Below are 56,042 nucleotides of genomic sequence, written 5' to 3'. Positions count from 1 at the left end.
GGGGTTGTTGAATGCGACCACGCGGGCGCGGCTTCGCGGCATTCCGGATTTCAATCGCACAGGGGCCTGTTTCATTTCCCACCATGCAGCCGCGTTGGACGACCCGCCTGTGACGCGACTCAAACAGCGCGGCGTGGCGATCCTGTGCTGGACCGTCACCTCCGCCGACATGGAAACCGAGGCCCGCAAGGTCGCGGATAACATCACCTTTGAACGCTATGTTCCCGCTTGACCTGACGCCCCTCTGAGCCAGCTAATAGATGACCAGAGGAGCAACCGCGCGTGTCCGACGAAATAGAAATTTTCCTTAGCCCGTCAATCGATGACTTTGACGTTGCCGATTGGGATGCCTGTGCGCGCGCCCCCGAAGCAGGGCGTGCGCCCGACCCGTTCACCACACACCGGTTTCTCAAGGCCCTGGAGGACAGCGGATCGGTGGGCGGGCGTTCCGGATGGATGCCGCGCTACATCGGCGCACGTCAAAACGGCACCCTGATTGCCGTTGCACCCGGCTATCTCAAAAGCCACAGCCAAGGTGAGTACGTGTTCGATTTCGCATGGGCCGAGGCCTATGAAAACGCCGGCGGGCATTATTATCCGAAACTGCAAATCGCGGTGCCATTCACCCCTGTCACGGGGCGGCGCCTGATGGCGCGTGCCGGATTTGACGCGATCGGTCAGGCGGCCTTGATCGAGGGTGCGGTGTCGGTTGCCTCGCAAAATGGCCTGTCGTCGGTCCACATCACATTTTGCACCGACACAGAGACCGATACGGGGCAGCAGACGGGCCTGCTGTCGCGCATCGGGCAACAATTTCACTGGATCAACCGTGGCTACGCCTCTTTTGACGGGTTTCTGAACGACCTCTCATCGCGCAAGCGCAAGAACATCCGCAAGGAACGCGAGACCGCGCAGGGGTTTGGCGGCGAGATCGTCCGTCTGACGGGAGAGGCCATTCAGCCCGCGCATTGGGATGCGTTTTGGGACTTTTATCAGGACACCGGTGATAGAAAGTGGGGAACTCCTTACCTCACTCGTGCGTTCTTTGACCATGTCCATGACACAATGCGCGACGACATCCTTTTGGTTTTTGCCCTGCGTGACGGTATTCCCGTTGCGGGTGCGCTCAATTTCATCGGGCAAGAGACCCTCTTCGGGCGCTATTGGGGATGTACCGAACATCACCCCTGTCTGCACTTTGAACTGTGCTATTACCAAGCCATCGATTACGCGATTGAACACGGGCTGTCGCGGGTCGAGGCGGGCGCACAGGGCGAGCACAAACTGGCGCGCGGTTACATGCCGAGCCCCACGCATTCGCTGCACTGGATTGCCGACGCGGGGTTTCGCCGTGCCGTGGCGGAGTACCTCAATGCCGAACGCGCCGCCGTGGGCCATGAGGTCGATGTGTTGACCGCCTACGGACCGTTCAAGAAATCACAAAAAGAGGATGATCATGACTGATCCATTATCCGCCTCCGACGCGCAAACGCTCATAGCTCCGCTGCAAGAAACGGGTTGGGACTTTGCCCGCGACGGCCGCGCAATCACCAAGACGTTTGTCTTTGCCGGGTTCGTTTCCGCTTTTGACTGGATGACCCGTGTGGCACGGATCGCCGAGGACAAAAACCACCACCCCGAATGGACCAACGTTTACAAAACCGTCACCGTCACCCTGACAACGCATGATGCCAAGGGGCTGACACTGAAAGACATCACATTGGCACAAGAGATGGATAAGGCCGTACAAATATGATCGAACAACTTTTGAACTACGACATTTATAACGGCAACACCGTCGGGGATTACCTCTCGCTCGAGTATCTTGCGGGCATTGCCGGCTCGATCATCGGGGCGCTTTTCATCTTGATGGTCGGTATGTTCTTGTCGGGATGGGCGGGGCGCCGTATCCGCGGCATCAGCACGCGCCATGCCAGACTTGACGACACTTTGTTCAATTTTCTCGCCAATATCACGCGCTATGTGATCCTCGGCTTCACCGTTCTGATTGTGCTCAATACCTTTGGCATTCAAACCACGTCGATCGTCGCGGTGATCGGTGCGGCGGGTTTGGCGATTGGCCTTGCGTTACAAGGCACACTGTCGAACGTCGCGGCGGGCGTGATGATCATCCTGTTCCGCCCGTTCAAGAACGGCGATTTTGTCGAAGTGGCGGGCATGTCAGGCACGGTCAAGGATATTTCGCTCAATTTCACCGAGTTGGCAAATGTCTCGAACGTTCAGGTGATCGTGCCCAATTCACAGGTTTGGGGCAATATCATCACCAACTATTCGACCAACCAGACGCGCCGTGCGGAATGGGTTTTCGGGGTCAGCTATGGCGCCGATCTCAAGGCCGCCGAGGAGGCCATTCACGCAACAATCATGGCCGACCCACGATCCCTCACCGAACCGGCCCCGTTCGTGCAGGTTAACAACCTTGGGGATTTCTCGGTCGACTTCCTTGTCCGCGTCTGGGTGCCGTCTTCGGAATATTTCGCCTATCAGGCCGATATGAAACGCGCTGTCAAAGAGGCCTTGGATGCGGCGGGCGTGGATATTCCCTTCCCGACCCGAACCCTCCTCAACGCCGGATCATGAAAGCAAAACGCCCGCAAACCCTGCGGGCGTTCTGGTCTCGGGCTTAGGGGGTGTTAGATCTCGGCCAACAACGCCTCGCCACCGGAGATCGAGCATTCACCGGGGCTGTCCTCAATATGCAGCACCTTGACCACGCCGTCCTCGGCATAGAGCGCAAAGCGTTTGGAGCGGTTGATCAGACCCGCAGGCGGTGCGTTGAAATCAAGACCAATGGCCTTGATGAACGTGCCTTCCGCATCCCCGAGCATCGTGATGCCGACACCCGCAGCTTCGGTGTCTTTGGACCACGCGTCCAACACAAACGGATCATTGACGGAGATACAGATCACCTCGTCGACGCCCTTGCTGTCAAACTGGCCCTTGGTGCGCACAAAGCTTGGCACATGGGCGGTCGAACATACGCCGGTGTAGGCACCGGGCAGGCCGAACAACACGACCTTGCGGCCTTTGAATTTTGCGCCCAGATCTACAGATTCCGGACCGTCATCTCCCAGAATGAGAGCCGTGCCGCCAGGGAGGGTGTCACCCACAGAAATCGTCATTGAATACTTTCCTTCACGTTGTATTTCCTTACCCCGAAGATATAGGCTCTGCGGGCCGTGCGACCAGAGGGAAATACCATGAGCCATTTTATTGTCGTCGGGGCCGGTCAGGCCGGACAGTCCATCGTGACCAAACTTCGCGCCGAAGGATTCGAGGGGGAGATTACCCTGATTGGCGACGAGACCGCGCCCCCCTATCAACGCCCGCCCTTGTCGAAAGCCTATCTGCTCGGCGATATGGAATTGGAGCGTCTGTACCTGCGTCCGGCAAACTACTACGCCGATGAGGGCATCACACTCGTCACGGGGCGCACCGTGACCGCAATTGATCGCGCCGCCAAAACCATCACCGTGGGCGACGATGTCCTCGCCTATGACGTGCTTGCCCTCACAACAGGGTCGCGCCCGCACCGTTTGCCCACCGCCATCGGCGGCGATCTGGATGGCGTTTACACCATGCGCACACTGGCCGACGCCGACGCAATCGAGCCGGAGTTCAAACAGGGCGCATCGGTCCTGATCGTTGGTGGTGGATACATCGGATTGGAAGCCGCCGCTGTGGCCGCCAAAAAGGGGCTAAAGGTCACGCTCGTTGAAATGGCCGACCGCATTTTGCAACGTGTGGCCGCCACGGAGACTTCCGACTATTTTCGCACCTTGCACACCGCACACGGCGTTGATCTGCGTGAGGGTGTTGGCCTAAAGGCGCTCACCGGCGCGGGCCGCGTCACGGGCGCGACCCTCACCGATGGGACCACCCTGAATGTTGATTTTGTCATCGTCGGCGTGGGCATTGCCCCCGACACCCGCCTGGCCGAAGCTGCGGGGATCACCATAGAGAACGGGATCGCCACGGATGCCTGCGGGCGCACCTCCGATCCATCCATTTTCGCGGCGGGCGATTGTGCGTCCTTTCCCCATGCGGGCGTGCAAATGCGCCTCGAAAGCGTCGGCAACGCCATCGACCAAGGCGAGGTGGTGGCCCAGAACATGCTCGGCAAAGCTGTCAGCTACACGCCAAAGCCGTGGTTCTGGTCCGATCAATACGACGTCAAACTTCAGATCGCGGGGCTTTCAACCGGCCATGACCAGATCGTCGTGCGCGACACGGATGGGGCTCGGTCGCATTGGTATTACCGCGCCGGACATCTCATCGCCGTGGACGCCATGAACGACCCGCGCGGCTATATGGTGGCCAAGCGGTTGATCGAGGGCGGCAAAAACGCTGACCCTGCAAAGGTCGCCGATCCTGCGACCGATCTCAAAGCATTGATGCGGGCCTGATGCGTATTATTGCCGGACAGTTTCGCGGGCTTGCGCTTGCCGCCGTGGGCAAAGGCGACCCCGCCGCCCATTTGCGCCCCACAACCGACCGCGTGCGCGAAAGCCTGTTCAACGTGTTGATGGGCGGCAGCTATGGGGACCCGATCACCGGTATGCGGGTGTTGGACCTGTTCGCCGGCACCGGCGCGCTCGGATTGGAAGCCCTGTCGCGCGGCGCACAGGAGGTGATGTTTGTCGAAAACGGTCGCAAGGCCCAAAACCTCGTCAGCCAGAACATCAAACTGTGCAAAGCCGAGGCCGCAACAAAGATCATCCGCACCGATGCCACGCGCCTTCCCGCCAACCCCGCTGCGCCTTATGATTTGATCTTTCTTGATCCGCCCTACGCAAAATCCATGGGCGAAGCCGCAATCACAATCGCGTTGGATGGCGGATGGGTGGCCGATAACGCCCTGATCGTGTGGGAGGAAAGTGCGGGCATTGTGCCGCCTGCCACCTTGCGCGTGCTTGACCGTCGCCGCTACGGCGACACAACCATTTCATTTCTGGAGCCGCAATGACCCCACCCGAATTGGTGATTTTCGACTGTGACGGCGTTATCGTGGACAGCGAGCCACCCACGCTTGCCCTGATGCGCGATGACCTTGCCACGCACGGTCTGGACCTCACAATGGCCGATATCGAGCGCGACTATACGGGGCTTCTCATGGCCAATGTCGCGACCAAGGCGCGTGAAAACGGCGCCCGTTTGCCAAACAATTGGGTCGACCTGTTCTACGTCAAGATGTTCGACCGTCTGCGTGAGGGCGTCGCATTGATGGACGGCGTTACGGAGGTGTTCGATGCTCTGGACGCCGCCGGAATTGCTTACCGTGTGGCCTCCAACGGCCCCGATGCAAAGATGGAGATCACCCTCGGGGCGCATCCCGATCTTTATGCCCGCCTGAACGGTCGCATCCATTCGGCGCACACCCACGGCACCGCCAAACCCGATCCCGGCCTGTTGCTCATCGCGGCCCAGGCTGCGGCGGTGTCCCCCGAGAATTGCGTAATGATCGACGATAGCCCGTCCGGCTGTATCGCGGCGCGGCGTGCGGGGATCCGGTGTTTCGGGTTCGATCCATCGGGGGACGGCGCACGGCTTGTGGCCGAAGGCGCCGAACACCTCGCCTCTATGCGTGATCTTTGCGCGAAAATCGGGCTTTAGGCATTGCCATCGCGCAGCACATTGCCCGCAAGGTAGAGCGAGCCACAGATTAAAATACGGGCGTTCGGGTCGGCGGCCGCGATCTGTGCGACCGCCTCGGCCACGCCTGCGGCCTCATACGCCATCAGACCCACATCGCGGGCGTGTGTCGCCGTCACAGCGGCGGGCAGCGTGTTCGCCTCACCCGCAATCGTGACAGCATAAAGCGCCTCGGCGTGGGTCGCGAGGGGCCGCAAATAGCCCGCAATATCTTTGGTGTTGAGCATGCCACACACCATGTAGGTCGGGCGTTTCGGCAAGCCCTCCAACGCCACGGAAAGTGCGATCCCTGCGGCGGGGTTATGGCCACCATCAAGCCATAGCTCGGCCTTGGGCGCCACATCGGAGAGCGGCCCCCTGCGCAGCCGTTGCATCCGTGCGGGCCACTGCGCCGCCGTGACCGCCGCCTCATAGGCCACATCCCCCATCCCCAGGTGCCGCAGGGCTGCAAGTGCCGCGCCCGCGTTCTGGATCTGGTGCGTGCCGATCAGGTTGGGCAGGGGCAAATCGCGCAAGCCCTGTTCGTCCTGAAAGATTAACCGCCCGCGCTCTTCCCAGACATGCCACTGTTGACCATAGGCCAAGAGCGGAGCACCAAGGCGCATGGCGCGATCTTCTATGACCGCCATCGCCTCATCGGGCTGCGGGCCGACCACCACGGGGACACCGCGCTTGATGATGCCCGCTTTCTCGCCCGCAATGGCCGTGAGCGTGTCGCCCAGAAATTGGGTGTGATCGATGGAGATCGGCGTGATGATCGACAGCGCGGGACGTGCGACCACATTGGTCGCGTCAAGCCGCCCACCGAGCCCGACCTCAAGCAAGGTATAATCGGCGGGGGTGCGCGCAAAGGCCAAGAGCGCGGCCACGGTGGTGATCTCGAAATAGGTAATTGCGGCACGACCATTGGCACGTTCGCACTCTTCCAGAACCGCTTGCAAAGCCTCCTCGGAAATCAACTCGCCCGCCACACGGATGCGTTCGTGAAAGCGAGCCAGATGGGGCGAGGTATAGGCGTGAACCGATTGGCCCGCGGCCTCAAGGCCCGCGCGGATCATCGCCTGTGTCGACCCTTTTCCATTGGTCCCCGCGATATGGATCACGGGCGGCAGGGCGCGTTCGGGATGATCGAGTGCCGAGAGCAAGGCCCACACACGGTCCAACACGAGGTCGATCACCTTTGGATGGAGTGACATCAACCGTTCAAGGATGACGTCCGAGCGTGGTTTGCTCACTTTTTCGCCTCGACCTCGGGTTTGTCTGTGCCGGCGGCAGGCGCATCGGGAGCGGGCAAATCGGCCACCACAACGGGGGGCATATTTCCAAGCATCCGCAAAATCGCCACCAACTCGTCTTTGAGCTTCATACGGTGCGTCACGCGGTCGAGCATTCCGTGGTCAAGCAGGTATTCGGCGCGTTGGAAGCCTTCGGGCAGTTTTTCGCGGATGGTTTGTTCAATCACACGCGGGCCTGCAAAGCAGATCAGGGCATTGGGTTCGGCAATCTGCACGTCCCCCAACATCGCGTAGGACGCCGTAACGCCCCCCGTGGTCGGGTGGGTCAGAACGACGATATAGGGAAGGCCCGCCTCTTTGAGCATCTGCAACGCGACCGTGGTGCGGGGCATCTGCATCAGGGACAAAATCCCCTCCTGCATCCGTGCGCCACCCGCAGCCGAAAACATCACGAACGGACGGCCAAGTTCGATGGCGCGTTCCACACCGGCGATAAACGCGTTGCCGACATACATCGACATGGAGCCGCCGATGAAAGAGAAATCCTGAGCGGCGGCCACAACCGGTGTGCGCGACATCTCGCCCTCGACCACGAGCATCGCTTCTTTTTCGCCCGTCTTTTTCTGGGCGGCCTTCATGCGTTCAGGGTATTTTTTCTGATCGCGGAATTTCAGGGGATCCTCGATCGGGGCAGGCACAGCCACCTCGACGAAAACGCCACCATCGAACAACGCCCTAAAGCGGTCACGCGGCGTGATCATCATATGATGGTCGCAACTGGTGCAAACGTTGAGGTTATCCGCCAGTTCACGGTGGAACAGCATCGTGCCACATTCGGGGCACTTGGTCCAAAGATTGTCCGGCGTATCGCGTTTGGAGAAAAGCGAATCGATTTTGGGACGGACGTAGTTGGAAATCCAGTTCATGCCAGTGCCTTTGAGCAAAGTTTTTGTTGCTTCCCCAGATAAGACCTAAGGCAACGAATTGCAATCAACGCCTGATCGCCACCCGCGCGGCGAGCCACGTCACGGCCAGAAACGCGAATTCGTAAATCATAATCATCGGGTCGGAATAGAGGTCTTCGAGGTTGGCCGTACTGACCCACATTCCAAAGCCCGAGAACACATCCTTATGCGGTGCGAACATCATGGCGGCAAAGTTATTGACCAGATGGATTGCCACGGCCGGGCCGATTGTGCCGGACCGCATCGTCAGATCCCCTGCAACGACACCAAAACAGATGGCCCAGAGCACGGGGAAATACCCCGCCAACCCGTCGGCCACCGGGCTGACATGTCCAACCCCGAACAAGGCGGCCGACCCGACAACACCAAAGACATAGGATTTGGTTGCGCCTGTGATCTGCGTCTGGAAATAGCCGCGGAAAAACAGCTCCTCGGCGAGAACCTGAACCATCAGACCGATCACCGCAAAAGGCACCCAGAACAGCCATTGCGAAAATCCGTATTGCACCGAAACCTGCGCGGGATCACCACCCGACGGCAAGATCAGGAGCACGACCAATAGCCCCGAAAGCCATTTCAACGTTGCCCAGAAATCACGTCGCATCAGGGCGCTCGGCCCCGTGATGTCGCGCAGGCTGCGTGCCGTAAGGCGCTCGGCCGTGATCACAGTTGCCACGACCAAAATCGCAAATCCCGCCAACACCACGAACAAACCACCCGGCGTCACCCCCACGCGTGGCATCCCGGAGGCATCAACATTGATCGCATTGAGCGCCGGATCAGCCGCGCCAATCGTGAGGAAAAACAGCGGGGTCGCAAAGAGGCCCACGACCAGACCCACGGCCAAAATCACAAAGAGGCGCCAAAACTCCGGACGCTTTTGTGCCGAACGGACCATATCCATGTAAGCGTCACTTTTCACGTCTCTCTCCTGTTTACACGCGCCCGTTTACGCGCGGATCAGATCCCGCGCGGGCGTTGCACGGCGTTGTATCAATCCCGCCACCGGCATCAAAGGGGTTCTTCTTGCGCAAGGTTCCCGCCGTCTGTATCCCATGGGGCGCGCCATGCCATTGGTGGGACACGGTGTGCGCAACATAGAGGAGGAGTACAATGGTCTTGGTTTCGCGCATATGTTTGGCGCTGTGCCTTTTCGCACTGTGTGCGTGTCAAATCACCCTCCCCGATCTCTCCGCCACGTCCCGCAGCTCTCCGGTTTTGTTTTCCCAATCGGGCATTGTTCTACGCGCCCCCACGGGCTACTGCGCCGATACGAAATCCCTACGGGACACGCCGGAAACCGGCTTTGCCCTTATGGCGAACTGCAAGGCCCTCAAGGGACGTAGGCTATCGCCAAAAGACCCGATCCTCGCCGTTTTAACAGCATCGATCTCCGCCCCACTGTCACAAGACGCCGTGGTTGATCCGGCGGTCCTCAAGACCTTTTTTGCCACAGACACGGGGCGCGCCGCACTATCGCGGTCAGGGGCGGCAGGCGATGTCACAGTGTTGGAAACGTTCGCCAAGGGGGATGCCTATTACATCCACGCCCTTGACCGTTCTCCCAATCCGATCGGGGATCTGTCTCCCGAATACTGGCGCACCGTGACCTTGCTCAAGGGGCGGATCGTAACCCTGACGGTTACGCCATTTGCGGCCTACCCGCTCACCACCGCACAGATCAAACGCCAGATCACATATTTCACCGAGGACATGTCCGAAGCGAACCGTGACCCCGCAGAGGTTATTGTTTCCGAACAGGAAACGCGATAGCTAGAACCCTAACGTTTGTAGAATTGAAACCTTTTGGACCACTACTGTGCTGAAAGGTATCGCGAAAGGTGTTTCTGGTCTGATGCGTGGGCGATTTGCTAATCTCATAGAACGGCGGATGAACCGTATTACGCTCGGCCGCTGGACACGCCGCGCCAATGACGCACCCTCGCTTAGTCTCGGAAAACTGCGGGACCTGCGCCAACAGGCAAGAGATCTAAGCGCCAAACTCGACTCTTTCCTGTTTACCGCCGACGGGCGGTTGGCGTTACCCCTGATCGGGTCCAACGCCATGCAATTGCCGCTCTATACCGATTGGTCCTACCGGCCCGAAATTTGGCGCGGTCCCATTCAGCCACGCGGCGGGGCCTCCGTTCAGACCAAAACACCGATTGGCGACGAAGCAACAGTGTTCCACGACTGCCGCGTCTCGGAGCTGACCTACCGCCAGTTGCGCAACACATCAGAAGCCGACCTTGCGCCCTTTGGCCTTGGATTCGATGTCTTCCGGTTTGACGGGTCGTTTTTGTCGCTGTCGATCGACCTGCCCGATGATGTCTGTGACGGGCTTGGAAAGCGTCATATCATTCGTCTGGATTGCATCGTCGATGCCGAAAGCCCGATCGAAATCTTCGCGCGCCTGAACATCAAACACGGACCCAACAGCGATGAAATGGTGCGGGAACTGCCCCTGAGCAGCGAAGAGGTCTTTGTCGAATTCGACCTTGCCTATACCAACCTCGATGAAAAGCGCGTCGAGAAACTCTGGGTCGATCTGATTTTCGAAGGCCCGCAAATGAACCAGATCGTGCTGCGCGATGTGACCCTGTCACGTCGCCCCCGCGCACAGATGTGAGGACAGACCCGTGGCCGATATAAAACTCGTCAAAACCAGTCTCAAAGCAGGAATATGGGAGGGCGAAATTGTTCTTTCTGATGTCGAGGCCGATCTGCCTGACATTGTGGTGACGCACCGCGAACAGCCTGTCACGGGACACGTCGTGACCGAAGCCCCCGACCGCGCAGGCACCTATATTTTCCAATTCGCGATTCCAAGCGACCTGATTAACGACGGGGTAGAAACGTTTTTGTTCACCCTCGCGGAAACCGGAGAGCGGATCGGCTCATGTGCGATTATCGCAGGGGACGCCATAGAGGGAAACACCCGCGCAGAAATCGACCTGATGCGTGCCGAACTTGATATGCTCAAACGCGCATTTCGCCGCCACTGCATCGAAACGGGCGCCGTCTGATCCTCACGCCCGAACCAATCTGACGCCGCGTTCAACGTGACAGCCCCCCGCGCCCCGCGCAAAGTGACCGCGATAGGGAGGCCATCCACGTGACACATTCGACCACTTACCCACATCTTCTCGCCCCACTTGATCTCGGATTTACGAGCCTGCGCAATCGCACCCTGATGGGGTCGATGCACACAGGCCTCGAAGAGCGCAAGGATTGGGATGCGGTTGCCGCATTCTACAGCGCCCGCGCAAAAGGCGGGGTCGGCTTGATCGTCACCGGCGGCATGGCCCCCAACTCCGAAGGCGGCGTGTTTCCGGGTGCGGCGGGACTGTACACGGACGAGGACATCGCCAACCACCGCCGCGTAACGGACGCGGTCCACGCCGAGGGTGGCAAGATCGCGATGCAAATCCTCAACGCAGGTCGCTACGCCTATAGCCACGAATGCGTAGCACCCTCCGCAATCAAATCGCCTATTTCGCCCTTTGCGCCCAAGGCACTGGACGCCGCAGGGATCGAAAAACAAATTGCGGATTACGCCACAGCCGCCGCACGCGCCCAACAGGCGGGCTACGACGGCGTCGAAATCATGGGCAGCGAAGGGTACCTGATCAACCAGTTCCTCGTCACCCACACCAACCAACGCGACGACGCGTGGGGTGGCTCCTATGAGAACCGCATGCGCTTTGCCGTCGAAGTCGTCAAGCGCGCCCGCGCCGCCGTTGGTCCCGATTTCATCCTCATTTACCGCATCTCGATGATCGACCTGATCCCGAACGGGTCGACATGGGACGAGGTTGTGATGCTGGCCAAAGCGGTCGAGGCCGCAGGGGCGACAATCCTCAACACGGGCATCGGTTGGCACGAGGCCCGCGTGCCGACAATCGCCACCTCCGTGCCTCGCGCCGCCTTTGCGTCCGTGACCAAAGCGATGATGGGCGAGGTGTCGATCCCGATCGTCACCTCCAACCGTATCAACCATCCCGACGTCGCCGAAAGCGTGCTTGCCGAGGGCTGCGCCGATATGGTGTCAATGGCGCGTCCGTTCCTTGCCGATCCCGATTTCGTCAACAAAGCGGCGGCGGGCAAGGCCGATGAGATTGCCCCCTGCATCGCGTGTAACCAGGCCTGCCTTGACCATACGTTCTCGGGAAAACTGACCTCGTGCCTTGTAAACCCGCGTGCCTGCCATGAAACCAATCTCGATTACGCGCCCGTCACCTCTGCCAAATCTGTGGCCGTGGTCGGGGCGGGGCCGGCGGGCCTGATGACGGCAATCGTTGCCGCCGGGCGCGGCCATGACGTCACGCTGTTCGACCGCTCCGATCGTTTGGGCGGCCAACTCAACATGGCACGTCAGGTTCCGGGCAAGGAAGAATTCCACGGGCTTGTGGACTGGTTTACATCTGCTGTCGCACATGCGGGCATCACCGTGCGCCTCGGGGTCGAGGTCATCACCGAGACCCTCGACGGGTTCGACGAGATCGTGATTGCCACAGGCGTTGTGCCGCGTGACCCACAGATCGCGGGACAGGACGCGCATGGCAATACCGTCTCCTACATCGATGTTCTGCGCGACAAGGTGGACGTCGGCAAACGTGTCGCCGTGATCGGCGCGGGCGGCATCGGGTTTGACGTGGCCGAATTCCTGACCACGGGCGACAGCCCCACGCTCGACATTGCCGAGTGGAAACAGGAATGGGGCATCACCGATCCCCAAACCGACCGTGGCGGCCTGTCCCCTGACGGCCCGAACCCCGACGCACCGACGCGCGAGGTGACGCTGTTGCAACGCAAAGCCGAGAAACCGGGCAAGCGATTGGGCAAGACCACGGGCTGGATCCACCGCGCGACGCTTCAGATGAAAGGCGTACGGATGCTTGGCGGTGCGACCTATGAGGAAATCACCGCAGAGGGCATCGTGATTACCAAAAATGGCGAACGCGAATTGATCGAGGCCGACACCATTGTGCTATGTGCGGGCCAACTGTCCGACCGCTCCCTGGCCGATGCTTTGGAGGCGGCGGGGCGCACGGTGCATGTGATCGGCGGGGCCGATGTTGCCGCCGAACTGGACGCAAAACGCGCGATTGATCAGGGCGCACGACTTGCGGCGACCCTCTAAGCGGTTGAAAATATTAGGTGGAAACGCATTATTTCCGCGTTTCCACCATCGCAACGATACCCGAATTGATCACGCTATTGTCCCTCGCTCACCCCATTGTTGCCCGAATTGAGCGGCATGTTCATCTGCAATTAGGAAGGTACTGCAGGTAGAACACATGGACAGATTGACAGAAATGGAAGCCTTTGCCACGGTCGTAGACCAGGGCGGCTTTACAGACGCTGCGAAGAAAATGGGGATTTCAAAATCTGCCGTATCCAAGCACGTTTCCTCGCTTGAGGCCCGCCTCGGGGCGCGCCTTCTCAACAGAACAACGCGCCGTGTGAGCCCGACCGAAATTGGTCTGGCCTATTACGATCGCGCCCGCCGCGTCCTCAATGACGCCGGCGAAGCGGACGCACTTGTCAGCTCGATGCAGTCGGACCCATCGGGCCTGTTGCGCATCTCGGTTGCAACGGATTTTGGCGTCAACCACCTGTCTCCCGTGCTCGGCGATTTCCTATCGGAGTTCCCCGACATCAACGTGAACATGGTCCTGAACAACCGCTATGTCGAACTGATTTCCGAAGGCTTCGACATGGCCATTCGCATCGGTGAGCTGGAAGACAGCACCCTACGCGCGCGCAAACTGACCGAAACAACCAAAATGATGGTCGGCTCGCCGTCGTATTTCCAGAAATACGGTCGTCCGCAAAAGATCGACGATCTGAACGACCACAAGTTGCTGCATTACGGCAATCAGGCGAACTCCGCGGTGTGGAAACTCACAGCTCCATCAGGCGAAAAACGTCAGGTGCGCACCGCAGGCTGGCTGACCGTCAACGATGGTCAATCGCTTTTGAATGCTGCCATTTCCGGTCTTGGCATCGCCTATTTGCCATCGTTCCTTTACGCGGATGCGTTGGAAAAGGGCTTGATCGAGGAAGCTATTCCCGATCTGCCGGCAGAGACCCAAGGCATCTATGCCGTCTACCCACCGGGTCGGTTTACGCAGCCGAAAGTGCGCGCCTTCATCGACTTCCTCGTGCATTCTTTTGCCGAAAAAGGCCCGAACAAGTGGTAATGTGACGACACAAAAGACCACAAACCTGCACAGTTACCGGGTCGGGGCGAGTATCGCTTCGACCCGTCTGTTCGAGTTCCGCCCTACTGTCGTGGCATTGGTCGTGCGCGGCGCAAGATACCCGACGCCATCCGCGCCAAGTTGCTCCGCCTCAACGCCATGCGCGTCGATCAATCGCGCCCGCACCGAGGCCGCACGTTGCTTTGACAAGGTCACATTGCCCGCCAATCCGCCCACGTTATCGGTGTGACCGACCAAAACGACCCGTGCATCGGGCGTATCGCGCAAATACCCCGCCAATGTCGACAGCGATGCAAACGGCCCCGCACCAAGCTGCGCCGACCCCGTTTCAAACGCCAGATCATCAAGCGGAACATGCCCCACCTCGGTAAGCTGCGCAATCAACGGTAAATCGGATGTCGGGTTGACCTGCACCATCGGAATGGTGGCCCTCGGGGTATCGGCAATCACGCCGCCTTTTGGCGTGACAGTGGTCAGTTGGATGAACCCCGCCTGTGCTGCGCGGCTCGTGACAACCGACACGCGGCGCCCGTCATCGTGGATGGCGAGAATATATTGAAAGTCGCCGAGATCGACGAACATGTGGGGCGGCGGCAGGAGGTCAAGCGCGTAGCGGAAATCATAACCACCACAGACCGTATCGGCACAGGCGAACGCGATGGAAAAGCCGTCAGCTTGCAATTGCGCCTTGATCGGTTCGATCAGTTGGAAACTGGTGAGGCTTGATCCTGCGACCTTGTACGACCGCTTGGTGATCTGGCCCTTTGCCGTGTCAAAGGTCGCCGTGCCGTTATGAAACGCCGTAACCGGAAACACCGTTTCTTTTGTCTGAACGTTGGACGCAGTCAAAAGCGCCGATGCCGGCAGGTCCAAAGCCACCGCAGAGACGGCGAGCCACGCCGACAGAACCGACAGGATAACGGTAGGGACACCAAGATTACGTTTCACGCGGGGACAGGCTCCTTTTGCGGTAGTGGTACTGTCCCACGGCAACCATTCCAAGCGAAGAATACAGCGCCCGCGCCGCCGCATTCGCCTGTGTCACCTGAAGTGCGATATGCGTTGCCCCCTCGCTGCGCGCCCAATGCGCCGCCATGAGAAACATCGCGCGGGCCATACCCTGCCTACGGGCTGCCTCGGCGACCTCCAACGCATGGATCACCGCCACCCCGTTGTGTACCGCCACAAACCCCGCCCCCGCGGGCGCATCCCCGAGGCGGGCAAGCAATGTCGTTTTGGGACAGGTGACGCGCTCCATCACCGCAATCCGTGCGGCATCCACACCACCCGCCGCCCAGATTTCGCGCTGAACCACAACGGGGGGCCAACTTGTGTAGACCTTGGTCGCACCGCCCACAGGGATACGATCAATTGGCGCGAGCATCGTTATGGTCGGATCCCCCACCGTGTACTGTCGCGCCGCGAGTAAAGTGTCCAGGGCGTCATCCCCGGGCCTCACTTGAAACAGGGGGCTGCGGGAGTGCGCTGCAAAGCGCGCTTCGATCCGGTCAAGGTCGGCATTTGACACCGCCGGCGCAGCCGCGCCCGCAGCACGCACACTGGCCGCAGACACGCGTTGCCCGCCGCCCGCACCATCGCGCCAGACAAACGGACCAAAGAGGTCGCGTGAGGCGGGGGGCCACGTGGCCTCGAACGCCGCCCAAAGGCTGTCACCACCGATCATTCTTGTGGAAACAATACGGCCAGTTCGATCATCGCCGCCTCCACATCCGTGCCGTTGACGCCACGAATCACGATATTGGTGCCAAAGGCGCCATCACGGGTAAACGGGTAGGATCCCATTGACAGGTCGGGGTATCGCGCGGCCAACGCGCCCAAGGGTCCGGCCACCGTGCTTTCGGGACGGTCGATGCGGTAGGTCTGTGACAACAGGGGCGACCCGCCCGTCAGGGTTGGCACAACAGACGCCACCATCGCCTGAAAGATATTCGGGACACCCGCCATGACGTGAACGTTTTGAATCGTAAACCCAGGCGCAATGGAGACAGGGTTTTCGATCAGGGTCGCCGTGTCGGGAATACGCGCCATGCGCAGACGCGCCTCGTTAAACTCCGCCCCACGGGCGGCGTAATGCGCAGCCAGAAGCGCACGGGCGTCATCGCGCACCCCGATTGCCACGCCGAACGCGGCGCCCACGCAATCGGCGGTGATGTCGTCGTGGGTTGGTCCGATGCCGCCCGATGTGAACACATGATCATAGCGGCCCGAAAGCGCCCGAACCGCCGCCACGATCGCATCTTTGTCATCAGACACCACCCGCGCCTCTTTGAGGTCGATCCCCAGTTTGGTCAATTCCCCCGCGAGGTAGTACATATTTGCGTCCCGCGTACGCCCGGACAGGATTTCATCGCCAATGATAAGAATAGCTGCGGTCGGGTTGGGTGTCGGTGCGGACATGTGTCTCTCCTTGAGATGCGCTTACGTTTCGGTATAGGGCTGTCGCCATGCGCTTTCAAACCGAACTCGTCCCTGCGACGCTCATCCGCCGTTACAAACGCTTCCTCGCCGATATCCGTCTGTCTGACGGGCGCGAGGTAACGGCCCATTGCCCGAACCCCGGATCCATGACGGGACTGGCGGATGCGGGGTTGCGCGTCTGGGTCGAACCCAATGAGGATCCCAAAAAGAAATTGAAATACGGGCTGCGCCTTGTCGAGGTCGCGGGCGCGACGGTTGTTGTCGACACAGGCATCGCCAATCGCGTGGTGCACGAAGCTCTGAAAGCGCAATTGATCCCGGGCCTCGAGGGCGAGGTACGCGCCGAAGTTCCCTATGGCGAAAAATCCCGCGCAGACTTTCTGGTCACACAAAATGGCGCCAGAATATGGGTTGAGGTGAAATCCGTAACGCTGAGCCGCGAGGCGGGGTTGGCCGAATTTCCCGATAGTAAAACGGTACGCGGGGCCAAGCATCTGGGCGAATTGTCCGCACGGGTGAGCGAAGGCGACCGCGCGGTCATGCTCTATCTCGTGAGCCGCACGGATTGCGACCGATTTCACCCCGCCGCCGATATTGACCCGACTTACGCCGCCGCCGAAACAGCCGCACGCGCGGCAGGTGTTACCATCATGGCCTTTGCCGTTCAGGCCTCTCCCGAGGCCGTGACAATCGGCCCTGCACCGGTCCGCCTGTTGTGATCCGCCGCCCCTAGCCCTTTTTGATACAAAGGACTATATGGGAGCACAAAGCGAATGGAGAGAGTTTTGGACGACACGCATCACGGCCGCATCACCAAAGACGGTATTCGAATCCACGAGGCATCGGACTTTGCCGGCATGCGCGCCGCAGGCCAGATCACAGCACAGATTCTGGACGAGGTTGCGGATCTCGTCATCCCCGGTGCGACAACAGAGGAGGTAGACGCCTTTGTCGAGCGGCGCGTGGGCGAACTTGGCACCACGTCGGCCACGATCGGCTACAAAGGCTACAAACACGCGACCTGTATTTCCATCAATCACGTCGTTTGCCACGGCATCCCGGGTGCCAAGAAATTCAAAGACGGCGACATCGTCAATATCGACATCACCGTGATCAAAGACGGTTGGTTCGGAGACAGTTCACGGATGTATGTTGCGGGCAAGCTGTCGCGTAAATCCGAGCGCCTGATCCAGGTGACGCATGACGCGTTGTTCAAGGGCATCGAAATGGTCAAGCCGGGCAATACGTTCGGCGACATCGGCCATGCCATCCAGACCTACGCCGAAGCACAACGCATGTCGGTCGTACGCGATTTTTGCGGCCACGGTCTGGGGCGTGTCTTTCATGCGCCGCCCAATGTGTTGCACTACGGTCGGACAGGTCAGGGTCCCGTCCTCGAAGAGGGCATGTTTTTCACCATCGAGCCGATGATCAACCTTGGCCGCCCCGAGACCAAAGTTCTGGCAGACGACTGGACCGCCGTAACCCGTGACAAATCGCTGTCCGCACAGTTCGAACACTCGATCGGTGTGACCGCAGACGGGTTCGAGATTTTCACGCTCTCCCCGACAGGGCGGTTTCACCCGACCTATAACGTGTGACGCTGATCGCGGCGGATCTCACGAAAGTTCCACCAAATCAGATATTTGACCGAAGGGTCAGATAAATTTACCTATTCCCAGTTGCGAATTGCTTGCAACTGGGGTAGCCAGTCCCCACTTAAGAATTGACGGAGGGTCAACCGCCCACCGCCCCAGCCTTAAAGGAGGCTTGCCCATGACCATGCTTTTGAAATCCGTGGCCCTTGCGGCCCTGACCGCGACGACCACAACCATTGGCGCCTATGCCCAAGAGGTCACACTCCGCTTTCAGCATTTCGTGTCTCCCGCGTCGGGATCGCCGATGTATTTCATGCAACCTTGGGCCGATAAGATCGAAAAAGAATCCGGTGGGCGGATCAAAATCGAGATGTATCCCCTGATGCAACTCGGCGGCAAAGCCCCGGATCAATATGACCTCATCCGCGATGGTGCGATTGACGGCGGTTGGGTCATTCCCGGCTATCAACCCGGACGCTTCCCCGAAGTCGAAGCAATGGAGTTGCCGTTTATGACGGCGAAATCCGGCGAACTGGCCTCCATCGCCGCGTGGGAGTTCACCCAAAAGCACCTGATGGACGATTTCAAAGACATCAAAGTTCTGGCCGCACACATGCACGGCGAGGGCCTTGTTCACAAAAAAGGTCCGGCACTCGCCACCACCGAGGACTTTAAGGGGCTCAAACTACGCGCCCCCACCCGTACCTCCACGCTGCTCCTGAGCAAACTTGGCGCGACCCCCGTGGGCATGCCCGTCCCCGCCTTTCCCGAAGCATTGGCCAAGGGCGTGTTGGACGGCGGCGTCATCACCTTTGAAATGGCGCCCTCGTTGAAACTCGACGAATTAACCGACAGCCACACGGATGTCGCGGGTGACCGTTCACTTTACAACCTCTACTTTATCTGGGCGATGAACCAAGCCAGATACGACAGCCTCCCCGACGACCTAAAGGCCGTAATTGACGCCAACTCGGGCCTGATGGCATCGGAATGGTCCGGCGCGGCGTATGATCACGGCGACGAAGATGGCCTCGAAGAGATCGCGGCGAGTGACAACACCATCGCCGTAATGAGCGCGGAAGAAACCGCGAAAATCCGTGCGCTCGGCGATGAGGTCACAGCCGAATGGGTTGCAGATATGACCGCCAAGGGCTTTGACGGCCAACAGCTTGTCGATGATGCCACGGCAGCGATGAACGCGGCGCTGGCCTCCCACCCCTGGATCGACACGCGCGGGGCGGCAATCACGGTTGCGGACGAATAATCCGCACCGCCGGACTGGCCGGTAGACTGACAAAGGCCGCCTTATCGGGGCGGCCTTTTTGTTGCGCGGTTACAGTGTGTGGGTGTTTACTCTTGCCCCCAATGCACGTCCTGCATCTCGCGTAGACGCGAGGCGGTGCGCTCAAACTCGAACGCGCCGGCACCCTCGATATAAAGCCGTTCAGGTTCATCCACCGCCGTTACGACAAGGCGCACTTTTGCCTCGTAAAGCGCATCGACCAGAGTCACAAACCGCTTAGCCTCGTTAAAGTTGCTCCGCGACAAGCGCGGCACATCTTCAAGAATCAACAGCTTCACCGCATCCGCAATCGCCAGATAATCAGCGGGGCCATACATCTGTGCGCACAGATCCCAGAATGTCGCCCGTGCAATCCCGTTGTGAAAGCGCGGCAAGGTCACATCACGCCCTTTGACGTGCAACGTCAGACCCGCAGTCTGTCCACCGGTCAGGTCGTCCCAGATGCTCGAAACCGCAGCCCGTGCGCTATCGTTCAACGGATGGAAATAGACCGGCGTGCCGGTCAGGCGCCCTTGGCGGTAATCGACGGGGGAATGCAGATGATGCACGGTCAGGCGCTCTTTGATCAGCGCGATGAACGGCAAAAACAGCTGTCGGTTCAATCCGTCTTTGTAAAGATCATCGGGGACACGGTTTGACGTTGTGACAACCGTCACGCCGCGTTTGAACAGCCCCTCGAACAAGCGCCCCACAATCATCGCATCGGCAATGTCGGTAATCTGCATTTCATCGAAACACAGCAGGCGAATGTCTTTGGCGACCTGTTCGACCACGGGCGCAATCGCATCCTCGACACCTTGTTTGCGGGCGGCATGGATACCCGCCTGCACCTCCTGCATGAAGGCGTGAAAATGTACGCGGCGCGAAGGAACAGGGCTATGTTCGTGGAACAGATCCATCAACATGGATTTCCCGCGCCCGACACCGCCCCACAGATATAGCCCCTTAATCCGGGGCGGGGGTTTGCGGCCACCGATCAGGGACAACAAACCGCTTTTGCCGCGCGGAGCCGCGCGCAAGGCATCGCGCACCTCATCGAGCAAAGGCAATACCGCCTCTTGGGCGGGGTCCGCCGTCAAGGCACCGGATGCGACCTTTGCCGCGTATATGTGGGTCAAACTCTCCATAACTGTCCTTATCGCGCGGCGGATCATAAGGAAAGATGATCGACGCCATGCCAATGTTTTGATTGACGCTTTGCGCACCGTGTACGATTGCTGACGCAAAGGAGACAAAGATGTCCGACGCACGCACGCCCCTGTTCACGCCGGTCCTGATTGGCGGCTGTCTCATTATGATCATCAGCTTTTCGATCCGGGCCTCTTTTGGCGTGTTCCAAATTCCCATCGCCGCCGAATTCAATTGGCCCCGCGCCGAATTTTCCATGGCCATCGCGATCCAGAACCTTGCATGGGGCTTTGGCCAACCGATTTTTGGCGCAATCGCCGAACGCATGGGCGACCGCAAAGCCATCATTCTGGGTGCGTTAACCTACGCTGCGGGTCTGGTGCTGTCCTCCTTTGCGGTCACACCCGAGGGGCATCAGTTCTTTGAGATCTTTGTGGGCTTCGGCATCGCCGGTACCGGCTTTGGCGTTATTCTGGCCGTAGTCGGACGCGCCTCGTCGGACCAAAACCGCTCCATGTCACTCGCCATCGCGACCGCTGCGGGGTCGGCGGGCCAAGTGTTCGGGGCGCCCCTTGCCGAATGGTTCTTGTCCTTTATGCCGTGGCAGGACGTCTTTGTTTTGTTCGCCGCTGCAATCTTGCTCTCGCTTTTGGCCCTGCCGTTGATGCGTTCGCCACAAGTGGCCTCCAAGGCGGCGTTGGAGGAAAGCCTCGGTGCGATCCTTGGCAAAGCCTTTCGCGATCCGAGCTATACCCTGATTTTTCTGGGCTTCTTTTCATGCGGCTATCAGCTTGCCTTTATCACCGCTCACTTTCCCGCTCTCGTCACCGAGATGTGCGGGGCGATTGATCCGTCGGGCACGCTTGCCGCCATTGGCGTCACCTCGACATCCGCGCTTGGCGCGATCTCTATCTCGCTCATCGGGCTGGCCAATATTGGCGGGACCTTGATGGCGGGCTATTTGGGCAACCGCTACTCGAAACGCTACCTGCTCACGGGAATTTATGTCGCACGCACCATCGCGGCCGCCGCGTTTATTTTCTTTCCGATTACGCCCGCGTCCGTGCTTATTTTCTCGGTCGTGATGGGCGCGCTTTGGCTCGCCACCGTACCGCTCACCTCTGGCCTCGTCGCCCATATTTACGGGCTGCGCTATATGGGGACGCTCTATGGGATCGTGTTTTTCTCACACCAACTGGGGGCGTTTCTCGGCGTGTGGCTTGGCGGGAAGCTCTACGACATCTACGGCAACTACACCGCCGTTTGGTGGGTCGGTGTCGGCGTTGGCGCATTTTCCGCCATCGTGCACTTGCCAATCAAAGAGATCCCGTTGGGACAACGCGTGGCAAAAGCCCTGTCCTAAAGACCCGCCTCATCTGCGGTAAGCAAACCCGCCGCGACCAGACGCCTGGCCCATCCTTCGGCTCCGTCAAAGAGGTGGGTTTGCCACCCACGGCGTGCGGCCATGTCGATGTTTTCGGGACGATCATCCACAAACAGGAATGTGTCGGGCTGTGCCGCCTCACCCGCCTCGAGCATCTCGTAAATCAGGCGGTGCGGCTTAACGCAGCCCAAGCGGCCGGAAACATAGGTTTTGTCAAACCCGGCCAGAAACGGGTATCTGGTTTCGGCAAATTCAAAGCTCTCGGCCCCGAAATTTGTAAGCGCGATGACACGGACACCTTTGGCACGCAAGGCACGAAGCAGCGCCACGGAATGGGGAATTTGAGGCGCCGCCATTTTATCCCAGTCGAAATACCACATCATGATTTCGTCGTGAAACGCAGGGTTTTCTTTGGCGGCGCGTTCAATGGTTTGACGAAACGGGGCGCCCGTATCGATACCAAGATTTATCCCGTGAAGATCAACCGCCGCGAACATCTCTTTGCGGCGTGCCTCCCCGATTGTGGCATCGTAATGCCGTTCGGGGTTCCATTCGATCAACACGTTTCCGATATCGAAAATCACGACGTCAATGGTCATACAAGGTCTCTCTTTGCGGCTTGGATGGCGCGGTCTAATCCGTCGAGGAACCGCGAACGGTCGGCTTTGGAAAACGGTTTTCCGCCCCCCTGTCGAAACGGATCGGCGGCACGCAGGTCGGCCATGAGATCACGGGTGGCCAGAACATTGCCAATGTTCGCCTGTGTCAGCGGCTCACCGTTGTGTTTGATCACCCGTGCGCCCGCCTCGACCACCTTGGCCGCGAGGGGGATGTCACCCGTCACAACCACATCGCCGCGTCCGGCGCGATCGGCAATCCACATGTCGGCCACATCCGGCCCATCGGGGACAAACACCATTTCGACAAACGGATTGGCAGATGGCCGCAGCCCGCCATTGCACACGAACAGGCACATGATTTTGTGGCGCGTTGCGACCTTTTCAGCCTCGTCCTTTACCGGACAGGCGTCGGCATCAATGTAGATTTTCGTCACGGGGCCGCCTTTGGATTCAGGGACACGGATGCGGGTTATCCCGCACCGATAAGCGCCCCCGCAGCGAATACCAGAGCGCCACCGAGCACAACCTGAAAAACGGCGCGCAGAAACGGCGTTTCCATGAACTTGTTTTGAATCCATGCGATGGCCCACAGTTCAATGAACACAACGACCAAAGCAATGAATGTCGCGGTCCAAAAGTCGGGGATCAGGTAGGGCAAGGCATGACCAAGCCCGCCGACCATCGTCATGATGCCCGATGCAAAGCCACGTTTGATCGGCGAGCCACGACCGGAGATGACACCATCATCATGCGCCGCCTCGGTGAAGCCCATCGAAATGCCCGCGCCAACTGAGGCCGCCAAGCCAACGAGAAACGTCGTATGCGTATCTTGTGTGGCAAAGGCCGTGGCAAAGATCGGCGCCAGTGTTGAAACAGAACCGTCCATCAGACCCGCAAGACCGGGTTGCACCCATGTGAGCACAAATTTCCGGTGCGCGTCTTCGTCTTCGCGGGCGCGTTCATCTGTTCCCAGATGTGCGGCCTCCAACTCCCCCGCGCGTTTGTCGTGGCCCGCCTCGGCGGTCGCGAGTTGGCCCAGAAGGTTACGGGTATCCGCGTCCGTGGTTTGGGCGGCAGCACGACGGTAAAATGCCTCCGCACCTTGCTCCATCGCCCGCGCTTCCGCACGTATTCTCTCAAGGCCGAGGGTCTCGATCAACCACACCGGCTTGCGCGCATAGTAGCCAGACACATGTTCGCGGCGAATCAGCGGGATCACATCCCCGAACCGCGTTTTGTGTAGCGCAATCAGCGCGGCACGGTGCTCATCCTCCTCGGCGGCCATACCGTCGAACACCAAGGCACTATCCGGAAAATCGTCGCGCAACCGTTCGGCATAGAGGCGGTAAATTTGCGCATCATCCTCCTCGGACGAAATCGCGAGAGCAAGGATTTCTTGCTCCGTGAGGTCGGAGAATTTGCGTCTGTTTGCAAAGCCGGGGATCATATACTCACCTCTATTTAGAACTATTCTAAATTAAACACAGCCCACCTTACCCGGCAAGGCCCAAAACTAGACCGGGCGGTTCAGTTTCTGCTTGCTCAACTAAACCAGTCAGTTTAGTTTGATCCTTGTGCTGCGGGAGATCTCCCCACAGCATGACGATCGACATCCCTGTCGAACACTGGGCAGGCCTTCGGGCCTGCCGCTTTTTACGCTTCGGGAAGTCGCTTTGCCACGCGCTATTAAGTCGCTATTGTCTAACCAAAATCAGGAGTGACAAACCGGTGCACAGCGCGGAGATCAAAAAAGGTCGCAAATTCGATCAAGTCGTCGAAGGGGCACGCACCGTCTTTTTGCGGGACGGGTTTGAGGGCGCGTCGGTGGACGACATCGCCCGCGAATCCGGCGTGTCCAAAGCAACGCTCTACAGCTATTTCCCCGACAAACGCGTGCTGTTCATCGAAATCGCAAGCCGTGAGATGAAACGCCAGGCAGATGAGGGTGCGGGCGCGTTGGACATGACAGCACCCCCTGAAGTGCTACTGCCCATCGTGGGTCGCAAATTGATGGACTACCTGCTATCAGACTTCGGACAGGCCATTTTCCGTACCGCTGTCGCAGAAAGCGACCGCTTCCCCGAAATTGGCCGCAAATTCTATGAAAGCGGCCCGATGTTGGTGCGCGACCGTATCGCCGCCTATCTCCAAAGCTGCATAGAGCGTGGCGAATTGGCCATCGACGACGTCCTCTTGGCCGCCGAACAATTTGCAGAATTGTGCAAAGTGCGCTCTGTGCTGTGCTGTACCTTCGATTCGAATTTCACGATGGACGCCGAGGAGCGCGACCGCATTGTCGCCTCTGCTGTCGACATGTTCCTCGCAGCATACCGGACCACACGATGAAACATCTGGCCCTGTGCCTCATAGCCCTGACCGCCTTGAGCGGATGCCAACAGGAGACGTCCGACACCTCCGTGCTGCCGGAAATGCAAAACCCCGCGGCCGACAGTTGCGCCAAAGATCGCGTCACGCCGTTTATCGGCGAGGACCGAAGTGTGATTGCAACACTGGATCTGCCCGATCCCGTTCGGGTGATTGCACCCGGTGCCATGATCACCAAGGACTACCGCCTCAATCGCACCAATATCGACCTTGATGCGGACGGGCATATTGTTCGGGCATGGTGCGGCTAACGGTCACCAGACCTGCGCAAATGACCGTGGCATGTGATGGCGGGTGCTCGACAAATAAAAAGCCGGGACGCACATAGCGATCCCGGCCTAGTTTGATCGTGTGGAGCGAATTCCCCGGTGCTGCGAACTGGGTGGGGGCTGTTAAACCGCAACACCGGGGCAAAGCGTTTCGCTCCGTGTGTATAGGTTTCGCCTGTAAAGCGGGCCAAAGCGGGGAACGAAAAGGATAAAGCGCGGGTCTTTTTGTGTCGGAACTTGGGCAAGCGCCCACCCCCGGCCGTCAAAAATGCATTCACCCTTGATTTATAAAGGAAACGGCCACAGTCTTTTAAAATGACCATTCAGACACCAACACCATTTTCCCGAAAGCACGCCGACGACAAAGTCGCGTTTGACCGCCATGAGCTTGGCCTGATTCTCGGCATTTATGGGAGATTCGTCGCTGCGGGCGACTGGCGGGACTACGCAATGTCGTTTTTGCGGGATGTTGCGGTCTTTTCAATCTTTCGCCGCACCGCCGAACATCCAATCTACCGCGTCGAAAAACGGCCCCGATTGCGCAATCGCCAAGGCATGTATGCCGTTATCTCGATGGACGGGCAGGTCCTTAAGCGCGGGCATGATCTGGCGGTGGTGATGCGCTACTTTGATCGCAAGCTGATCCGCGCCATCGACTAACCCCGTCTACAGCCGCCGATGCGCTGTCACAGGCCCATCGCCCTGCGCCGAGATCCGTGCAATGGCCTTGGCAATCGGCTCATATGTCACAGCCATATGATAGGCATTGGCGTGGATCAGGACATCTTCGTCCACACAAATCGCCACATGCCCGGCCCAAAACACCAGATCACCGCGCTGATAATCACCCTGCGCGGCGGTCCCGAGATCCATTTGCATATCACTATCACCCGGGCATGAGGCTCCACAGGCCAGAAGTCCCGCCTGAACCAGTCCCGAACAATCAATGCCGAACGCCGAGTTCCCGCCCCAAAGGTAGGGTGTGCCAAACAGCAATTGCGCGATGGTAACGGGGTCGGAAAACGGACGATCAATGGGACGGATGTGGGGCTTTGGCACGAACAACCCGCCCTCAATTTCCATAAACCTGCGTCGTTCATCGACCACGCAGATGCGACTGCCAAAAGGCAAGGACGCAACGGCTTCGGATTTGAAGTCATCGGTCGGGTACAGGTGGGTGGCCCGCACGGAAATGATGTGCGTGGCGGTTTGGGGCGCGCCAAGATCGGTCTGCGCCACATACCCGACATAGCCATCTTTGCGCGCCACGCCAAAGGCCCATCCATCGCGGCGCTCCAACACGTCAAACACGTCACCGTGCAAAACCTGCCGGTCGCGGGCCCCATCGGGGGCATCACGCAAATCCGCAACAGGAACGCAGACACCCGCGGCCTGCGCGCCAACAACCGCCTGACCCGAAGTGGCAAAGCCGGCCAAGGCGACGCGGTTATTGGCGGGGGTGAGGCGCCGGTCGGTCATAGGGGGAGCAGCTCCGCGAGCGCCTCGAGTACCGCCCGCGTTCCCTGCCCTGCGCCACCTTTGGGGCGCGCGGGAGCCGCCGAGGGCGTCCAGCCATAGATGTCAAAATGCATATAGCGCGGCGTCTGCGTCACAAACCGGCGCAGAAACAACGCGGCAGTAATAGACCCGGCAAATCCGCCCGCAGGCGCGTTATCAAGGTCGGCAATCCCGGGTTCGATCATCTTTTCATAAGGATCCCAAAACGGCATTTGCCATACGGGATCGGCGGACTTGGCCGCACCGAGGATCACCGCGGCGGCATCCGCGGGCGTCGTCGCAAAAAACGGCGCAAGATCGGGACCGACCGCAACCCGCGCGGCCCCTGTCAGGGTTGCCATAGAGATGATCAGGTCGGCATCGCCTTCGTCGGCAAGCGCCAGAGCATCGGCCAGAACAAGACGGCCTTCGGCGTCGGTATTGTTGATTTCAACCGTCAGTCCCTTGCGCGATGTCAGGATGTCTTGTGGGCGGAAACTATTGCCGGAGATCGAATTTTCGACCGCAGGGATCAACACACGAAGCTGCACATCCACCCCAAGCGCCATAATCATATGCGCCAGACCAAGAACGGCAGCGGCGCCCCCCATATCCTTTTTCATCAGACCCATAGAGGCCCCGGGTTTGATGTTGAGGCCGCCCGTGTCGAAACACACGCCTTTGCCCACGAGGGTCAGTTTCGGGCCGGATTTCCCCCAGTTCATCTCGATCAGGCGCGGCGCACGCGGCGAGGCACGGCCAACGGCGTGGATCATGGGGAAGTTGTGTGCGAGCAGCGCATCGCCTTCGATGACCGATAGTTCGGCGTCGAACATATCAGCCACAGCGCGGGCGGCGGCCTCCAACTCATCTGGCCCCATGTCGGATGCGGGCGTATTGATCAGATCGCGCGTAAGCGCCTCACCCGCCGCCATAATTTCAAGCCGTGTCGCATCTACCCCCGATGGCGCGACAAGCTGCGCTTTCGGTGCCGCAGCCGGCGCGTAGCGATCGAACACATGACCGGCAAGCAACCACCCGAGGGCCTGTTCGCTCAGGGCCGCGTCTGTCAGGTCGGTTTCAAGGTGAAAGGTTGCCTCAGGCAGCTTTGCCCGCACAGCGGCAAGCGCAAAACGCGTCCGTTTACGCGCCTCTGGCGTGCCAATGCCCGCAACAGCCCCCGCAATCCCGTTTTCGTCGGGAAAGACACAGACTTCGCCAAGCCCGGCCGTAAACCCGTTCGCCTTGATCCATTCGGATTGAGCGGCACTCAGCCCTGCTTTGGTCGCCTCAAGCCCATCGGGCGCAACAAGATACAAAGGCAAAGAGGTCACAGAAGTAGCGGCAAACGTCAGGGGCATGGTCAGGCTCATTTTGGGTGCATTTGCACCACCCTAGTTCATCCCATGACACCTGCAAGCAGGATCGAGATCACGGCGGCAAGTCCCCCACCCCACATGAGGATGACTTGCGCCGCGCGTTCGACCGCACCCCTGTTAAATGGATGCGCCCTGTAGGTCCCACACGGCTAAAAGAGAATTCTCCCCAATCCGCATCAACCGCTCAACAGTCGCGGCAAGCGCGGTCCCGTCGTCCGTTGTGGCCAAGGCACTCACGCTGCCCGCAACCTGCGCAAAGGTCACCATTCCGATCTGTTCCGAGATCGCAATCATGGACCGCGCTGCGCGTTGCAACTCTTCCAACTGTCCCTTGCGGTGACAACTGTCCACCTTTGCCAGGCGCACAGCGAGTTCTTCCATCGCGCGCGTCACGACACCATCGGCACCTGACGAGCCCAATTGCGCATAAAGTTGATCAAGTCGTTCACGATCGAGACGGACTTCACCCTCTAGCCGTAGTTTAGCTACCACCATAATATACCCCAAATATTCATGCGCCCCCACGCACTGACATGACTTTGGGGTAAAGCATTCAAGAAAAGGTTTAATGCCGGATCATTTCTCCCTCGAAATCCGCAAAAATTTCACTACATTCGATGAAATTGCTTTGAAACTGTGAGGGATGACAAATCAATGAAGAACGCGAAACCGCTTCCTGCCTATATGGTGCAACGTTATCATGGTTGGAAGGCAACGACCTATAACGAGAACAGCGCATGGTATCGCCGCCTCGCCAACGAGGGCCAACGCCCCCGCGCCATGATTATCTCTTGCTGTGATAGCCGCGTTCACGTCACGTCCATCTTTGGCGCGGATCAGGGTGAGTTTTTTATCCACCGCAATATCGCCAACCTCATCCCGCCGTTCACCGATGACGGCGATCACCACGGGACTTCGGCGGCGGTTGAATACGCGGTTTGCAACCTGAAGGTCGCCCATATCGTCGTACTCGGCCATTCGAACTGTGGCGGCGTACAAGGATGCCATGACATGTGTTCGGGCAATGCGCCGGACCTGGAGGACAAATCATCCTTTGTCGGGCGTTGGATGGACATTCTACGTCCGGGTTACGAGCGCGTCACCGAACGGAATGAAGCCGACCCGATGCGGGCGTTGGAAAAAGAGTCGGTTTTGATTTCGCTTGAAAACATGATGACGTTCCCGTTTGTGCGCAGCGCCGTGGAAAGCGGCGAATTGAGCATTCACGGGCTTTGGACCGACATCGGCGAGGGCGAGCTGCATCAATATGATCCCGATAGCGATCAGTTCGTTCAGATCTGATCGCCAGGCGCCCGCCCGTCTGATTACGCGGCGTTGGTGACAGCATACTCTTGGGTCAGGATAAACGGCTCGTTTGATGCGTTGGCAACGCTCGCGCGGTCCGGCGTCGCGATGATGGCGGAATGGGCGAGGCTTTGCGACCGCACGAACATCGGTTTTGACACCTGCATCATGGCGCGACGCGTTTCCAATTCCGACAGGGTGTTGGACGGTTCAATCTCCGCTTCGGGAAAGAACATCGTCGCCCCGTTGCTGTGCAGGCTCAGGGCGATGATCCGGTTGGCGCGGGCTTTTGCGATATAGTCATTCATGGTCGTGATCCTTTTCAAAATGTCTGTGCGAGGCCTCAGGCCGCAATTGCGATACGTGCGCCAAGATCGGGACGGAAATCTGTTTCCGACAAGTGTGTGGTCAGCGGGACAACATTGGCCTCACGGGCTGCGCGCGTCAGGTTGTGATTGGCGGGCGCCACGGCGGCATAATCAGAACGCACGTCCCAGTTGAGAATGCTCGCACTCTGTGTGCCGACGGTTTGCTTTGCGGTTTTCAACAACTTGATCATGTGTCCATCCTCTCGGTACGTGTGCTTCATCTCTTGGATTCATGGGACCACAGAAGTGTTCACAGGCGAATTTCAGGGTTTTATCAATTTGATATAAAGCCAGATTCAGTCGCCCATCGAATTTCGACTTTCTATAATTTTCAAATAGTTAAACACACCGTTCATAGGTAATTTACGAAAGTTAAAATTCTCCCTACCGTCTTGGGGGTGGTTAAAGTCGGTACACTCCCGTGGCACGCCCCGGGCAGCTTCGCGGCGGCAATCGGGCAGCAATGTGGCGGCGACAATCTCCACGCACAAACGGGCGAATCACATGGCATGAGATCAAATGAAAAAGCGGGGCCGCTTTGGCCCCGCTCGTCTTAAAGATGTGCTATCATAGAATGGAGGTAACCTCTCCCCTACTGAAGCTGTTGCCCGTCTGGCCACGTCAGCATTTCTGTCACCTCGGTGGACCATGCCCCTGCCGCATCCAGATCAAAGACCCACGTCAAAATACCGCGCTTGTCGTCCGCACTTATTCCGGTCGGTTTCTGGGTTGAGGTCCATTCGATCTTCAGGTCGTCCTGTTCGGCCACAGACACCCGGTCAATCACCTCGATGGGCCACGCCCGATCCGTGAGGTTTTCGACACTCAACCGCACAGCGCTTTGCATGTCATTGGATTTGCGGATCACGCCACGATCCCCCTCATTGCGGGTGAGCACCACACGCGACACCTGAATGCCATCCACCGCGCCAAAGGCCAGTTCTGTCTGCTGTCCTGCGGCGATGGTGTCGAGATAGGTTTCACCGATAAATGCCCCATCGCGGTACATCCGGACGTCACCTGGCAGCAACACTTCGCCACTTTCATTGTTGAAGTCCGCCACAAGATACCCCGCAGTCTCATAGAGCGGGACGGCACGCACGGTGATTTTGGGGGCGACATCGACCGTACTCAGGGCAAACTCTGTCATCTCCTCACCGTTGGAATAGAGCGTCTGTCGGGTCGGCATGGTATAGGTCAGGCTCAGACCATAGGACCGGGGTGCCGCGGCCTGCTCCGCCTTTACGTACGGGGCCTCCATACCTTGAACCTCCATGCTGTCGGCGGCCATGGTGCGGGCCATTGGGCGGATCTCTTCGGGGTCGAACAGGCGGCGGATAAGCGGAAACACCTCGGACGGGGCGGTGCGGCGGTCAGGCCGCTCGGTCGAGAACATCAGATCAACATCGAACCACGCCTCCCCCGTGGCCTGTCCGGCCTTTACGCCACGCTCGATCTGCATGTCCCCCGTCACTGTATCAAGCCGTGCGGTATAGCTTGGCCTCCACGCAGCCTCATCGACGGGATATATCAGGGCGGCAGTGACATCGGCATCCTGCGGGACATCAAGGTGAAGCGTCACGGTCACACGCGGCTGATCTGTCGCGGCGATACGATCCAAATCCGATGTCGCCGCCTCCACGGCGCGTTTTGCCTCCGCAATTTCCTCGGTCATCGCATCGGCCTGCGCCTGTGCCTGTGCCATCGCGATACGCGCTGCCGAGGACTGCTCGCGGATCATGACGGCGGTCTGTGCCACCTCGGCGGGCAAGGCGTCACCGGGCGCCTTGAGACGGTTCAGGAAATCAAGACTGTCCTGCGCCGCGTTGACCTCGTCTATCGCCGCGGATTTTCGGGCCTTTAAACCGGCAAGCCTATCTTTGGCGGCCGTAACGGCGGCCTGTGCGGCTTGCGCCTGTGGCGACGCCGCCGCCCCGAGCGATGGTCCGGCTGTCGCGCGCACGCTTACAGGGCCGAGTTGCGCGTTTTCCAACGTGGCACGCAGCGATTGCGTCAACGCCTGAACATTTCCATAGGGAATATCAGTAAGCTGCAACTCATGGCGCCCTGCCGGCATATGAAGATGCGCGGTGCGGGTAACCTCGGCACCGTTGGGATAGAGAGTCGCAGCTGTAACAACACTTTGCGCGGTGAAGACCTCGGCCTGAGCAATGGCGGGGGTTACCGCAAAAAGGGTTGCGACGATGGCGGATGAAACGCGGGGATGCAGGGGCATAATGTCCTCCTCTTTCTGGAGGACAGGTTTCATGGGCTTCGGATCGGGTGCAACCCAATTTTACGTGTAACAACCGGCGCTTGCCCGAAGCGGCAAAGGATCGCCTATGCAGCCGGCTTTGGATGCACGGATTACGCGGAACGGCTCAATTCGGGATCTTGCTCATAGCTCCACGCCTTTTCCTTGAACGTGCGGCACATGTCCTCGCGGGTGAGGCGGGCCTCTTCGTGTACCCAGTCGCCGCGCCGGTCCGGGGTCGTTTTGGTGTCCGCATAATGCGTGCCGGACGTCTCAACGCGTTTTTTGAAATCGAATTTTACCCTGAACATGTCCTGACCTCCTCTTGGTCTGCGGTGCGGTTGTGTTGAGGAGAACATATCATCGCCACGGTTTTGCCGCGCTGATGAATAAACTTTTAAGTTAATGCGCCTTAGCTTCAGGAACCTGCTCCTAAAATCATTATAAATCAAAATATTGAGGCAAATTCCCCTGTGTATGAAAGGCATTTCGAATTCGCAGCAAACTCCCCGCAAGCGCTTTGGATCTACATCTCAACCAACAAAAACAGAGAATCGGTCAAGCAAAAAGGGCGCGAAAACGCGCCCTTTGTCACAAGTCTTAACGGTTTATAACGTCCACCTTAGCCCTTTTTGAGCACCCGACGCCCCAACAGCTCGGCGATCTGAACAGCGTTCAGCGCGGCACCCTTGCGCAGGTTGTCGGAGACGCACCACAGGTTGAGACCATTCTCGATGGTCACGTCCTGACGGATGCGCGATACGAACGTGGCAAAGTCGCCAACGCACTCAACAGGGGTCACGTAGCCGCCGTTTTCGCGCTTGTCGATCACAAGGATACCCGGGGATTCACGCAAGATATCGCGGGCTTCGTCCTCGTCGAGGAATTCCTCGAACTCGATATTGATGCTTTCGGAGTGGCCCACGAACACAGGCACGCGCACACAGGTCGCCGTGACCTTGATCGATGTGTCGATGATCTTCTTGGTCTCCGCGACCATCTTCCACTCTTCTTTGGTGTCGCCGCTGTCCATAAAGACGTCGATGTGCGGGATCACGTTAAACGCGATCTGTTTTGGGTACACCGTTGGCTCGACCTCCTGACCGGGGACATACATGCCCTTGGTCTGGTTCCAAAGCTCGTCAATCGCCGCTTTGCCCGATCCGGACACGGATTGGTAGGTTGAGACGACAACGCGTTTGATCTTGGCGCGGTCATGCAATGGCTTGAGCGCCACAACCATCTGTGCCGTGGAACAGTTGGGGTTGGCGATGATATTCTTGTTGGAATAGCCCATGATGGCGTCGGGGTTCACCTCGGGAACGATCAACGGCACATCGGCGTCATAGCGATAGAGCGAGGAGTTGTCGATCACGACACAGCCCGCTTTCGCCGCGATTGGCGCGAACTCTTTGGTGGCCTCGGAACCGACAGCAAACAGCGCCATATCCCAACCCGCGAAATCAAAGGTCGCAAGGTCAAGGGTCTTTAGGGTTTTGTCGCCAAAGCTCACTTCGGTGCCGAGAGATTTGCGCGACGCAAGCGCCACGATCTCGTCTACAGGGAACTCGCGCTCGGCGAGGATGTTCAGCATTTCGCGGCCCACGTTGCCCGTGGCACCAACTACGACGACTTTATAGCCCATCAGGGTCACTCCTTGTTGTCCAAATGACAAGAGCGGGGGATAGCGTATCTAGGCCCGATGTAAAGGCAGAATTCATTATGGACCCTATGCGAACGGGTGATTGCACAGGGGACAGTCTTGACCTCGGCCTCCCGGAAATGCGGCGATTACCGCCGGTTGAGGATGTAAACCACAAGCCCGATCGCGAGCGCCACAGCAAAGGTCACAAACACGGTGCCATAGGGCGCGACCACCACATCGGTCGCCAGTTGCGTACGTGCAAACAGGCGCGCCGTAACAATTTGGAACAGGCCAACCCCACCGATCGAGAACAGGTTGATCATGGTGACACCGCGGCCCATCAAATTCTCGGGCAAGAGCGTGCGGCCCTGATTCATGATCTGCGGATAGCTCGCCGTAAAGAACCCGACACTCATGAACAAGAGAACCGTTGCGGCCACCGGCCACGTCCCCGCCCCCATCCACAACAGCACCAGACTTCCGAGTGTCGCGATCCCGCTGCCCGCGATAATGACCTTGCGGCTTTTGATCACGCGGTCGATCGGCCCGAACGCCAAGCTGCCGACAATCATCGCAAAGGCCATGTATATGGTCGCGTTGCCAATCTGGCCCGCATCCAAACCGTACACTTCGGACAGATAGCCCCCGATCCAACTGCCACGCAGCCCCGCACCCGGCGCATAGGACACCATCGCGATCAGTAATATCGGATACAGCGGGGCAATGCGCATCAGGTCCCCGAGGCCCGCTTTGGGCGCGGTCTGATCACGCACGAGGCGCGGCGGATCCGCCACAAATCGCAAAATCGCGATGGCCACAACGGCGGTTGCCGCAGCAAGGACAAACATCGACCCCCGCCACCCGATGGTCGCGAGCGCAAAGGACAACGGCGCAGAGGCCGCAACATTCCCCAGAGAGCCAAGGCCCAAAACCAAACCAACCAAAGTGCCGAACCGTTCGCGCGGCGCAAGGCGGGCAAAAATGTAAAGCGAGGTCATCAAAACAGGGGAGCACCCGATGCCAATGAGAATCATCGCGGCGTAGATCGACCACGCGCTTTGTGCCAAGCCAAAGATGATGGCGCCGCCCCCGCCGCCAAGCGAAAGCAGAACCGCCGCCGTCACGCGGGGAGATTTGTGGTCCAACAACCACCCAACGGGGATTTGCATTGCGGCAAACGCGAGAAACCACAATCCGAGTGCGGTGGAGATTTGATCCGCACCGAGGTTGATTTCGGCGTCTAGGACTGGCGCGAATACGGCAAGGCACGCGCGATAGAACTGACTCAACCCGTAGGCCAGTGTTAACCAAACAAATCCTTTGACCATGCCACCTTACCCCTTTTTCAGGACAACTGGATGACGGAGACGACCGTGGCTGTCCAGAAGAATCAGTCCTCCGGCCCGCATCCGTGCGACGTATCTATTGGAAACCTCGCCAAAAAAAGCAGTGGGGTTTGGACGCGTTCCGGCGCATTCGGAGGGAAACCTTCTACAAATCCGCGCCTTTATCGATAAAACACGCATTTATGTGCCACAATGGCCACAGAGGGCGAGAGGATCGGTGAGGGTGTAGAAAATTAGGGCTTTAATCGAAGCGCTGTTTGTGCAAAATCTGATCCGAGCTTGACCAAAGTGGTCGAGTGTATACCTTCTTTATGGAGATTCTGGTGATGAAAAAAGTCGTACTCGCTTCCGTTCTCGCTCTCGCAGCTGCATCCGCTTCGGCAGGCAGCTACTCTGAGCCCATGATTGAAGCTCCTGTGATCGTTGAAGAAGCCGCTGGCTCCTCCCTCGGTGGCGGTGCTGCTCTTCTCCTGCTCGGCGCACTTGCCGTTGCAGCAATCGTAGCTGCTGACTAATCTGTAGCTTTCGATTTTGAATTCGAAACGGCGGCCTCGAAAGGGCCGCCGTTTTCCGTTCCGATAGACGCTTCGTCCGCCTCCGCGCCTCAATGTCCGTCGTCGCGCCCCGAGTGATCCCTGACCGGTGTCACGCTCCTGCGCTGTGACCGATGTGCGTGACGAAAGACCAAGGCGCAGACCCCACGTCCCCCTTGCATCACATTGGCCAATAGCCCCGCAAAACCGCCCGCTACGCCTCGGCAACGACCGCAGATGGCCTGTGGTAGCCTGACACCCATTTCTCAACGACATCACGCAGCATACGCGCATTCGATGCGGTCAGGGCCTCCTCGATTTCGCGCAACAGGCCCGCCACTTCGATTTGGCTAAGCTGCTCCTCTTCGGCGCGCAAAATTTTGGGGTGCGGCGTTGGCCGCATGTTTGCGTCATCAATCAAAAGCTCTTCGTACAGTTTTTCTCCCGGCCTCAATCCGGTGACCTGAATTTCGATGTCACCCGCCCCGTCAGGCATTTTCTTCACCGAAAGGCCCGACAACTCGATCATCCGTTTGGCAATTTCCAGAATATTCTGGGGTTTGCCCATATCAAGCACGAAGACCTCACCTCGATCGGAATACGCCCCTGCAAGCAAAACCAACCGGGAGGCTTCCGTCACGGTCATGAAAAACCGGGTCACATCGGGATGGGTCACGGTTACGGGGCCGCCCATATCGATTTGCTTTTGGAACAATGGCAACACAGACCCCGATGAGCCAAGCACATTGCCAAACCGGACCATCGAAAACCTTGTATCCGGCGCACGCGTCTGGATGTCCTGAACGACCAACTCCGCCAACCGCTTTGTCGCCCCCATAATGGACGTCGGCCGCACGGCCTTGTCTGTGGACACAAAGATAAACCGTTCAATTTTCGCATCAACGGCGGCCTTTGCTAGAACCCGTGTTCCGATGACATTGTTGCGCGCGCCCTCCAACTCGTTTTCCTCGACAAGGGGGACATGTTTGTAGGCGGCGGCATGGAGGATGATATCGACCCCCTCTTGGGCGATGACGCTGCTCACACGCGCCTTGTCGACCACCGAGCCGAGGCGCGACACGATATCAACGCGGGACGTTGACGTTTTCTCGCTCAGGTCCCTTTCGATGGTGTAAAGATTGAACTCATTGCGTTCAAAAAGGACAATTTTTGACGGCCCGCAATTCAAAAGCTGACGGCACAACTCCGATCCGATGGACCCGCCGGCCCCTGTCACCATGACCACACGGCCCGCATAACTCCGCGCGATCTCGGGCGTATCAAGATCAACCTTTTCGCGGCCAAGAATGTCGATAGGGCGCACCGCCTTTATTGCGCCTTTTGCCCCATGCTCCCCGAACATTTCGACAAACGTAGGCACAACGCGCACATCGATATCCGCACGGTCACATAGCGCGACCAAGGCTTGTTGGCGTTCATGTGCCGTCTCGGGCAGCGCAATCACCAACCGGCGGATTTGTAACCGCTCCAGATCTTTCAACATGGTTTTGGGTGACAGGACGTCGATGCCCCCCAACGCCATTCCATGCAAGTGCGGGCTGTCGTCAAAGAAAATGACAGGACGCTCTTCGCCCGCCTGCAAAATGGCTGTGGCAATATGGATGCCTTGCGCCCCTGCGCCAAAAATGGCCACAGGTTCACGCGCACGCAATTTGTCGCGTAAATGCCCCAAGAGCGCGATGGCGAATACACGGCTCCCCAACACACCCGTAAACAAAACCGATGCAAAAACAGCAGTCGATGCGATGACCCTCGGAAGCCCCAGAACCATCTGCGCCGCAAGAAAGCTTGCCGCCAAAAACAGGCTCGCCTGCACGATGACCATCGCGTCCTTCGCATTCAGGAGCGACAGCTTGATTTTGTGGAGGCGGAATTTAATGCTGATCAACGGCGTCAAAAGGACGATGGCCAGACCCAGTTGACCATGTGCCTTTTCGGTCAAGATCCCGTCAAAAGAGTGTGCCAACCCCAGAGCCAGAAAGGCTGCGACAGCCGCCACAACAACATCCGAAACCACAAGGACAGTGCGGATTTGTTGACGCGGTAAGTTTGTTAATCCATTGAGAAGCATAGGGGCACCAAGACTCATTCAATAAACACTACATTCTATCTTTTCGCATATCCGGGCGGCATAAGACAGAATTTCGACGCGTAATGGCAAAACAGAATGGAATATTCCACTAGTTTCGTGTCTTGGATGATGCAAAACGCCCCACGACCGTCTCGATCAAAAGGCGCGCATCCCAACATACGCTTTGTCGGCTCTGATACATCAAATCCAGCTTTGCCTTTCTCGGCACACAGCATTCGGCATAGACGCGATCCGTTTCCTCAGCCGTCCGGCACGCGGCCAAAAGACGTTCTTCGTGAGCATGGTAGACGAGCGTGGCGAGGCCCGTGACCCCCGTACGGCTTTTGAGAACCGCGCCGTAAAGATCGGGGAACCGCTCGACATACTGACGCAATGGCGGACGCGGACCGACAAATGACATATCGCCCTTAAGGATATTCCAAAGCTGTGGCACCTCATCAAGGCGGGTACGCCGCAACACGGCTCCCACAGGCGTAATCCGCGCCGCCTTATCCCCGCCCGACACACCGCTATCTGCGGCCACAACGCGCATCGTGCGGAACTTTACAAGGTTAAACGGGGTTTTCACGTCCTTCATCCGCTCGGACACATGAAACACAGGCGCCCCGTCACGCCACAAAATAAGGCCGGCAACAATCACCACCACAGGCGCCAGAAGCACCATCAGCACAAGGGCGAGCAAAATATCAAAGAGGCGTTTGGATCGTGTCATATTACGATCTGCATGCCGCCCATTGGGCAATGATGTCAACAGGATCCCCCACTCCGGACGCCCCCGCACAGTAAGTTTCGAGCAAATCGCAAGCCAGTACGATATCCTGATGGGGCGAGGCCGCACATTGGCGGGGCGTATAGGCCGCCCCCGCCGCATCGAGCAAGGCATTCATCGCAACAGGCCGTCTGGCGCCCACATTGAGAACCTTGGGCAGTGCGCCGTCATATTGCGCAAGGCCGCCCAACACACGGGCCAAATCTCTCGGACCGATATAATTGCGGCGCGGCCCCTGCCCGTCCGGAAAAATGTCGAGCGGACGCGGGGGCGCGTCCTCGTCCAATGACAGGTTTTGAAGCAATACATCTGCGCCCGCAACATTGCCGATCCTCAGGCACGTAACCCCGTCTAAACCGGCAAGCCGGCGCTCCATCTCCACTTTGGACCGACCATAGGCATTGACCGGAGACAAAGGGGCCGCCTCATCGAACGGGCGTCCGATGCTTTCACCATAAACCGCCGAAGATGACGCCACGAGGCAGCGCGGCACCCCCGCGAGTCGCGCGGCACGAAGGGCATCGGCGACGAGCGTCACGCCGACCTCCATATCCGCATCACTCGTCTTTGACCCGCTCGCCGAGACCCCCGCAAAGACGAACAACGTGTCGATCCCTCCGGTCCGACCGGCCAGTGTGCAAAGGGGCTCGGGGTCCGAAAAATCATTCCATATAAAAGACTTATCCTCAACGCCACCCGCGTTTCGGATCTGCCAGTACATATCCGGAATGCCAAACCCGCCCCGCGCAGAAGAGTGGCGCAACAAGCGGCCAATACGGCCGGATGCGCCAATGAAAACACAGGTCTTTCTCGTTTTAACCATATTTGCGCCCCTTTTCCCGAGCATGGTTAACGCCACAACAGAAGCGCGGAAACTCTCCCGCTCCCATTAACGGACATGACCATGCTTGAGTATAGAGAATTCATTGCTGCCGAACGCATTGACCATTCCGGCTACCGTCAGGATGGAACGCAAAAGGTATCGGAATTGTCCTTCATGGGTTTGGATTTCGCCGTTGCACCCAAGGCGGACTGGCAAGACATCCTGCGCACCAAGCAAGGCGCAGGATTTTCCTATATCGTGACGCCAAACGTCGATCACATGGTGCAAATCTGGCAGCGTCCCGATCTTCGCGCAGCCTACGAGGCGGCGACCTACCGTGTGTGCGACAGTCGTATCCTTGATAAACTCGCATCCTTCAAAGGCATCACATTGAACCCGTACCCCGGGTCCGACATGGTGCACGATCTGATTTCCTCCGCGCAACCTGATGGCCCGCGGATTGCAGTTCTTGGCCCGAAGAGCGGTGATTTTGCCGAACTGGCGCGCCGCTATCCCAACGCCAACCTGATACACATCGCCGCGCCCCAGATGTCGGTCGGATCGCGCGCATGGAAGGAGACCCTGCGCCGTGTCGAGGCCGTGGACTATGATGTCCTGCTGATTTGCATCTCGTTTCCAAAACAGGAACTTTTCGCGCACGACCTGAAACGGCGCGGCAACACCTCCGGCATGGGCATGTGCGTTGGCGCGAGCATCGACTTTCTCACAGGCGTACAAAAACGTGCGCCCAAATGGGTTCAGGAAAAGCGTCTTGAGTGGGCGTACCGTCTTTTGAGCAACCCCGCACGGATGTGGAAACGCTATCTTGTAGATGGGCCAAAGATTTTCTGGATGTACATGCGCACCGCGTGACCGCCACAGGCCAATTTGGCTAGACTTACTGCGCCAATGGTGGCGCAAAGGCCTCGGCGACAGGGACGAAACGCGGCAGGGCGCGGACGGTTTGCATAAACATGTCACGCAACCGCGCCTCGGCCTCAACGTCCGCTTCTCCGGCTTTGATCGGGGTGATGAGCCGCACCAATGCCCCATCGGTCCGCCCCATCGTCAGGCCATCCCAAAACAGCATCATCTTTGCCTCGAAATCCCACGCAACATGGCGTCCGTGTTGCTCGAACCAATAGTAGGCCAACATCCGGGCTTCGCCTTTTTGGATGACGGCGCGATTGACCATGTAACGTTGGCCGAGCCCGACCTGCGGGGCCAGATCGACCCGTTCGATCCGCGCAATTTCCCACCCCGCACCCGGCAGGCAAATTTCGGGAGAATGCGTGCCGCCCTTGGTTTGGTCGGCATAAAACGCGGCGAAAAACTCCACGCTCGGCGACACGGCATCGCGGGTATAATTGATCCGGACATAGTCATCAGCGGCAAGGGTCTTTTCCACCGCCATATCATAGCGCCCCATGTCCACACCGCTCCACCCACCAATGTCGCGCGGGTAAAGCGCGAAGGGGTCGCGATCAACGATCTGGACCTGTGGGTCAGGGCGCATCTGCCACAGGATCGCCCCGACAAGAGGCACCAGAGCGGCGAGGATCAACGCCCGGGACGGTTCGATAAGGCGCACGCGTCTGGCCTGCTCCCACATCCCGTCTGTCGTCAGGTCAAACGCCTCAAAGAACGACACACGGTCACGGCGCAGCCACAACAACGCCCAAGCAAGCACCATCAACAGCGCCACACAGGCCATAAAGATCACCCACCCTTCAAAGAAGTGGGAAAACCCCTCAAGGTGATCGGCACCCCAGTGTTTGACCAACAGCCCCGCCACCGCGATGCGCACCGCGTTCATCAGAACCGTGATGGGGGCGGCCGCAATCAACAACACCGCACGGTGCCACCGCGGGCCACGGTACAGCACGGCAAAGACGTACGAAAAGCTCAAAATCGGGAACAGGTAACGCAGTCCGGAACAGGCCTCCGCCACATGCAACTTGATGGTATCAAGTTCGATAATGTTGCCCTCAAGGAACACCGGCACGTTCAAAACCTGCAGCATCCAGACGCCAAGTTCCGAGGACACACCTTGGAGAAAGGTCGAGAGCTTGTAGTAAAACACACCCGGCAGGGGCAGCATGTAAACCAAATGCAGAACGGCGGGCCAAAAGTGTTTTCCCTGTTCCCACCCAAAGGAAACGAGCAGCAAAGCCGCCACCCAAAGGATGGTCGCGTAAGCCACGACTTCGGAAATCTGGGCCAGTTTCCCAACGGTCGCGAAGGCCACAGACAGGATCAAAAGAGCGACACCGGGCGTGCGATTGACGCGACCCGTTTGCACCGGAACGTCTTTGAGTTCGCGCAAGAGCAAAACACCCGACAGAAGCGGAATGATCGGACCGTGACTATATTCCGGCGTTGCCCACGCAGCGAGAAGTGCGCTCACACCCTCTTGGAAAAAAAGGGCCGCACCGATCAGGGCAAGAACGAGCCAAAGGACGCCAGACGTTAGACCACCAAAGCGGCGGATTATCCGTGTCTCAACATTGGCCATCATTTACACGCCTTTTATTTCAATCGCCTAACGGGCCAACCCGCCAAATCAGCGCGTGAAAAATTCACGGCTAAGGGTCAAAAACACACGCCCCGATTTGGTCCGGTCCTCGCCCGCCTCATCAAACACCTGAAACCGCATCCCCGCCTCAAGCGACACCCCCGCCATAAGGTCGCGTCGATACGCAAGACGCGCATCATACTGTGCATCATCGCCACTGATCGCCGACAATACCGTCGTGGAAAAACGGGCATTCACACCCGACACCTCATCGAAAGCATGGTCAAACACCAGACTCGCACGGTTCGCCATTTCGTCTTCGCTCGCATCATTCACACCGTAACGGCGCGTCACACCAAAAGCGAGATAGTCGTTTCTTAACTCTTGCCGGTAGGTCAGATCGCCGATCATTTCGGTCTTGCCCTGCGCAGTGTCGATAACCCCGAGGGACCAATTGAACTGACCGTCACGCAGCTGCGTTTCGCGACCGACCGAAAGCGTTTGCCACGCCCCGACACTATTGATGTCGCGGGTATACCGCAAAAGGCTTTCACCGCCACGATGCTCGCGCCGCAGCGAAAACGTTGCCGTCACGCCGCTATTTTCCGTATCTTCGACCTCCGAAAACCGCTCCATACGGCGATGCCCAAACCCGACCCGTGCAACCGTGATCCGGTCAAGACGCTGCGCCACCGAAATCCGCGCAAGGTCACTGTTTCGCCCGGTGCGAATGCTGTCATCCTTGTCGAACTCTTCGTGTGCCGCGTCGAAAATCAGCGACGTCATCGGTGACACCTGTGCCGTCACACGGACATCGCCACGCACCGTCTCGTTGTCGAAATGGGAGGTGGACACGCTATCGCTAAAATCCGCCTTTCGCCATTGCGCCGAGAGGTCATAACTCAACGGCATATCGACGCCCGCCGCAAATCCCAGTTTGACCTCAGATTGCGCCACAGACCCTGAACCGGACGCAATATCGATCGATCCGTCACTGGCTTCACCATACGTCGACGACGATACGTCCGCTTCGGCATAGTGCAGCTCGGATGTGACGCGGGTGCGCGCTGTCTCGTTGGAAAACGACAGCTCCATCTGTGGCGCACTTAACCCGCCGCTACCGGAGCCGAGCACATAGTCCACACCCGCCTCAAGCGACAGCGCAGTCGATTGCGTATCCCAACGGTAACTGTAATCCAACGTAGAGGTCAGGCCCGTGCGCGTGGCATCACCACCTGGGGTTTGCTCCGGATTGTAGTCCCATCGCAAACCCGTTCCGACGGCAAACCGGCTACCGGCAGGAACATCATTCGCACCGTCACCCTGATCTTGAGCCAACGCGACCCGGGTTGTGAAAAAACACAAAAGAGCGATACGCACCGCGCCTTTTGCCAATGTGCTGTTGCGGCTCACGGCTTGGAACTCCTGAATGGTCTGGGTCGTCCGATCACTCAAAAAGTTTGCGCTCGGGAACCGTAATAACGTCTCCCCCACGCAACCTGAACCCGCCCGAAATGCCGCGCTTGTTCTTATAGTCGAAATAGTAAACCTGTTCGGATTGTGTCTGTGTATTGATACGGTGCAGTTCGACGCGCTTTGTGGCCGCGAACCGTGTGAAGCCGCCCGCCTGAGCGATGGCTTGCAGAATTGATATGTCATCTTCGGTCTTGATCAGGCCCGGCTGTTTCACCTCGCCCATCACATAGATATTATCGGGGTCGGGGCGCACGCTGGACGGCAAAACGTCACGCACATGCACGACAGAAACATAGACCGTCGGCACCGATGCAAAGATGGCGCTCAGCCCTTTGGAGATTTCATTCTGAACGGTGATCGCGGTTTTGCCTCGCGCCTGCACCACACCAAGAGAGGGGAAATTCACGGAGCCGTCAGGAAGCACCAAAACCGTCCGGTTGAGTTGCGGGTCTTCCAACACCTCGACCTGAAGCGTGTCGCCCGACTGGATACGGTATCCGGCGGCATAACCCGCTGTCGCGGTGAGCATCAGCAATGCGGCCAAGAGACCCGAGAAAAATTTAGGCATGACGTACCCTTATGTCCTTGGCCATTCGAGGCCGTTGATTACTTTGTTTAACCACGGACTAGTCACACTTCAACAGGGCTCGGGCGCCCTCCCGCGTGCGGCGTTTCATCGACGACAACAGTCGTCTCGAACGATCCCCACCACACCGGATTTCAGTGTTATGTCACGCAGACCTTTACGGCGCTAGCGTTTCCAGTGCTTTGGCAAGGTCCGCACGCAACCTCGGCCCCGCACCGAGTCCATTGCGCAACAGGTTGTCGGCGCGCTCGAATTGGACGCGTGCCTCGCCGGTGCGCCCCGACTTTGCGTAAACCTCGCCCAAATGATACGCCACCGAAGGCACGTCGGGTAACGCTTTGGCCGCGGCTTCCAACGCGGGGAGCGCCTCATCGACGTCACCCGCAAGGAACGCCGCCCACCCGAATGTATCCTGAAACGCCGGAACGTTCGTGCCTTTGAGGCGCCGCGCGATGGCATTGGCCCGCGCAATGGATTGCGCATCACGGCGCTCGGAGGTCAGCAAACTCGCAAGGTTGTTGACCACCACCAGATCATCCGACCCTTGGGCATATAGCGCATCGTAGACCGCAATCGCATCATCCATACGCCCCACCTGTTCAAGTCGCCCCGCATAATCCACACGCACATCACGGTTTTGCGGATTCGCGGCCAAAGCCGCCTCGATCACATCAATCGCCGCCTCGCCACCCTCCTGATCCTGCACGACCCGGGCATAGGCACGCCATGCCGGTACAAAATCGGGCACATCCTGAGTGAGCATTTTCAACGCCGTTTGCGCCCCGGCGAGATTGCCGGCATCAATTTCGACCATCGCCACAATAAGTCGCACATTGGCATCATCAGGCGCCTCCTGCTGCAATTGCGCCACCCGCGTCCGCGCCGCCTCGACATTGCCATTCACAAGGTAGTTGCGGATGTTTGCAATCTTTGCCCCAAGCGAACTGTCCACCGCATCCGCACGCTCCTGAAGAAAATCCGTCAGCGCGTCCGATTTGCCCTGTTCGGCCAAAAGCCGTGCGCTCAAGTCGGAGACAATGCTTTGCGCCTCATCCGAGGCAAAGGTTTGCGCAATGACATCAATGTCACGCGCAACCCGCGGCCAGTCGCGCATCTCCAGATGGATTTGCGCCAAACTGTTGTGAAGCCGCAAATCGCGCGAGGTGCGGCGGAGCGCCTGTTCGATCGCTTGTTCCGCCAGACGCGGCTCGCCCTTTTGGAACAACAGCGCCGCATAGCGCAACGACTCGTCGGGCGCATTGTTCGACGCCTCCATCGCCCGCGCAAGCATATCGGACATGAGTTGACGCTTGCCATCGCGCTCATAGGCGCTGGCCAAAAGCGAAAAGAGTTGCGGATCTTCGGGCGCATCACCGAGTGCCGAACGCAAAACCAGAATGGCACCGTCAATGTCGTCTTCAGCGATCAACCACGCCGCTTTCGCTTTGAGAGCCTGCAACTGGCCCGGATCGTGGGCAAGGACCTCTTCGACCAAAGCCCGCGCCCCTGTCGCATCGCCCGTTTCGCGGCGCATTGTGGACAACTGCATCTTGATCCGGTCGGTTTGCGCGGCGGGTGGGGCGCCCTCGATCAGCGCCGCCAAATCGGCCATAGCCCGCGCGGTGTCCCCCTCGGTGTAATCCGCGCCGGCCAAAAGGGCGGCAAAGAGATCCGAGTTTCCGGCCACATCTCGGGGCAGATCAGGGCGCTCTAAAATCGCACGCAATGCGTCACGCATGACGGCATTCGAACGCAATTGCGACAAGAACCGCAGATACATCAGACGCGGTGACGGGTCCGCGCTTTGCGGATCAATCCGCCCGAGCAGCCATGCCTCGGCCTCATCCACCCGCCCCTGTGTCAGATACCAATCCATCAGGAGACGTTGCGTGGCGGTGTCCTGCGGATCGAGCGCAATCATGGTCAGGATATGCGCCCGCGTGTCCTCCATATGCCCCAACTCATTGAGGGCCAACAGTTTGGTATTGTGCAATCCGCGATCTTCGGGGGCAAGCGCAAGACCGTCGTCGATCAACGCCAGGGCGGCCTGTGTCTGACCCGTACGGATCAGGCTCGCAACGGCGACACGCCGCGCACGGATATAGGCCGGATCAGCGTCTATGAGCGCCATCGCATCAGTGGCCGCCAGATCCATTGCCTGCGTGTCACGGGATTTTGCAGCACTGCGATATCTCAGCCCGACTTCGATTTCGCGAAGCCCCAAATCCGTAGCATCGAGCATTTTCGCCTTGTCCAGATAGGCCTGCGCACCGTCAAGATCATTGCTGTCAAAGGCAATTGCCGCCATCGCACGCGCCGCATCCAGATCGTCGGGACGGGCCTCGGACACATACCGGAATTCACGGAACGCCCGCGACACATCACCCGCATCCAACAACAGTTGCGCATAGAGTTTTCGCGCCGCCACATTGTTTTCATTCAGCTTGATCGCGTTCTTAAGTTCCAGAATGGCACCGCGCGCCTCACCGCTTTCAACAAGCGCTACGGCTGACTGGAAATAGGCGTCGGATTTGTCTTCCGTCGACTTGCATGCCGTCAGAGTCATCAAAACAACCAGTAAAAGTCCAATTCGCGTCACGCTGAACGCTCCTTTCGCGTCGATCATTCAGGTTCCGGCACCCTAAAACATGCCCCGAGAGAGATGAATCACATTGCCCTTTTGCACGGCAAAACGTGGGCGACCTCCGCCAACCGTGGCCCAAGAACCACAATTTCTCTACGTAATCTTCGCTTTTCCCCAGTCGCGCCGCAACAATGTCTTAATTTTCAGTGAAATTGTTCTCAATATCGGCTAAATCAGAAACATCGAGCATCGCCACCTCCAAGAGTGGCATCGACAAAACATCGGAAAATCGAGATGTCGACTGAAGGACTATACGCAGACTTTTTCGAGCTGTCAGAGCGCCCGTTCACGCTTTTGCCCGACCCCAGTCTTTTGTACTGGTCGGCACAGCACAAACGCGCCTTTTCCGTCTTGGAATACGGACTGTTGTCGCGTGCGCCAATTACACTGGTGAGCGGCGAGGTCGGTTCCGGAAAAACAACCTTGATCCAGGCCCTGTTGAACAAACGCACGCCGAACCTTGTCATCGGCCTGATTTCCAACGCCCAGGGCGGGCGGGGTGAATTGTTGCAATGGGTCCTCAATTCCTTTGGCATCGACGCCGCACCGTTTGGCGACAACTACGTGTCGCTGTTTCAGCGCTTTCAGGATTTTCTTTTGGAGCAATACGCCGCGGGCAACCGCGTGGTCCTGATGATCGACGAGGCACAAAACCTCTCCGTCGAGGGCCTCGAAGAGATCCGTATGCTCACCAACGTCAACTCCAACAAGGACGAGTTGATCCAACTGATTCTTGTGGGCCAACCCGAATTGCGTGACATCGTATCGAGCCCGCAAATGCGCCAACTTGCCCAACGTATCGCGGCAAGCTTTCACATCGGCCCGCTCGATCATGACGCAACAGGGCGCTACATCGCACACCGGCTCATGGCCGTTGGCGGAACTGGCCATGAATTTTCACCCGAGGCCGCGCATCTTGTCTTTACCAAGACAGGCGGCGTGCCGCGCCTCGTCAACCAGTTGTGCGATCTGGCAATGGTCTATGCATGGAGCAGCGACACCCGCGCCGTGACGGACGCCACCGTGCGCAATGTGATCGAAGACGGGCTCTTCCATTACGGTGAACTTGCCGCGGGAGCCGTCGCATGAATAACGAGATCAAGTTTTACGCCGCCCTTGTCTGGCGCAGGCTTCCTTGGTTCTTGTTGGTGTTTACCGTCTTTGCCATGGTCGGCGTTCTTACGGCCATCACCCTACCCGCGATCTATGAATCGCGTGTGCGCCTCATCGTCGAAAGCTCGCAGATCCCGGGTCAACTGGCGCAATCCACCGTAGAATTGCCCAAGCAGGAACAGCTTCAGCTTTTTGAGGCCCGCCTTTTAACCCGCGAGAACCTTTTGAATGTTGCGCAAAAGCTCGACGTTTTCGCAGGTCAGGGCCAGATGAATCCCGACCAGATGGTGCAAGCCATGCGCGCCAATACCAATGTGAACAGCTCGACAGGGCGCGACGAAGCGACAATCATGACGCTGGTGTTCAACTCGCAAAACCCCGACATCGCCGCCGGTGTGTTGAGCGAATATCTGACCTTTATCCTTGAGGAAGACGCCGAATACCGTTCGGAACGCGCCACGCAGACACAGGATTTCTTTGCCGAGGAGGTTGACCGCCTCGCCGACGAACTCGCCATCCAAAGCAGCCGTTTGCTCGCATTCAAGAACGCGCACGCCGATGCGCTTCCCGAGAGTCTTGATTACCGCCGCGAGTTGCAGCTTAGCCTTCAGGATCGCGTCGTGCGCAACGAGGATGAGATTGCCGCCCTCAAGGATCAAAAAGAGCGCCTCATTCAGGTATACGCGGCATCGGGCGAGTTCGAGACGCCCGCCGCCGTGCGCAATGAGACCGCCGAAGAGCGCCGCTTGCGTGAATTGAAAGCGCAGTTTGCCGATCTGTCCTCCGTCTACGCCGCCGACAGCCCGCGCATCACATCCTTGCGCAACCGCATCGACATGCTTCAGGCATCCATCCTCCCGCCAGAGGATGTGGAGGCCGCCCAGGACGAGATCAGCACAGCCAAACGGATGCTCGACCTTCAGCTTGCAGAAATCGACGCCAAAGTCACATCGCTGACCCAAAAGAATGAAGCAGCCGAACTTAAAATCTCCGAGCTGACGGAAACCATCGCACGCACGCCCGAAAACGGTGTGCGGATCGACACGTTGCAACGTGATTACGAAAACACCCAAGAGCAATACAACAAGGCCGCCGACCGCTTGGCCAAGGCCTCCACGGGTGAGCGCATCGAAACCCTGTCGCGCGGCCAACGTGTGACGGTGATCGAACAGCCATCGGTTCCGACCGAACCTACGCGTCCCAACCGCAAAAAGATCGCGGCAGCAGGCATCGGGGCGGGGTTCATTTTCGGCGCCGCTCTCATTGCGTTACTCGAATTGCTAAGTTCCGCACCAAAACGCTCCAAGGATCTGGTCAACTCCATTGGCATCACACCACTGGCCACCATTCCCTATACCCGCACCCAAGGGGAGCAGCGGTGGCGCCGCGCCAAGGTCGCCCTTGCGTCCTTTTTCGTCGGCACCTCGATCCCGACATTGGTCTGGGCTGTTCACACCTATTACATGCCCGTCGACACCATCGTCCGTAAAGTGCTTGAAAAAGCCGGACTGATGCTCTGAGGAGAAACGCAGTATGGAAAACCTACAGATCGCCATCGAAAAGGCCCGCGCCAACCGCAAGGAAAATGCCGCCCGACCACAGGCGACACCTATGGCGACCTCCACCATCGAGCAAAACTGGCATGCCTTTCCCGAGTTGGCGATTGACCCCTCAACCCTGATCTCAAAACGCGTGATGACACAAAAAAGCAACGCGCATTCGAGCCACTATGACATGTTGCGCACCCGCATCCGCGACCAAGCCAAAAAGAACAACTGGCGTCGCATCGCAATCGTCTCGGCGGGACCACAGGTCGGGAAAACGACAACGCTTGCCAATCTTGCCTTCTCGTTCGGACGCCTGCCGTATTTTAAAACGATGGTGTTCGATTTCGATCTGCGGCGCCCGTCGCTTCAAAACCTGATCAACCATCACCCCACGACCCAGGTCAATGATGTCATCGAGGGGCGCGTCCCGTTCGAGGCGCATTGCCGTCGCGTCGGGGACAACCTTGCCTTCAGCCTCAATTCCCAACACGTTGCAAACTCGGCGGAGCTGTTGCAATCCGACAGCATGAGCGACTTTCTCTCGGGGATTCAGGACACCTATGACCCCGAATTGATGCTGTTTGACACCCCGCCGCTTTTGGCCGCCGACGACACGCGCGGGTTCCTGTCCAACATCGACGCTGCGCTTTTGATTGTCGAGGCAGAGCGCACCCCCATCGATCAAATCGACGTCGTGGAACAGCAATTGTCCGAACTGACCAACGTCCTCGGTGTTGTTCTCAACAAATGCAACTACCCCGACCCGACCTCTTCGGCGAATTACGCCTATTACTGATCTGTTGCGGACATCATTTGTATTCAATGATCCCTGCGGGTCGCTTGAACGCCTTGCGCAAATGGAACTCCAACACGCCGCGTGCCTCGGCGAATTTGGAAACGGTCAAAAGCCACGCCGCCTCGAATGCAGGCCGCGTGCCGCCGTTTTTGAGCCCCAAACGCACAATTTGTGCGGGATAGAGCAACGTAAACCAGAGCGCAAAAACAGACCCTAATACAGCCGAAAAAAGGATTGTGAGCGGGAGAATGTATCCCCAGATCAATGCGCGGATCGTCTGTTTTACGAAATGGCGTTCCGGCGATGCCCCGTGCATATGGGCGCCCTCGGCATAGGCATAGCCCGCACGGCGGGCCCGTTTCCAAAACTGCGAAAATGTCGTGATGTTTGCATCGTGCAATGTCATTTCGGCATCGATGCGTGACACACGCCACCCTTTGGCCCGAAGACGCACACACAACTCCGGCTCCTCACCCGCGATCAGTCGAGGATCGTACCCCCCCACCTGATCAAGCGCCACCACCCGCATCAATGCATCCCCGCCACAGGCCAACGCGTCCCCCACGGGCGTGTCCCATTCGCGATCACAATGCGCATTATACATGCTGTCATCAGGGGCGCGTTCACGGCGTCTGCCACATACAACCGCCACCTCGGGATTGGCCAGAATATACGCGGTCGCACACTCAAGCCACCCGTCCACAACCTCGCAATCACCATCCACAAATTGCACAAATCCGGCGTCACAAATATCGCGTACACGATCAAGCCCCGCATTTCGCGCCCGCGCCGCGGTAAAAGGCTGTGCCATATCCAAACAGACCACCTCGGCTCCGCGCATCCGCGCCGCCTCGACAGACCCGTCCGTGGACCCGCTATCGACATAAACCACCGGCGTGATGGACACCAACGCATCAAGGCACTGGATCAACCGCGCGCCCTCGTTGCGGCCGATGACAACTGCGGCCAACCCCTTCACGCTGTGTCCTTTGACTTTGCCGGATTTAGACCCGAATCCTGCGCAAAGTGATCATTCAGAACCTTTGCGTCTGCCGCAAAAACAGTCTCCAATGCCGCCCGCGCGGAGGCGCTCAACTCGGGGCGGACGGGCATCTGGCGCTTGGCTTTCAACCTGTCACGCAGCGCCTTTGGCACCAATGTCCGGCGCAGGGTTTGCGCCACGGGGTTGTCGAACAACAGACCGTGCATCGGGAACCGTTTGATCCGTTCACTCGACACATTCATACGGCCCAAATCGTCGCGCCACGCCAAATCCTTGCGACCGATAAAGTCACCCACGCGGGCGAGCACCGAATGGGGATCCTCCATCATCTCTTCCATCGTCAGGCGCAAAATCGCATCAGCCCCAAAGGCCGCGACCCACGGTGTCATCTGTTTTCCGTAGAGACTATAATCAACCAACTCGGGGTGGCGTTCTAGCGCCTCCTCAAGCGAACAGGTCATCACGCCCTGCGTCCATTCGTGAATGTAATGCGAGATGAGACGCGCAACAGGATCACGTGTGATATAGATAAGTTTCGGCGTTAACCCCGTAGCCTTGAGCCGGGCAACAGTCGCGGGGTAGGTCGGCAGTTTGGTGTAATGGGTAGAGGCCTCAACCCTAATATCGTCCGCATGTGCCTGCGCAAATAACCCGCCGTACCACGCCGCGCCCTTTGCATAGATGTCATCATCCGAAAAATAATTCGGCTCTTTGGGGTTGGTCAAAAACACGCCGCTCTGTGCGCCAAGTTGCGCGGCCAAGGTGCTTGTGGCGCTTTTCATCGCGCCGATGATGATGACGTCTGGTCCGTTCATGCGCGCGGACCTCCCATACGATCCCCGAGGGGGGCGCGGAAATTGGTCCAGACATCACGCGCCTCATGTGCCACCGCACGCGGATACCTCCCCCCAACCAGAATTCGTGCCGCCGCGATACCACGGCCGAGATGCCATAACAGGTTCGCGGCGATGAGACCCCCGCGCCCATAGGCCTTATAGAAAAGCCGCGTGCGCGAGGCGTAATAATAGGCGGGAAGCCGTTTGCCAGCAGCGCCCAGTTTTTTGACCGGCGCACTTCCACCGCGAAAATGGACCACACGGGCCCCATCGACATAGGCGATGAACCACCCTGCACGGGCGGCGGACAGGCAATAATCCGTATCCTCGAAATAGAGGAAAAACCCCTCGTCCATCGGGCCGATCGCCGCAATCACCTCGCGGCGAATGACAATCGCGGCAAAGCTTGCCCAACCGATATCGGCGGCAACAGGCGGCATATCCAACGGTTGGTCATGGCGCTTTAGCGCACGGGTCACGACACCTGTTTGTGCCGCGCGGATAAGCTCGCTCACTGGTGTCGGCATCCGGAAGCAACTGGTCTGGACACAGCCATCGTCACCCTCAAGCCGCGGCGCAAATAATCCTGTTTCGGGCTGCATTCGGGTCTGTTTCAGGAGTTCGAAAATGCAATTTTCGCGCAACAGGGCGTCCGAGTTCAGGACAAAATACAACTCCGCCTCATACGCAGAAAAGGCTTGGTTATGGCCGCCCGAAAATCCCGAATTCTCGCGGGAACGGATCAAGGATACAGGCGTGGTTTCGGGCTGTGCATCGATCCACGCCGCGATCTGATCCGCCGAACCATCGCCCGAAGCATTGTCCACAACGACGACATGGGCGTTCACATCCACAATCTGCGCCAACACAGATTGCACACAGGCGAGCGTCATATCGCCTGTTCGGTAGTTGATGATCGAGATGACCATGTCGTAGCTGTCGCTGCCTGCCGCGCTGCGTGTCATTTTACGTCTCCACGGCCCGACTGCGACGGGCCTCGTTTTTATTTTGTTAACCTTATAGCTGTGACTTCGGCGACGCAAAGAGAGAACTCTTGGGGTTTTGACACAAAACTTATGGCGTGATGCCCCTGCCGCGCCTATCGTGCACACAACGAGCCGCGCCAGTGTCGAGCGACGGCCACCATGAGAGCAGAGCACCCACAGGACCGATGCCCAATATCATCGCCTATATTATGCTGTTTTTCTGGCCCGTGATCTCATGGGGCTTTTTCCGTGCGTTCGATATCCCGAAGGCGGTCATTCTAACCGTCATTCTGGGCTATCTGTTTTTGCCGGTTGAACCCGCAATTGACCTGCCGCTCTTGCCCCCTTTGGACAAGGCATTCGTCCCGAGCCTCACCGCGCTTGCCTTTGCATGGCTGCTGAGTTCCAAAGAAACCGCCAAGGACGATATATCGTCCCGCCGCGCAGCCTCCGCCTCGACCACATCCGCGCATATGCGGACCAACACCGCGAACATTGCACTGGAGCCATGGCGCAAACCACGGCGCAAATCACGCACCAATCTGATGATCCTTGGGCTGATCGGACTTATCTTTTGGGGCTGTTGGCTCACCTATGCCGCCAATACCACCGCCATTGAATTGCCCGAGGAAAACCTACCCGCGCTACGTCCCTACGATGCCGCGTCCATGGCGCTCTCGATCGCGGTTCAACTTCTGGCATTCTGGGTTGCCCGCACCCATCTGCGCACCCCACAAGCACAAATCACATTGCTTCGTGTCTTTGTCTTTTCCGCCCTCGCCTATTCGCTTCTGGCCCTGATCGAGTTGCGGCTCAGTCCACAATTGAACAACTGGATCTACGGGTTTTTCCCGCATGAATGGCGACAACATATTCGCAATGGCGGGTATCGCCCGATCGTGTTTCTCACACATGGCTTGCGCGTCGGCATGTTCCTGACCCTTGGCATTCTCTCCGCCGCCTTACTGGCGCGGGTCAGCGAAAAACGGGCGCGGCGGGGATGGTTGGCCGCATGTCTGTGGCTGTTGGTCATTCTGTTTTTGTCCAAAAACCTCGGTGCGGTTTTGATCACCGTCATCTTGCTTCCCGTGATCCTTTTCTTTTACCCGCGGCTGCAAATCCTGACCGCCGCCGCTGTCTCGGTTTTGGTGCTTTTCTACCCGATCGGGCGCGGTACGGATTATATCCCGGTCGAGCGCATGGTGGCAGCAATGGAGGCCCTTTCTCCCGAACGCGCCTCCTCGTTCCAATACCGACTCGACAACGAGGCCATACTTTTGGAACGCGCCAACCTCAAACCTCTGACGGGGTGGGGCGGCTACAACCGTTCGCGCGTGTTCGATGAATGGGGCAAAGATATTTCCACGGTCGATGGCCAATGGATTTTGATCATTGGCACCTACGGCTGGATCGGGTTTCTCGGACAATTCGGGTTGCTGTGTTTGCCCGCCCTGCTCATGTGGCGTATGCGCAAGCGGCTCAAAGTCGACCTGTTGCTCACGGGTTCGGCGGTCTTGCTCGCCGGCAATCTTGTCGATCTCATCCCCAACTCCTCCGCTGTGCCGCCGCTTTGGCTGATGGCAGGGGCCATGTGGTCGCAAATCGACAATCGCCGTCTGGCCTTTAGCGGCGAATTGCCGTTGCGTCAGGAAACCCGCCGCGCCGAGGTCTCTATCCGGCGCAAGCGGTTCGTGCCACATCGCACCCGCCCCTGAACAGAGACAAATCCGGCCCAAACGGGCCTATTGGCCGGCCGTACCTTGGCGCAAGTCCACCACACCCGTTGCGAGCCCGAGACGCTCGATGTCACGGAGGAATTTGGTCCCCTGCGGCCCGTCAATACGATACCCTTGCTTCGTTGCGATGATCGTATAGGCTCCGACAGGGGCATCAAAAACGACCTCGTCCACACCGCTGCCACCGTCGATATGATCGACACCCGCCCCGCTGTAGAAGACATCATCCCCACGCCCGCCGATCAGAATATCCGCTGCATCCGTTCCAAACATCACTTCACCAACGTCCGTGCCGTGACGCGTAATCCCGTTCAAAAAGCAATCGCAAGCTGTCGTCCGCCACCACGGGGGTGAAACCGCATTCCGCTGATCCATCACCTGCGCCCGCGGCGTCTCGTCGCCGACAAAGGCCCGCGCCCCCCAGCTTCCGTACCACGCGGGCAACGAGACCGCATTATATTGCATGAACGGCCCATCCGCGACCGCCGCCCATGCATCCCACGCCTGTGCATATAGCGCCGCCATGTCGTCACCGCGCATGTAGTCGACCAAGAAATCCGTCACAGGATCATCATCGCGCCGTCCGCCGGTTGAAAAATGGATGTGCTGCCCCCCCTCATAGGCCACCAGACCCATGCCGTGATCATGCGCCAACCGCGCCTGATCGCGCCAAAGCTGCATCACATGCGGCAGGCTGCTCGGTTGATCGGGATCGCGCAATCGATCACCCAACCATGCCCGCGCCGCCGCCTCATCCCTCGCAAGCAGGGCAGAAAAGCCGGCCCGCTCTTTGGCATCACGTAACACATGGCCACCGAAATAGCTCGCAATCGCCACCTCTTCGAACACCTCACGCGGATCAACATAGGTGTCTGGCTCCATCCGCGCCCAAATCGCAGGCGCCAGAATGCGCGACACCTGATCAAGGCTCATCGCCTGACCCGCTATGACATTGACCAGACGCGCCGTGGCCTGTGCGGGGGGTGCCTCCCCGAATACCTCTTCCCAGACGCGCGCCGTTTCCACCGATTTTTTGGCGTAATAGTCATGCACAGCGGGCGTGCCCCACGCCGTTTGCGCCGCGTCCTTTACAGCCTTGTGTTGGCCAAAGGCGCCGTTCCAAACCTCGTTTGAATACTCCACCCGCACGGATAGCCGCGGATCGAGGTGGTCGCGCACATAGGTCGCAAACGCACGGTTGAACGCGGGCGTTGCCCCGTGCGGAATGGTGAACCACGGCTCTGCGCCAATTTCGTTGGCCAGTCGCACCATCATTTCGGCGGAGACGCCCCATCCCATCCCCCGCACAGTGTCGCGTTGCATGCCGGACCACCCGGACAGGGTGGAGCCATTGGTGTCCATCCAGTCCATGAACCGGATCTGACGCGCGTCTTTTATATGCGCCAACCACGCGGGCGAAAACACACCTCCCGCGTTGAACAACGCCACATGTTCGGACCGGACCAAGGTCATGTTGCGAATGTAATCACCTGTGCCGCGCGGGTCCGTGGCGGTAATATCTATACCGATGTAATCGCCACGACGG

Annotated in this window: 57 protein-coding genes (2 of these 57 cut by a window edge); 26 read left to right on the top strand and 31 right to left on the bottom strand. The window is 58.6% G+C overall.

Going from position 1 to position 56,042, the window contains the following annotated elements; translation table 11 throughout:
- The 4 genes in view from ACN0Q0_RS05445 to ACN0Q0_RS05430 are tightly spaced (at most 50 nt apart) and all read left to right on the top strand, a layout consistent with a single transcriptional unit that may run on beyond the window.
- A protein-coding gene (locus ACN0Q0_RS05445; RefSeq protein ID WP_417242359.1) for a glycerophosphodiester phosphodiesterase family protein crosses the window boundary here: on the top strand, window positions 1–232 show its 3' portion. It extends 533 nt beyond the left edge of the window; 232 of the gene's 765 nt are visible here — the last part of the coding sequence; its start codon lies beyond the left edge, outside the window; its stop codon occupies window positions 230–232.
- Between the two features lie 50 nt (window positions 233–282).
- Window positions 283–1,464, top strand: a complete 1,182-nt coding sequence (locus ACN0Q0_RS05440; RefSeq protein WP_417242358.1) for a GNAT family N-acetyltransferase — start codon at window positions 283–285, stop codon at window positions 1,462–1,464.
- A complete protein-coding gene (locus tag ACN0Q0_RS05435; RefSeq protein WP_417242357.1) occupies window positions 1,457–1,756 on the top strand; it encodes a 4a-hydroxytetrahydrobiopterin dehydratase in 300 nt (99 codons plus the stop codon). The genes ACN0Q0_RS05440 and ACN0Q0_RS05435 overlap by 8 nt, the downstream gene beginning before the upstream one ends.
- A complete protein-coding gene (locus ACN0Q0_RS05430; RefSeq protein ID WP_417242356.1) occupies window positions 1,753–2,601 on the top strand; it encodes a mechanosensitive ion channel family protein in 849 nt (282 codons plus the stop codon). The genes ACN0Q0_RS05435 and ACN0Q0_RS05430 overlap by 4 nt, the downstream gene beginning before the upstream one ends.
- Window positions 2,602–2,654: 53 nt before the next feature.
- Here the strand turns inward: ACN0Q0_RS05430 and ACN0Q0_RS05425 are convergent, their stop codons facing one another.
- Window positions 2,655–3,143: a peroxiredoxin gene (locus tag ACN0Q0_RS05425; RefSeq protein ID WP_417242355.1), complete on the bottom strand. Its 489-nt coding sequence runs from the start codon at window positions 3,141–3,143 to the stop codon at window positions 2,655–2,657.
- A gap of 78 nt (window positions 3,144–3,221) precedes the next feature.
- Here ACN0Q0_RS05425 and ACN0Q0_RS05420 point away from each other — a divergent pair, with 78 nt between their 5' ends.
- From ACN0Q0_RS05420 to ACN0Q0_RS05410, 3 genes are read left to right on the top strand one after another with little or no spacing between them, the layout of a single operon-like run.
- On the top strand, window positions 3,222–4,427 hold the full coding sequence (locus ACN0Q0_RS05420) for an NAD(P)/FAD-dependent oxidoreductase (RefSeq protein ID WP_417242354.1): 1,206 nt from the start codon (window positions 3,222–3,224) through the stop codon (window positions 4,425–4,427).
- Window positions 4,427–4,987, top strand: coding sequence for a 16S rRNA (guanine(966)-N(2))-methyltransferase RsmD (rsmD, locus tag ACN0Q0_RS05415; protein WP_417242353.1), 561 nt, complete (start codon window positions 4,427–4,429; stop codon window positions 4,985–4,987). Before ACN0Q0_RS05420 ends, rsmD begins: the two co-directional genes overlap by 1 nt.
- Window positions 4,984–5,634 (top strand): HAD family hydrolase, encoded by a 651-nt coding sequence (locus ACN0Q0_RS05410; protein ID WP_417242352.1) that lies wholly within the window; start codon window positions 4,984–4,986, stop codon window positions 5,632–5,634. The genes rsmD and ACN0Q0_RS05410 overlap by 4 nt, the downstream gene beginning before the upstream one ends.
- Here ACN0Q0_RS05410 and ACN0Q0_RS05405 read toward each other — a convergent pair.
- From ACN0Q0_RS05405 to ACN0Q0_RS05395, 3 genes are all read right to left on the bottom strand, one after another.
- Window positions 5,631–6,908, bottom strand: coding sequence for a bifunctional folylpolyglutamate synthase/dihydrofolate synthase (locus tag ACN0Q0_RS05405; RefSeq protein ID WP_417242351.1), 1,278 nt, complete (start codon window positions 6,906–6,908; stop codon window positions 5,631–5,633). The genes ACN0Q0_RS05410 and ACN0Q0_RS05405 overlap by 4 nt on opposite strands.
- Window positions 6,905–7,834 carry an acetyl-CoA carboxylase, carboxyltransferase subunit beta gene (gene accD / locus ACN0Q0_RS05400; RefSeq protein WP_417242350.1) on the bottom strand — a complete coding sequence of 310 codons (930 nt, stop codon included), beginning with the start codon at window positions 7,832–7,834 and terminating at the stop codon, window positions 6,905–6,907. The genes ACN0Q0_RS05405 and accD overlap by 4 nt, the downstream gene beginning before the upstream one ends.
- Window positions 7,835–7,898: 64 nt before the next feature.
- Window positions 7,899–8,795: a CPBP family intramembrane glutamic endopeptidase gene (locus ACN0Q0_RS05395; protein WP_417242349.1), complete on the bottom strand. Its 897-nt coding sequence runs from the start codon at window positions 8,793–8,795 to the stop codon at window positions 7,899–7,901.
- A gap of 191 nt (window positions 8,796–8,986) precedes the next feature.
- On the opposite strand from ACN0Q0_RS05395, the gene ACN0Q0_RS05390 reads away from it, so the two are divergent.
- The 5 genes from ACN0Q0_RS05390 (at window position 8,987) to ACN0Q0_RS05370 (ending at window position 14,079) form a co-directional block, all read left to right on the top strand.
- Window positions 8,987–9,646 (top strand): hypothetical protein, encoded by a 660-nt coding sequence (locus tag ACN0Q0_RS05390; protein ID WP_417242348.1) that lies wholly within the window; start codon window positions 8,987–8,989, stop codon window positions 9,644–9,646.
- Window positions 9,647–9,728: 82 nt separating this feature from the next.
- Entirely contained in the window at window positions 9,729–10,502 is a 774-nt protein-coding gene (locus tag ACN0Q0_RS05385) for a DUF6478 family protein (protein ID WP_417242347.1), read from the top strand.
- A gap of 10 nt (window positions 10,503–10,512) precedes the next feature.
- Window positions 10,513–10,899: a hypothetical protein gene (locus ACN0Q0_RS05380; protein WP_417242346.1), complete on the top strand. Its 387-nt coding sequence runs from the start codon at window positions 10,513–10,515 to the stop codon at window positions 10,897–10,899.
- An 89-nt stretch (window positions 10,900–10,988) separates the two neighbouring features.
- Window positions 10,989–13,016, top strand: coding sequence for an FAD-dependent oxidoreductase (locus tag ACN0Q0_RS05375; protein WP_417242345.1), 2,028 nt, complete (start codon window positions 10,989–10,991; stop codon window positions 13,014–13,016).
- 157 nt (window positions 13,017–13,173) lie between these two features.
- Entirely contained in the window at window positions 13,174–14,079 is a 906-nt protein-coding gene (locus ACN0Q0_RS05370) for a LysR family transcriptional regulator (protein WP_417242344.1), read from the top strand.
- Window positions 14,080–14,112: 33 nt separating this feature from the next.
- Here the strand turns inward: ACN0Q0_RS05370 and ACN0Q0_RS05365 are convergent, their stop codons facing one another.
- Genes ACN0Q0_RS05365 through ACN0Q0_RS05355 form a run of 3 tightly spaced genes read right to left on the bottom strand, consistent with a single transcriptional unit; the run spans window position 14,113 to window position 16,518 of the window.
- Window positions 14,113–15,048: an OmpA family protein gene (locus ACN0Q0_RS05365; RefSeq protein ID WP_417242343.1), complete on the bottom strand. Its 936-nt coding sequence runs from the start codon at window positions 15,046–15,048 to the stop codon at window positions 14,113–14,115.
- The gene (locus tag ACN0Q0_RS05360; RefSeq protein ID WP_417242342.1) at window positions 15,038–15,784 is read right to left on the bottom strand and encodes a GNAT family N-acetyltransferase; all 747 of its coding nucleotides are present in this window, start codon (window positions 15,782–15,784) and stop codon (window positions 15,038–15,040) included. The genes ACN0Q0_RS05365 and ACN0Q0_RS05360 overlap by 11 nt, the downstream gene beginning before the upstream one ends.
- Window positions 15,781–16,518, bottom strand: a complete 738-nt coding sequence (locus ACN0Q0_RS05355) for a competence/damage-inducible protein A (protein WP_417242341.1) — start codon at window positions 16,516–16,518, stop codon at window positions 15,781–15,783. The genes ACN0Q0_RS05360 and ACN0Q0_RS05355 overlap by 4 nt, the downstream gene beginning before the upstream one ends.
- Window positions 16,519–16,565: 47 nt before the next feature.
- On the opposite strand from ACN0Q0_RS05355, the gene sfsA reads away from it, so the two are divergent.
- The 3 genes from sfsA (at window position 16,566) to ACN0Q0_RS05340 (ending at window position 19,401) form a co-directional block, all read left to right on the top strand.
- Window positions 16,566–17,258 carry a DNA/RNA nuclease SfsA gene (sfsA, locus tag ACN0Q0_RS05350; RefSeq protein WP_417242340.1) on the top strand — a complete coding sequence of 231 codons (693 nt, stop codon included), beginning with the start codon at window positions 16,566–16,568 and terminating at the stop codon, window positions 17,256–17,258.
- A gap of 54 nt (window positions 17,259–17,312) precedes the next feature.
- A complete protein-coding gene (map, locus tag ACN0Q0_RS05345; RefSeq protein WP_417242339.1) occupies window positions 17,313–18,140 on the top strand; it encodes a type I methionyl aminopeptidase in 828 nt (275 codons plus the stop codon).
- Window positions 18,141–18,315: 175 nt separating this feature from the next.
- Window positions 18,316–19,401 (top strand): TRAP transporter substrate-binding protein, encoded by a 1,086-nt coding sequence (locus tag ACN0Q0_RS05340; protein ID WP_417242338.1) that lies wholly within the window; start codon window positions 18,316–18,318, stop codon window positions 19,399–19,401.
- A gap of 86 nt (window positions 19,402–19,487) precedes the next feature.
- Here ACN0Q0_RS05340 and zapE read toward each other — a convergent pair whose 3' ends face one another.
- Window positions 19,488–20,567, bottom strand: coding sequence for a cell division protein ZapE (gene zapE / locus ACN0Q0_RS05335; protein WP_417242337.1), 1,080 nt, complete (start codon window positions 20,565–20,567; stop codon window positions 19,488–19,490).
- A 110-nt stretch (window positions 20,568–20,677) separates the two neighbouring features.
- On the opposite strand from zapE, the gene ACN0Q0_RS05330 reads away from it, so the two are divergent.
- Entirely contained in the window at window positions 20,678–21,931 is a 1,254-nt protein-coding gene (locus ACN0Q0_RS05330) for an MFS transporter (RefSeq protein ID WP_417242336.1), read from the top strand.
- On the opposite strand, the gene ACN0Q0_RS05325 is transcribed toward ACN0Q0_RS05330, so the two are convergent.
- From ACN0Q0_RS05325 to mbfA, 3 genes are read right to left on the bottom strand one after another with little or no spacing between them, the layout of a single operon-like run.
- A complete protein-coding gene (locus ACN0Q0_RS05325; protein ID WP_417242335.1) occupies window positions 21,928–22,551 on the bottom strand; it encodes an HAD family hydrolase in 624 nt (207 codons plus the stop codon). The genes ACN0Q0_RS05330 and ACN0Q0_RS05325 overlap by 4 nt on opposite strands.
- Complete coding sequence (locus ACN0Q0_RS05320) at window positions 22,548–23,006, bottom strand: YaiI/YqxD family protein (RefSeq protein ID WP_417242334.1); 459 nt, start codon at window positions 23,004–23,006, stop codon at window positions 22,548–22,550. Before ACN0Q0_RS05320 ends, ACN0Q0_RS05325 begins: the two co-directional genes overlap by 4 nt.
- A 35-nt stretch (window positions 23,007–23,041) precedes the next feature.
- Window positions 23,042–24,019: an iron exporter MbfA gene (gene mbfA, locus ACN0Q0_RS05315; protein WP_417242333.1), complete on the bottom strand. Its 978-nt coding sequence runs from the start codon at window positions 24,017–24,019 to the stop codon at window positions 23,042–23,044.
- 281 nt (window positions 24,020–24,300) lie between these two features.
- Between mbfA and ACN0Q0_RS05310 the strand changes: the two genes are divergently transcribed.
- The 3 genes from ACN0Q0_RS05310 to ACN0Q0_RS05300 all read left to right on the top strand — a co-directional run bounded on the left by ACN0Q0_RS05310 (window position 24,301) and on the right by ACN0Q0_RS05300 (window position 25,886).
- Window positions 24,301–24,918, top strand: coding sequence for a TetR/AcrR family transcriptional regulator (locus tag ACN0Q0_RS05310; protein WP_417242332.1), 618 nt, complete (start codon window positions 24,301–24,303; stop codon window positions 24,916–24,918).
- Complete coding sequence (locus ACN0Q0_RS05305) at window positions 24,915–25,208, top strand: I78 family peptidase inhibitor (protein ID WP_417242331.1); 294 nt, start codon at window positions 24,915–24,917, stop codon at window positions 25,206–25,208. The genes ACN0Q0_RS05310 and ACN0Q0_RS05305 overlap by 4 nt, the downstream gene beginning before the upstream one ends.
- Window positions 25,209–25,541: 333 nt before the next feature.
- Window positions 25,542–25,886 carry a DUF2794 domain-containing protein gene (locus ACN0Q0_RS05300; protein WP_417242330.1) on the top strand — a complete coding sequence of 115 codons (345 nt, stop codon included), beginning with the start codon at window positions 25,542–25,544 and terminating at the stop codon, window positions 25,884–25,886.
- Window positions 25,887–25,892: 6 nt separating this feature from the next.
- Here the strand turns inward: ACN0Q0_RS05300 and ACN0Q0_RS05295 are convergent, their stop codons facing one another.
- The 3 genes from ACN0Q0_RS05295 to ACN0Q0_RS05285 all read right to left on the bottom strand — a co-directional run bounded on the left by ACN0Q0_RS05295 (window position 25,893) and on the right by ACN0Q0_RS05285 (window position 28,597).
- Complete coding sequence (locus tag ACN0Q0_RS05295; protein ID WP_417242329.1) at window positions 25,893–26,705, bottom strand: NlpC/P60 family protein; 813 nt, start codon at window positions 26,703–26,705, stop codon at window positions 25,893–25,895.
- Entirely contained in the window at window positions 26,702–28,084 is a 1,383-nt protein-coding gene (locus ACN0Q0_RS05290; protein WP_417242328.1) for a leucyl aminopeptidase family protein, read from the bottom strand. Before ACN0Q0_RS05290 ends, ACN0Q0_RS05295 begins: the two co-directional genes overlap by 4 nt.
- Window positions 28,085–28,219: 135 nt before the next feature.
- A complete protein-coding gene (locus ACN0Q0_RS05285; protein WP_417242327.1) occupies window positions 28,220–28,597 on the bottom strand; it encodes a hypothetical protein in 378 nt (125 codons plus the stop codon).
- A 159-nt stretch (window positions 28,598–28,756) separates the two neighbouring features.
- Between ACN0Q0_RS05285 and ACN0Q0_RS05280 the strand changes: the two genes are divergently transcribed.
- Window positions 28,757–29,404, top strand: a complete 648-nt coding sequence (locus tag ACN0Q0_RS05280; protein WP_417242326.1) for a carbonic anhydrase — start codon at window positions 28,757–28,759, stop codon at window positions 29,402–29,404.
- A 23-nt stretch (window positions 29,405–29,427) separates the two neighbouring features.
- Here ACN0Q0_RS05280 and ACN0Q0_RS05275 read toward each other — a convergent pair whose 3' ends face one another.
- The 6 genes from ACN0Q0_RS05275 to ACN0Q0_RS05250 form a co-directional block, all read right to left on the bottom strand.
- Complete coding sequence (locus tag ACN0Q0_RS05275) at window positions 29,428–29,715, bottom strand: hypothetical protein (RefSeq protein WP_417242325.1); 288 nt, start codon at window positions 29,713–29,715, stop codon at window positions 29,428–29,430.
- Between the two features lie 35 nt (window positions 29,716–29,750).
- Complete coding sequence (locus ACN0Q0_RS05270; RefSeq protein ID WP_417242324.1) at window positions 29,751–29,966, bottom strand: hypothetical protein; 216 nt, start codon at window positions 29,964–29,966, stop codon at window positions 29,751–29,753.
- A 401-nt stretch (window positions 29,967–30,367) separates the two neighbouring features.
- Complete coding sequence (locus ACN0Q0_RS05265; RefSeq protein WP_417242323.1) at window positions 30,368–32,011, bottom strand: DUF4139 domain-containing protein; 1,644 nt, start codon at window positions 32,009–32,011, stop codon at window positions 30,368–30,370.
- A gap of 131 nt (window positions 32,012–32,142) precedes the next feature.
- Window positions 32,143–32,340, bottom strand: a complete 198-nt coding sequence (locus tag ACN0Q0_RS05260) for a hypothetical protein (RefSeq protein WP_417242322.1) — start codon at window positions 32,338–32,340, stop codon at window positions 32,143–32,145.
- A gap of 311 nt (window positions 32,341–32,651) precedes the next feature.
- Window positions 32,652–33,674 (bottom strand): aspartate-semialdehyde dehydrogenase, encoded by a 1,023-nt coding sequence (locus ACN0Q0_RS05255; RefSeq protein WP_417242321.1) that lies wholly within the window; start codon window positions 33,672–33,674, stop codon window positions 32,652–32,654.
- A 146-nt stretch (window positions 33,675–33,820) separates the two neighbouring features.
- Window positions 33,821–35,002, bottom strand: coding sequence for an MFS transporter (locus tag ACN0Q0_RS05250; protein ID WP_417242320.1), 1,182 nt, complete (start codon window positions 35,000–35,002; stop codon window positions 33,821–33,823).
- A 344-nt stretch (window positions 35,003–35,346) separates the two neighbouring features.
- Between ACN0Q0_RS05250 and ACN0Q0_RS05245 the strand changes: the two genes are divergently transcribed.
- On the top strand, window positions 35,347–35,535 hold the full coding sequence (locus tag ACN0Q0_RS05245) for a hypothetical protein (protein WP_417242452.1): 189 nt from the start codon (window positions 35,347–35,349) through the stop codon (window positions 35,533–35,535).
- Between the two features lie 232 nt (window positions 35,536–35,767).
- Here the strand turns inward: ACN0Q0_RS05245 and ACN0Q0_RS05240 are convergent, their stop codons facing one another.
- From ACN0Q0_RS05240 to ACN0Q0_RS05230, 3 genes are all read right to left on the bottom strand, one after another.
- Window positions 35,768–37,573, bottom strand: a complete 1,806-nt coding sequence (locus ACN0Q0_RS05240; RefSeq protein WP_417242319.1) for a polysaccharide biosynthesis protein — start codon at window positions 37,571–37,573, stop codon at window positions 35,768–35,770.
- Between the two features lie 181 nt (window positions 37,574–37,754).
- The gene (locus ACN0Q0_RS05235) at window positions 37,755–38,378 is read right to left on the bottom strand and encodes a sugar transferase (RefSeq protein ID WP_417242318.1); all 624 of its coding nucleotides are present in this window, start codon (window positions 38,376–38,378) and stop codon (window positions 37,755–37,757) included.
- A 1-nt stretch (window position 38,379) separates the two neighbouring features.
- Entirely contained in the window at window positions 38,380–39,258 is an 879-nt protein-coding gene (locus ACN0Q0_RS05230; RefSeq protein ID WP_417242317.1) for an NAD-dependent epimerase/dehydratase family protein, read from the bottom strand.
- An 81-nt stretch (window positions 39,259–39,339) separates the two neighbouring features.
- Between ACN0Q0_RS05230 and ACN0Q0_RS05225 the strand changes: the two genes are divergently transcribed.
- Window positions 39,340–40,131, top strand: a complete 792-nt coding sequence (locus ACN0Q0_RS05225; protein WP_417242316.1) for a WecB/TagA/CpsF family glycosyltransferase — start codon at window positions 39,340–39,342, stop codon at window positions 40,129–40,131.
- A 25-nt stretch (window positions 40,132–40,156) separates the two neighbouring features.
- Here the strand turns inward: ACN0Q0_RS05225 and xrtD are convergent, their stop codons facing one another.
- From xrtD to ACN0Q0_RS05205, 4 genes are all read right to left on the bottom strand, one after another.
- Window positions 40,157–41,776 (bottom strand): VPLPA-CTERM-specific exosortase XrtD, encoded by a 1,620-nt coding sequence (gene xrtD, locus ACN0Q0_RS05220; RefSeq protein ID WP_417242315.1) that lies wholly within the window; start codon window positions 41,774–41,776, stop codon window positions 40,157–40,159.
- A 45-nt stretch (window positions 41,777–41,821) separates the two neighbouring features.
- Window positions 41,822–43,228, bottom strand: a complete 1,407-nt coding sequence (locus tag ACN0Q0_RS05215) for a hypothetical protein (RefSeq protein ID WP_417242314.1) — start codon at window positions 43,226–43,228, stop codon at window positions 41,822–41,824.
- Window positions 43,221–43,817, bottom strand: a complete 597-nt coding sequence (locus ACN0Q0_RS05210) for a polysaccharide biosynthesis/export family protein (protein ID WP_417242313.1) — start codon at window positions 43,815–43,817, stop codon at window positions 43,221–43,223. The genes ACN0Q0_RS05215 and ACN0Q0_RS05210 overlap by 8 nt, the downstream gene beginning before the upstream one ends.
- Window positions 43,818–43,992: 175 nt before the next feature.
- Window positions 43,993–46,434 (bottom strand): tetratricopeptide repeat protein, encoded by a 2,442-nt coding sequence (locus ACN0Q0_RS05205; protein WP_417242312.1) that lies wholly within the window; start codon window positions 46,432–46,434, stop codon window positions 43,993–43,995.
- Between the two features lie 279 nt (window positions 46,435–46,713).
- Between ACN0Q0_RS05205 and ACN0Q0_RS05200 the strand changes: the two genes are divergently transcribed.
- The 3 genes from ACN0Q0_RS05200 to ACN0Q0_RS05190 are packed head-to-tail and all read left to right on the top strand — an operon-like array spanning window position 46,714 to window position 49,935.
- Window positions 46,714–47,568, top strand: a complete 855-nt coding sequence (locus ACN0Q0_RS05200) for an ExeA family protein (protein WP_417242311.1) — start codon at window positions 46,714–46,716, stop codon at window positions 47,566–47,568.
- Entirely contained in the window at window positions 47,565–49,112 is a 1,548-nt protein-coding gene (locus tag ACN0Q0_RS05195; RefSeq protein WP_417242310.1) for a GumC family protein, read from the top strand. Before ACN0Q0_RS05200 ends, ACN0Q0_RS05195 begins: the two co-directional genes overlap by 4 nt.
- A gap of 13 nt (window positions 49,113–49,125) precedes the next feature.
- Complete coding sequence (locus ACN0Q0_RS05190; RefSeq protein WP_417242309.1) at window positions 49,126–49,935, top strand: CpsD/CapB family tyrosine-protein kinase; 810 nt, start codon at window positions 49,126–49,128, stop codon at window positions 49,933–49,935.
- Window positions 49,936–49,948: 13 nt separating this feature from the next.
- Here the strand turns inward: ACN0Q0_RS05190 and ACN0Q0_RS05185 are convergent, their stop codons facing one another.
- From ACN0Q0_RS05185 to ACN0Q0_RS05175, 3 genes are read right to left on the bottom strand one after another with little or no spacing between them, the layout of a single operon-like run.
- On the bottom strand, window positions 49,949–50,914 hold the full coding sequence (locus tag ACN0Q0_RS05185; protein ID WP_417242307.1) for a glycosyltransferase: 966 nt from the start codon (window positions 50,912–50,914) through the stop codon (window positions 49,949–49,951).
- Window positions 50,911–51,753, bottom strand: a complete 843-nt coding sequence (locus tag ACN0Q0_RS05180; RefSeq protein ID WP_417242306.1) for a sulfotransferase family protein — start codon at window positions 51,751–51,753, stop codon at window positions 50,911–50,913. The genes ACN0Q0_RS05185 and ACN0Q0_RS05180 overlap by 4 nt, the downstream gene beginning before the upstream one ends.
- Window positions 51,750–52,739: a glycosyltransferase gene (locus tag ACN0Q0_RS05175; protein ID WP_417242305.1), complete on the bottom strand. Its 990-nt coding sequence runs from the start codon at window positions 52,737–52,739 to the stop codon at window positions 51,750–51,752. The genes ACN0Q0_RS05180 and ACN0Q0_RS05175 overlap by 4 nt, the downstream gene beginning before the upstream one ends.
- Before the next feature lie 206 nt (window positions 52,740–52,945).
- Here ACN0Q0_RS05175 and ACN0Q0_RS05170 point away from each other — a divergent pair, with 206 nt between their 5' ends.
- Complete coding sequence (locus ACN0Q0_RS05170; RefSeq protein ID WP_417242304.1) at window positions 52,946–54,475, top strand: O-antigen ligase family protein; 1,530 nt, start codon at window positions 52,946–52,948, stop codon at window positions 54,473–54,475.
- A gap of 27 nt (window positions 54,476–54,502) precedes the next feature.
- On the opposite strand, the gene ACN0Q0_RS05165 is transcribed toward ACN0Q0_RS05170, so the two are convergent.
- Window positions 54,503–56,042, bottom strand: partial view of a hypothetical protein gene (locus tag ACN0Q0_RS05165; RefSeq protein ID WP_417242303.1) — the 3' portion only. 473 nt of this gene lie beyond the right edge of the window; 1,540 of the gene's 2,013 nt are visible here — the last part of the coding sequence; its start codon lies beyond the right edge, outside the window — the gene reads right to left on this strand; it ends in the stop codon at window positions 54,503–54,505.

The sequence above is a fragment of the Celeribacter sp. genome (genome assembly GCF_048259695.1).
Lineage (GTDB): Bacteria > Pseudomonadota > Alphaproteobacteria > Rhodobacterales > Rhodobacteraceae > Celeribacter.
This window is presented reverse-complemented; position numbering and strand designations above follow the sequence as displayed.

Bases quoted from the DNA above. Each gene is read 5' to 3' on its own strand.
- ACN0Q0_RS05290 (WP_417242328.1), bottom strand. From the start codon at position 28,084: ATGCCCCTGACGTTTGCCGCTACTTCTGTGACCTCTTTGCCTTTGTAT.
- ACN0Q0_RS05430 (WP_417242356.1), top strand. From the start codon at position 1,753: ATGATCGAACAACTTTTGAACTACGACATTTATAACGGCAACACCGTC.
- ACN0Q0_RS05255 (WP_417242321.1), bottom strand. From the start codon at position 33,674: ATGGGCTATAAAGTCGTCGTAGTTGGTGCCACGGGCAACGTGGGCCGC.
- zapE (WP_417242337.1), bottom strand. From the start codon at position 20,567: ATGGAGAGTTTGACCCACATATACGCGGCAAAGGTCGCATCCGGTGCC.
- ACN0Q0_RS05300 (WP_417242330.1), top strand. From the start codon at position 25,542: ATGACCATTCAGACACCAACACCATTTTCCCGAAAGCACGCCGACGAC.
- ACN0Q0_RS05210 (WP_417242313.1), bottom strand. From the start codon at position 43,817: ATGCCTAAATTTTTCTCGGGTCTCTTGGCCGCATTGCTGATGCTCACC.
- ACN0Q0_RS05355 (WP_417242341.1), bottom strand. From the start codon at position 16,518: ATGTCCGCACCGACACCCAACCCGACCGCAGCTATTCTTATCATTGGC.
- ACN0Q0_RS05270 (WP_417242324.1), bottom strand. From the start codon at position 29,966: ATGATCAAGTTGTTGAAAACCGCAAAGCAAACCGTCGGCACACAGAGT.
- mbfA (WP_417242333.1), bottom strand. From the start codon at position 24,019: ATGATCCCCGGCTTTGCAAACAGACGCAAATTCTCCGACCTCACGGAG.
- ACN0Q0_RS05435 (WP_417242357.1), top strand. From the start codon at position 1,457: ATGACTGATCCATTATCCGCCTCCGACGCGCAAACGCTCATAGCTCCG.
- ACN0Q0_RS05420 (WP_417242354.1), top strand. From the start codon at position 3,222: ATGAGCCATTTTATTGTCGTCGGGGCCGGTCAGGCCGGACAGTCCATC.
- ACN0Q0_RS05180 (WP_417242306.1), bottom strand. From the start codon at position 51,753: ATGAACGGACCAGACGTCATCATCATCGGCGCGATGAAAAGCGCCACA.
- ACN0Q0_RS05275 (WP_417242325.1), bottom strand. From the start codon at position 29,715: ATGAATGACTATATCGCAAAAGCCCGCGCCAACCGGATCATCGCCCTG.
- ACN0Q0_RS05250 (WP_417242320.1), bottom strand. From the start codon at position 35,002: ATGGTCAAAGGATTTGTTTGGTTAACACTGGCCTACGGGTTGAGTCAG.
- ACN0Q0_RS05265 (WP_417242323.1), bottom strand. From the start codon at position 32,011: ATGCCCCTGCATCCCCGCGTTTCATCCGCCATCGTCGCAACCCTTTTT.
- ACN0Q0_RS05360 (WP_417242342.1), bottom strand. From the start codon at position 15,784: ATGATCGGTGGTGACAGCCTTTGGGCGGCGTTCGAGGCCACGTGGCCC.
- ACN0Q0_RS05200 (WP_417242311.1), top strand. From the start codon at position 46,714: ATGTCGACTGAAGGACTATACGCAGACTTTTTCGAGCTGTCAGAGCGC.
- ACN0Q0_RS05280 (WP_417242326.1), top strand. From the start codon at position 28,757: ATGAAGAACGCGAAACCGCTTCCTGCCTATATGGTGCAACGTTATCAT.
- ACN0Q0_RS05340 (WP_417242338.1), top strand. From the start codon at position 18,316: ATGACCATGCTTTTGAAATCCGTGGCCCTTGCGGCCCTGACCGCGACG.
- ACN0Q0_RS05245 (WP_417242452.1), top strand. From the start codon at position 35,347: ATGAAAAAAGTCGTACTCGCTTCCGTTCTCGCTCTCGCAGCTGCATCC.
- accD (WP_417242350.1), bottom strand. From the start codon at position 7,834: ATGAACTGGATTTCCAACTACGTCCGTCCCAAAATCGATTCGCTTTTC.
- ACN0Q0_RS05385 (WP_417242347.1), top strand. From the start codon at position 9,729: ATGCGTGGGCGATTTGCTAATCTCATAGAACGGCGGATGAACCGTATT.
- map (WP_417242339.1), top strand. From the start codon at position 17,313: ATGGAGAGAGTTTTGGACGACACGCATCACGGCCGCATCACCAAAGAC.
- ACN0Q0_RS05225 (WP_417242316.1), top strand. From the start codon at position 39,340: ATGCTTGAGTATAGAGAATTCATTGCTGCCGAACGCATTGACCATTCC.
- ACN0Q0_RS05390 (WP_417242348.1), top strand. From the start codon at position 8,987: ATGGTCTTGGTTTCGCGCATATGTTTGGCGCTGTGCCTTTTCGCACTG.
- ACN0Q0_RS05425 (WP_417242355.1), bottom strand. From the start codon at position 3,143: ATGACGATTTCTGTGGGTGACACCCTCCCTGGCGGCACGGCTCTCATT.
- ACN0Q0_RS05295 (WP_417242329.1), bottom strand. From the start codon at position 26,705: ATGACCGACCGGCGCCTCACCCCCGCCAATAACCGCGTCGCCTTGGCC.
- xrtD (WP_417242315.1), bottom strand. From the start codon at position 41,776: ATGATGGCCAATGTTGAGACACGGATAATCCGCCGCTTTGGTGGTCTA.
- ACN0Q0_RS05230 (WP_417242317.1), bottom strand. From the start codon at position 39,258: ATGGTTAAAACGAGAAAGACCTGTGTTTTCATTGGCGCATCCGGCCGT.
- ACN0Q0_RS05330 (WP_417242336.1), top strand. From the start codon at position 20,678: ATGTCCGACGCACGCACGCCCCTGTTCACGCCGGTCCTGATTGGCGGC.
- ACN0Q0_RS05170 (WP_417242304.1), top strand. From the start codon at position 52,946: ATGCCCAATATCATCGCCTATATTATGCTGTTTTTCTGGCCCGTGATC.
- ACN0Q0_RS05195 (WP_417242310.1), top strand. From the start codon at position 47,565: ATGAATAACGAGATCAAGTTTTACGCCGCCCTTGTCTGGCGCAGGCTT.
- ACN0Q0_RS05325 (WP_417242335.1), bottom strand. From the start codon at position 22,551: ATGACCATTGACGTCGTGATTTTCGATATCGGAAACGTGTTGATCGAA.
- ACN0Q0_RS05235 (WP_417242318.1), bottom strand. From the start codon at position 38,378: ATGACACGATCCAAACGCCTCTTTGATATTTTGCTCGCCCTTGTGCTG.
- ACN0Q0_RS05285 (WP_417242327.1), bottom strand. From the start codon at position 28,597: ATGGTGGTAGCTAAACTACGGCTAGAGGGTGAAGTCCGTCTCGATCGT.
- ACN0Q0_RS05305 (WP_417242331.1), top strand. From the start codon at position 24,915: ATGAAACATCTGGCCCTGTGCCTCATAGCCCTGACCGCCTTGAGCGGA.
- sfsA (WP_417242340.1), top strand. From the start codon at position 16,566: ATGCGCTTTCAAACCGAACTCGTCCCTGCGACGCTCATCCGCCGTTAC.
- ACN0Q0_RS05175 (WP_417242305.1), bottom strand. From the start codon at position 52,739: ATGACACGCAGCGCGGCAGGCAGCGACAGCTACGACATGGTCATCTCG.
- ACN0Q0_RS05190 (WP_417242309.1), top strand. From the start codon at position 49,126: ATGGAAAACCTACAGATCGCCATCGAAAAGGCCCGCGCCAACCGCAAG.
- rsmD (WP_417242353.1), top strand. From the start codon at position 4,427: ATGCGTATTATTGCCGGACAGTTTCGCGGGCTTGCGCTTGCCGCCGTG.
- ACN0Q0_RS05370 (WP_417242344.1), top strand. From the start codon at position 13,174: ATGGACAGATTGACAGAAATGGAAGCCTTTGCCACGGTCGTAGACCAG.
- ACN0Q0_RS05410 (WP_417242352.1), top strand. From the start codon at position 4,984: ATGACCCCACCCGAATTGGTGATTTTCGACTGTGACGGCGTTATCGTG.
- ACN0Q0_RS05260 (WP_417242322.1), bottom strand. From the start codon at position 32,340: ATGTTCAGGGTAAAATTCGATTTCAAAAAACGCGTTGAGACGTCCGGC.